Origin of the sequence: Acinetobacter sp. YH12072, from assembly GCF_013419565.1 — a bacterium.
In the GTDB taxonomy this organism is placed as follows: Bacteria; Pseudomonadota; Gammaproteobacteria; order Pseudomonadales; family Moraxellaceae; genus Acinetobacter.
The window spans coordinates 57,672-115,342 of the sequence record NZ_VOZV01000004.1 but is presented as its reverse complement, the minus strand read 5'-3'; the positions used below and the strand labels follow the sequence as shown (position 1 = coordinate 115,342).

51 protein-coding genes and 5 tRNA genes (2 of these 56 cut by a window edge) are annotated in these 57,671 nt (G+C 43.7%); 39 read left to right on the top strand and 17 right to left on the bottom strand.

The window, feature by feature from the left end:
• Positions 1-193 carry the end of a CDP-diacylglycerol--glycerol-3-phosphate 3-phosphatidyltransferase gene (gene pgsA, locus FTU19_RS03325; protein ID WP_004781631.1) on the top strand. Its footprint begins 395 nt before the window's first position, so 193 of the gene's 588 nt are visible here — the last part of the coding sequence; its start codon lies beyond the left edge, outside the window; it ends in the stop codon at positions 191-193.
• Positions 194-1,234: 1,041 nt separating this feature from the next.
• Here the strand turns inward: pgsA and FTU19_RS03320 are convergent.
• Together FTU19_RS03320 and argH are read right to left on the bottom strand one after the other, a co-directional pair.
• Positions 1,235-1,510, bottom strand: coding sequence for an oxidative damage protection protein (locus tag FTU19_RS03320; RefSeq protein ID WP_180130094.1), 276 nt, complete (start codon positions 1,508-1,510; stop codon positions 1,235-1,237).
• Positions 1,511-1,539: 29 nt separating this feature from the next.
• Positions 1,540-2,970, bottom strand: a complete 1,431-nt coding sequence (argH, locus tag FTU19_RS03315; RefSeq protein WP_051065353.1) for an argininosuccinate lyase — start codon at positions 2,968-2,970, stop codon at positions 1,540-1,542.
• Here argH and FTU19_RS03310 point away from each other — a divergent pair.
• From FTU19_RS03310 to rplL, 26 genes are all read left to right on the top strand, one after another.
• Complete coding sequence (locus FTU19_RS03310) at positions 2,961-4,115, top strand: sensor histidine kinase (protein ID WP_180130091.1); 1,155 nt, start codon at positions 2,961-2,963, stop codon at positions 4,113-4,115. The two genes, argH and FTU19_RS03310, sit on opposite strands and share 10 nt — an antisense overlap.
• A 69-nt stretch (positions 4,116-4,184) precedes the next feature.
• On the top strand, positions 4,185-4,925 hold the full coding sequence (locus tag FTU19_RS03305) for a LytTR family DNA-binding domain-containing protein (RefSeq protein ID WP_005232557.1): 741 nt from the start codon (positions 4,185-4,187) through the stop codon (positions 4,923-4,925).
• 114 nt (positions 4,926-5,039) lie between these two features.
• Positions 5,040-5,963, top strand: a complete 924-nt coding sequence (gene hemC, locus FTU19_RS03300; protein WP_159123732.1) for a hydroxymethylbilane synthase — start codon at positions 5,040-5,042, stop codon at positions 5,961-5,963.
• Positions 5,963-6,730, top strand: a complete 768-nt coding sequence (locus FTU19_RS03295; RefSeq protein ID WP_180017501.1) for a uroporphyrinogen-III synthase — start codon at positions 5,963-5,965, stop codon at positions 6,728-6,730. The genes hemC and FTU19_RS03295 overlap by 1 nt, the downstream gene beginning before the upstream one ends.
• Before the next feature lie 7 nt (positions 6,731-6,737).
• Complete coding sequence (locus tag FTU19_RS03290) at positions 6,738-7,577, top strand: hypothetical protein (protein ID WP_180025221.1); 840 nt, start codon at positions 6,738-6,740, stop codon at positions 7,575-7,577.
• A 6-nt stretch (positions 7,578-7,583) separates the two neighbouring features.
• Positions 7,584-8,777, top strand: coding sequence for a heme biosynthesis protein HemY (locus FTU19_RS03285; protein WP_180104684.1), 1,194 nt, complete (start codon positions 7,584-7,586; stop codon positions 8,775-8,777).
• Positions 8,778-8,784: 7 nt separating this feature from the next.
• On the top strand, positions 8,785-9,210 hold the full coding sequence (locus FTU19_RS03280; RefSeq protein WP_004781650.1) for a thioesterase family protein: 426 nt from the start codon (positions 8,785-8,787) through the stop codon (positions 9,208-9,210).
• Between the two features lie 154 nt (positions 9,211-9,364).
• Positions 9,365-9,691: an H-NS family nucleoid-associated regulatory protein gene (locus tag FTU19_RS03275; protein WP_079281036.1), complete on the top strand. Its 327-nt coding sequence runs from the start codon at positions 9,365-9,367 to the stop codon at positions 9,689-9,691.
• Between the two features lie 187 nt (positions 9,692-9,878).
• The gene (gene gspN / locus FTU19_RS03270) at positions 9,879-10,622 is read left to right on the top strand and encodes a type II secretion system protein N (RefSeq protein ID WP_004781653.1); all 744 of its coding nucleotides are present in this window, start codon (positions 9,879-9,881) and stop codon (positions 10,620-10,622) included.
• Positions 10,622-11,479 (top strand): type II secretion system protein N, encoded by an 858-nt coding sequence (locus tag FTU19_RS03265; RefSeq protein WP_180130088.1) that lies wholly within the window; start codon positions 10,622-10,624, stop codon positions 11,477-11,479. The genes gspN and FTU19_RS03265 overlap by 1 nt, the downstream gene beginning before the upstream one ends.
• Before the next feature lie 38 nt (positions 11,480-11,517).
• Positions 11,518-13,773 carry a type II secretion system secretin GspD gene (gene gspD / locus FTU19_RS03260; protein WP_180025225.1) on the top strand — a complete coding sequence of 752 codons (2,256 nt, stop codon included), beginning with the start codon at positions 11,518-11,520 and terminating at the stop codon, positions 13,771-13,773.
• 62 nt (positions 13,774-13,835) lie between these two features.
• Positions 13,836-14,495 carry an FHA domain-containing protein gene (locus tag FTU19_RS03255; protein ID WP_179991964.1) on the top strand — a complete coding sequence of 220 codons (660 nt, stop codon included), beginning with the start codon at positions 13,836-13,838 and terminating at the stop codon, positions 14,493-14,495.
• A gap of 78 nt (positions 14,496-14,573) precedes the next feature.
• Positions 14,574-15,242 carry a phosphoglycolate phosphatase gene (gene gph, locus FTU19_RS03250; RefSeq protein WP_180025226.1) on the top strand — a complete coding sequence of 223 codons (669 nt, stop codon included), beginning with the start codon at positions 14,574-14,576 and terminating at the stop codon, positions 15,240-15,242.
• A gap of 108 nt (positions 15,243-15,350) precedes the next feature.
• On the top strand, positions 15,351-16,844 hold the full coding sequence (trpE, locus tag FTU19_RS03245) for an anthranilate synthase component I (protein WP_159123742.1): 1,494 nt from the start codon (positions 15,351-15,353) through the stop codon (positions 16,842-16,844).
• 98 nt (positions 16,845-16,942) lie between these two features.
• A tRNA-Thr gene (locus FTU19_RS03240) sits at positions 16,943-17,018 on the top strand.
• Positions 17,019-17,073: 55 nt separating this feature from the next.
• A tRNA-Tyr gene (locus FTU19_RS03235) sits at positions 17,074-17,157 on the top strand.
• A gap of 36 nt (positions 17,158-17,193) precedes the next feature.
• A tRNA-Gly gene (locus tag FTU19_RS03230) sits at positions 17,194-17,269 on the top strand.
• A gap of 21 nt (positions 17,270-17,290) precedes the next feature.
• Positions 17,291-17,365 (top strand) — tRNA-Thr (locus FTU19_RS03225).
• Positions 17,366-17,516: 151 nt separating this feature from the next.
• On the top strand, positions 17,517-18,707 hold the full coding sequence (tuf, locus tag FTU19_RS03220; protein WP_179991967.1) for an elongation factor Tu: 1,191 nt from the start codon (positions 17,517-17,519) through the stop codon (positions 18,705-18,707).
• A gap of 46 nt (positions 18,708-18,753) precedes the next feature.
• Positions 18,754-18,829, top strand: a tRNA-Trp gene (locus FTU19_RS03215).
• A gap of 76 nt (positions 18,830-18,905) precedes the next feature.
• The gene (secE, locus tag FTU19_RS03210; RefSeq protein ID WP_034704481.1) at positions 18,906-19,346 is read left to right on the top strand and encodes a preprotein translocase subunit SecE; all 441 of its coding nucleotides are present in this window, start codon (positions 18,906-18,908) and stop codon (positions 19,344-19,346) included.
• Between the two features lie 7 nt (positions 19,347-19,353).
• Complete coding sequence (gene nusG / locus FTU19_RS03205; protein WP_005232530.1) at positions 19,354-19,887, top strand: transcription termination/antitermination protein NusG; 534 nt, start codon at positions 19,354-19,356, stop codon at positions 19,885-19,887.
• A gap of 117 nt (positions 19,888-20,004) precedes the next feature.
• On the top strand, positions 20,005-20,433 hold the full coding sequence (gene rplK / locus FTU19_RS03200) for a 50S ribosomal protein L11 (protein WP_004781668.1): 429 nt from the start codon (positions 20,005-20,007) through the stop codon (positions 20,431-20,433).
• Positions 20,434-20,436: 3 nt separating this feature from the next.
• Positions 20,437-21,132 carry a 50S ribosomal protein L1 gene (gene rplA, locus FTU19_RS03195; RefSeq protein ID WP_004781669.1) on the top strand — a complete coding sequence of 232 codons (696 nt, stop codon included), beginning with the start codon at positions 20,437-20,439 and terminating at the stop codon, positions 21,130-21,132.
• 306 nt (positions 21,133-21,438) lie between these two features.
• Complete coding sequence (gene rplJ, locus FTU19_RS03190) at positions 21,439-21,945, top strand: 50S ribosomal protein L10 (RefSeq protein WP_004781671.1); 507 nt, start codon at positions 21,439-21,441, stop codon at positions 21,943-21,945.
• 48 nt (positions 21,946-21,993) lie between these two features.
• Entirely contained in the window at positions 21,994-22,362 is a 369-nt protein-coding gene (gene rplL / locus FTU19_RS03185) for a 50S ribosomal protein L7/L12 (protein ID WP_159123444.1), read from the top strand.
• Positions 22,363-22,425: 63 nt separating this feature from the next.
• On the opposite strand, the gene FTU19_RS03180 is transcribed toward rplL, so the two are convergent.
• Entirely contained in the window at positions 22,426-22,677 is a 252-nt protein-coding gene (locus tag FTU19_RS03180; RefSeq protein WP_034170979.1) for a hypothetical protein, read from the bottom strand.
• Here FTU19_RS03180 and rpoB point away from each other — a divergent pair.
• The 3 genes from rpoB to FTU19_RS03165 all read left to right on the top strand — a co-directional run bounded on the left by rpoB (position 22,671) and on the right by FTU19_RS03165 (position 31,742).
• Positions 22,671-26,759: a DNA-directed RNA polymerase subunit beta gene (gene rpoB / locus FTU19_RS03175; protein WP_004781674.1), complete on the top strand. Its 4,089-nt coding sequence runs from the start codon at positions 22,671-22,673 to the stop codon at positions 26,757-26,759. The genes FTU19_RS03180 and rpoB overlap by 7 nt on opposite strands.
• Positions 26,760-26,916: 157 nt before the next feature.
• Positions 26,917-31,116 (top strand): DNA-directed RNA polymerase subunit beta', encoded by a 4,200-nt coding sequence (gene rpoC, locus FTU19_RS03170; protein ID WP_004781676.1) that lies wholly within the window; start codon positions 26,917-26,919, stop codon positions 31,114-31,116.
• A 260-nt stretch (positions 31,117-31,376) separates the two neighbouring features.
• Positions 31,377-31,742, top strand: coding sequence for a DNA transfer protein p32 (locus tag FTU19_RS03165; RefSeq protein ID WP_034170980.1), 366 nt, complete (start codon positions 31,377-31,379; stop codon positions 31,740-31,742).
• A gap of 68 nt (positions 31,743-31,810) precedes the next feature.
• On the opposite strand, the gene FTU19_RS03160 is transcribed toward FTU19_RS03165, so the two are convergent.
• A complete protein-coding gene (locus FTU19_RS03160; RefSeq protein ID WP_180017489.1) occupies positions 31,811-32,305 on the bottom strand; it encodes a DUF4442 domain-containing protein in 495 nt (164 codons plus the stop codon).
• A gap of 117 nt (positions 32,306-32,422) precedes the next feature.
• On the opposite strand from FTU19_RS03160, the gene FTU19_RS03155 reads away from it, so the two are divergent.
• The 6 genes from FTU19_RS03155 (at position 32,423) to FTU19_RS03130 (ending at position 38,806) form a co-directional block, all read left to right on the top strand.
• Positions 32,423-33,304: an alpha/beta fold hydrolase gene (locus FTU19_RS03155; RefSeq protein ID WP_180130086.1), complete on the top strand. Its 882-nt coding sequence runs from the start codon at positions 32,423-32,425 to the stop codon at positions 33,302-33,304.
• A gap of 98 nt (positions 33,305-33,402) precedes the next feature.
• Positions 33,403-34,770: a Na+/H+ antiporter family protein gene (locus FTU19_RS03150; protein WP_180130083.1), complete on the top strand. Its 1,368-nt coding sequence runs from the start codon at positions 33,403-33,405 to the stop codon at positions 34,768-34,770.
• A 335-nt stretch (positions 34,771-35,105) separates the two neighbouring features.
• The gene (locus FTU19_RS03145) at positions 35,106-35,741 is read left to right on the top strand and encodes an OmpW family protein (protein WP_034706934.1); all 636 of its coding nucleotides are present in this window, start codon (positions 35,106-35,108) and stop codon (positions 35,739-35,741) included.
• 175 nt (positions 35,742-35,916) lie between these two features.
• Positions 35,917-36,261: a lysozyme inhibitor LprI family protein gene (locus FTU19_RS03140; protein WP_166134767.1), complete on the top strand. Its 345-nt coding sequence runs from the start codon at positions 35,917-35,919 to the stop codon at positions 36,259-36,261.
• A 154-nt stretch (positions 36,262-36,415) separates the two neighbouring features.
• Positions 36,416-38,335 (top strand): molecular chaperone HtpG, encoded by a 1,920-nt coding sequence (htpG, locus tag FTU19_RS03135; RefSeq protein ID WP_180130081.1) that lies wholly within the window; start codon positions 36,416-36,418, stop codon positions 38,333-38,335.
• A gap of 198 nt (positions 38,336-38,533) precedes the next feature.
• Positions 38,534-38,806, top strand: a complete 273-nt coding sequence (locus FTU19_RS03130) for a hypothetical protein (protein WP_159123438.1) — start codon at positions 38,534-38,536, stop codon at positions 38,804-38,806.
• A 70-nt stretch (positions 38,807-38,876) separates the two neighbouring features.
• On the opposite strand, the gene FTU19_RS03125 is transcribed toward FTU19_RS03130, so the two are convergent.
• From FTU19_RS03125 to FTU19_RS03110, 4 genes are all read right to left on the bottom strand, one after another.
• The gene (locus FTU19_RS03125) at positions 38,877-40,028 is read right to left on the bottom strand and encodes a hypothetical protein (RefSeq protein ID WP_180130079.1); all 1,152 of its coding nucleotides are present in this window, start codon (positions 40,026-40,028) and stop codon (positions 38,877-38,879) included.
• A 94-nt stretch (positions 40,029-40,122) separates the two neighbouring features.
• Positions 40,123-41,541: a hypothetical protein gene (locus FTU19_RS03120; RefSeq protein ID WP_180130077.1), complete on the bottom strand. Its 1,419-nt coding sequence runs from the start codon at positions 41,539-41,541 to the stop codon at positions 40,123-40,125.
• A gap of 9 nt (positions 41,542-41,550) precedes the next feature.
• Entirely contained in the window at positions 41,551-41,730 is a 180-nt protein-coding gene (locus FTU19_RS03115; protein WP_004781696.1) for a hypothetical protein, read from the bottom strand.
• 256 nt (positions 41,731-41,986) lie between these two features.
• Positions 41,987-42,154 (bottom strand): hypothetical protein, encoded by a 168-nt coding sequence (locus FTU19_RS03110; RefSeq protein ID WP_171069961.1) that lies wholly within the window; start codon positions 42,152-42,154, stop codon positions 41,987-41,989.
• Positions 42,155-42,571: 417 nt separating this feature from the next.
• On the opposite strand from FTU19_RS03110, the gene FTU19_RS03105 reads away from it, so the two are divergent.
• Positions 42,572-42,772, top strand: coding sequence for a dodecin family protein (locus tag FTU19_RS03105; protein WP_005232506.1), 201 nt, complete (start codon positions 42,572-42,574; stop codon positions 42,770-42,772).
• A gap of 61 nt (positions 42,773-42,833) precedes the next feature.
• Here FTU19_RS03105 and FTU19_RS03100 read toward each other — a convergent pair whose 3' ends face one another.
• The 4 genes from FTU19_RS03100 to ompR all read right to left on the bottom strand — a co-directional run bounded on the left by FTU19_RS03100 (position 42,834) and on the right by ompR (position 47,993).
• Entirely contained in the window at positions 42,834-43,529 is a 696-nt protein-coding gene (locus FTU19_RS03100; protein ID WP_180130074.1) for a DsbA family oxidoreductase, read from the bottom strand.
• Positions 43,530-43,734: 205 nt separating this feature from the next.
• Positions 43,735-45,252, bottom strand: a complete 1,518-nt coding sequence (locus FTU19_RS03095) for an acetyl-CoA hydrolase/transferase family protein (protein WP_180052879.1) — start codon at positions 45,250-45,252, stop codon at positions 43,735-43,737.
• A gap of 205 nt (positions 45,253-45,457) precedes the next feature.
• Positions 45,458-46,918, bottom strand: a complete 1,461-nt coding sequence (locus FTU19_RS03090) for an ATP-binding protein (protein ID WP_166134779.1) — start codon at positions 46,916-46,918, stop codon at positions 45,458-45,460.
• A 310-nt stretch (positions 46,919-47,228) separates the two neighbouring features.
• A complete protein-coding gene (ompR, locus tag FTU19_RS03085; RefSeq protein WP_004781707.1) occupies positions 47,229-47,993 on the bottom strand; it encodes a two-component system response regulator OmpR in 765 nt (254 codons plus the stop codon).
• 336 nt (positions 47,994-48,329) lie between these two features.
• Between ompR and FTU19_RS03080 the strand changes: the two genes are divergently transcribed.
• Positions 48,330-50,681 (top strand): Tex family protein, encoded by a 2,352-nt coding sequence (locus FTU19_RS03080; protein ID WP_180130071.1) that lies wholly within the window; start codon positions 48,330-48,332, stop codon positions 50,679-50,681.
• An 81-nt stretch (positions 50,682-50,762) separates the two neighbouring features.
• Positions 50,763-52,730, top strand: coding sequence for a DUF2075 domain-containing protein (locus FTU19_RS03075; protein WP_180130068.1), 1,968 nt, complete (start codon positions 50,763-50,765; stop codon positions 52,728-52,730).
• A 36-nt stretch (positions 52,731-52,766) separates the two neighbouring features.
• Here FTU19_RS03075 and FTU19_RS03070 read toward each other — a convergent pair whose 3' ends face one another.
• The 5 genes from FTU19_RS03070 to ubiE form a co-directional block, all read right to left on the bottom strand.
• Positions 52,767-53,084, bottom strand: coding sequence for a hypothetical protein (locus tag FTU19_RS03070; protein WP_034703563.1), 318 nt, complete (start codon positions 53,082-53,084; stop codon positions 52,767-52,769).
• A 61-nt stretch (positions 53,085-53,145) separates the two neighbouring features.
• Entirely contained in the window at positions 53,146-54,222 is a 1,077-nt protein-coding gene (locus FTU19_RS03065) for a patatin-like phospholipase family protein (protein WP_180031123.1), read from the bottom strand.
• 158 nt (positions 54,223-54,380) lie between these two features.
• Positions 54,381-56,000, bottom strand: coding sequence for an AarF/ABC1/UbiB kinase family protein (locus FTU19_RS03060; RefSeq protein WP_180025234.1), 1,620 nt, complete (start codon positions 55,998-56,000; stop codon positions 54,381-54,383).
• Between the two features lie 12 nt (positions 56,001-56,012).
• A complete protein-coding gene (locus FTU19_RS03055; protein WP_180025235.1) occupies positions 56,013-56,726 on the bottom strand; it encodes an SCP2 domain-containing protein in 714 nt (237 codons plus the stop codon).
• Positions 56,727-56,740: 14 nt separating this feature from the next.
• Positions 56,741-57,671, bottom strand: the 3' portion of a protein-coding gene (gene ubiE / locus FTU19_RS03050; protein ID WP_005232491.1) for a bifunctional demethylmenaquinone methyltransferase/2-methoxy-6-polyprenyl-1,4-benzoquinol methylase UbiE. Its footprint extends 14 nt past the window's final position; 931 of the gene's 945 nt are visible here — the last part of the coding sequence; the start codon falls outside the window, past its right edge — the gene reads right to left on this strand; the stop codon is at positions 56,741-56,743.

The window sequence follows — 57,671 nt, the reverse complement described above, 5'->3', positions numbered from 1 at the left end:
TACCAGTGTGGCGGTGTCGACAGTGGGTAAATACAAAACCGCGTTCCAGATGATCGCAATTACGGTTTTCCTGCTGAACTGGCCACCGCTAGAAATGCTGGCTTATGCTTTGCTATATACAGCTGTGGTACTGACCTTATGGTCAATGTTTATTTATCTAAAAGCAGCCTGGCCATATCTGAAACAGCCTTAATCAATAAAAGCTCCTTAAAGGGGCTTTTTTTTATAGCTGAAATAGGAAATATAAAAATAGCAGGCAAAAAAATACCCAGCCTTTGGGGGAAGAACTGGGATGAAATCGGGGGTATTTCTCAGTTATTATTATAGTTATTCAAAGATATCTCATCTTCTTGCTGGTCATTATAGGGAGCACCTTCCACAAAATCATGTGGTTTCTTGTAGCTGAATGTTGTGTTTTGTGAGAGCAATGTATACAGAATTTACAATTGATTATTTTGATACAAATTTGATTGCTTTTCAGTAAGATAATGGCTGCTTAAATTTAAAAAACACGGTAGGAAAATGACAGGTTTTGAGCCTGTTTTTTAGGTCAATAACTTTCGATTTCATAAAAGTTAAAATAGTTTTTAGAGTGCTTTTAAGAGAAATAGAGTATCTATAGAAAAAGAATATCCGAGGAGTCTCTTGTCAGGTATTTAACTCATGATCTCATGAAGAAATACTTTTCAAATTAAAAAGGGAATTCTTTTTATGGATTATTTTTTATAGCACTCGAAGTTATACCTTTCGCTTAATTTACATAAGAAGAAAGGCTCGAACTTAGATAAAGAAAAATTTCCATGTAAGGAGTTTTTTTATTCTATGAACTCATAGCTGCTTGTCTTATGTAAAAAACAAAAAGAGCAGGGCTTTAAACTAAAAGGGGAATCTTTCATAGATTTCCTTTTTGACAAGTAAAATTATGCGCTTGTCTTGCTTAGTTAAAACGCAGTTTAGCTCTTGCAGTATTCATAAAAAAAAGAGCCTTGTCAGGCTCCTTTTTAACATTTGAAACTACGCGCTTCGCTTGTCTTGAGTAATTTTTAGAGCAGTACATAAAAAAGAATCTCCCATAACGGAGATTCTTTTTAAAGCCTACGCGCAGCATAGCTGCTTGTCTTGCGGCGTGGCGGAGCAGTGCTCTTTCCCATAAAAAGAGCCTCAAAAGAGACTCTTTTTAAATGCTTGCCTACGCGGACTTCGTCCTTGTCTTGAAGAAAAATAAGGCAGCGCCTTATTTTTCTTCAGGCTTTAGACCTTCAGCTTTTTCCAATGATTCATCATTGTTAAAGAACTTCTCGCGTTGCTCTTCAAGGAACTTTTTCGCATCCGGTTCAAACACGTTTAAATGCTTTTCATTGATCAGCGTGGTCTGGTGTTTCAGCCATTCTTGCCAAGCCTGTTTAGATATCGTATCAAACAGTTCCTGACCCTTTGCACCCGGGAATGGTGCAAAGTCTAAACCTTCCATTTCTTGTTGATACTTACGGCAAAAAACTTGTCGAGACATATCAATACTCCAATTTAAAGCGAAAGCAATTAAGCGTAAAGTTTCTCTAGGCGAGCATGCGCACGTTCGATCGCAGCTTCAACCTGTGCAGGTGCAGTACCACCGATGTGATTACGTGCATTCACAGATGCTTCTAAGGTCAGGGCTTTTTCGAATACATCTGCCTGAATCAGATCAGAGAACTGTTGCAGTTGCTCAAGTGTCAGTTCAGACAGGTCTTTACCTTCCTGCACGCCTAGAGCTACCGCTTTACCCACAATTTCATGAGCATCACGGAAAGCCACGCCATTTTTTACCAGATAATCTGCCAGGTCAGTAGCCGTTGAGAATCCACGAAGCGCTGCTTCACGCATAATTTCGATGTTTGGTACAAGCGCAGGAATCATGTCAGCAAATGCCATTAATGAACCACGAACCGTATCGATCGCATCAAATAATGGTTCTTTGTCTTCCTGGTTATCTTTGTTGTAAGCAAGCGGTTGACCTTTCATTAGGGTCAACAAGCTCATCAGATCACCATATACACGGCCGGTTTTACCACGGATCAGTTCAGGTACATCCGGGTTTTTCTTCTGTGGCATGATCGAAGAACCAGTACAGAAACGGTCTGGAATATTTACGAACTTGAACTGAGCCGATGTCCATAGGATCATTTCTTCAGACATACGTGACAGGTGCATCATAATTAAAGATGCCGCAGCATTGAATTCAATACCGAAATCACGGTCAGAAACAGCATCAAGTGAGTTTTCAGCAACAGCTTCAAAACCTAGAAGCTCAGCGGTATAAGCACGGTCAATCGGGTAAGTCGTACCTGCCAGAGCAGCAGAACCGAGTGGCATACGGTTAACACGTTTACGGCAATCAATCAGACGCTCAGAGTCACGTACCAGCATTTCAAACCAAGCCATTAAGTGATGACCAAAAGTCACTGGCTGTGCAGTTTGCAGATGGGTAAAACCTGGCATGATGGTATTGGTGTTTTTAGCTGCCAGACCCAGGATGCCTTTTTGCAATTTTTTCAGTAATTCCAGGATGGCATCAATTTCATCACGGACATACAGGCGGATATCTGTGGCAACCTGGTCATTACGGCTACGGCCCGTATGCAATTTTTTACCGGTGATGCCGATACGCTGAGTCAGGCGCGACTCAATGTTCATATGCACATCTTCAAGGTCAATGCGCCATTCGAAGTTACCTGCTTCAATATCTGCTTTAATGGCAGTCAGACCTTCGATAATGTCATCACGTTCCTGTTCGGTCAGTACGCCAACTTTTGCCAGCATGGTTGCATGTGCAATCGAGCCTGCAATGTCTTGTTTATAAAAACGTTGGTCAAATTGAACAGATGCTGTAAATTCAGCAACAAAAGCATCAGTCGCTTCAGAGAAACGACCGCCCCACATACCCGAAGTCTGGGCTTGTGATGGATTTGAGGAATTAGAAGATGTGGTCATGTCGGCTCAATCAGATTAAAAGCAGTAGAACGAAAAAGAGTATAACAAATTCAAAGCCCGTTGCCGAAGTCCAAGTCGATCAATCTTTTACATCTCCGACCGGATCAGTGCAAAGCTCTTATTTTTTTAGCCAGATCGGCAAGCTGCACTATTTGCTGGAAATGTTTATTGGCGGCAATGTGCTGGCCATGGTCTTAGCCTTGGCAAAAGCACAGTCCTGGCAGGCACTCAATCTGGCAGATCTGCTTCAATATATGCTGTATATCAACTGGATACTGTTATGTTTTGCAGCGCTAGTCGAGCTTTTTCATCAGCACTTTCAACGTATGGGGATTAAGCTGGCATTAATCTGCGGATTTCTGCTATTACAGGCGATTGTTTTGGTGACTACGACCAGTCTGAATGTGCTGACTTATTTTGGCAGTAATTTGAATTTTCAAGGATTGAGTCTAGCAGTCGTGATGAATCAGGTCGGTCTACATCTGAGTTTTGGTATCCTGTTAGGCATGTTCTGTTTTCGCTATCTGTATTTGCGTGAACAATGGGCACAGCAGCAGCACAGTGAATTAAATGCACGGATTCAGGCCATGCAAGCCAGGATTCATCCGCATTTTCTATTTAATAGTTTGAATAGCGTGATCAGCCTGATCAGTATTGACCCGGACAAAGCCGAACAAATGTTGCTGAATTTGTCCCGTTTATTTCGGGCCAGTTTTCAGGAATTGAAACTGGTCAAGTTGCAGGAAGAAATTGAACTCTGCCAGCGCTATCTGGAGATTGAACAGATTCGTCTGGGAGAGCGTTTACAGGTCGAATGGAAATTAGAAAACAAAGACTTATACTCACAAGTCCAAATTCCATTATTGACTTTACAACCCCTAGTGGAAAATAGTATTTTCCATGGAGTTGAAAAAATTTTGACAAAGAGTACCATAAGCATATTGATTGAAATCTTGCAAAATCAAATTAATATCATCATAACAAACCCCTATACGCAGGATAATAAAACATTAAAAAAGGGACATGGTATTGCAATTGAAAATGTCAGACAGCGTCTGGAAGCTTATTACGGACCTACGATGACGTTTCAAACTTTCGCCGGTGGAGGGGTGTTTACCACGGTTGTGCAATATCGCTATAAATAAAAAGAAATCAAGGAAATCACAGTTAACTTATAATCAAATGAATAATGTTGACTGGATTAAGGAGGAGAAATGGACGTCCTGATTTGTGACGATGAGCCTTTGGCTGTCGAGCGACTATCACGTTTAGTCTCTCAACTGGGGCATGATGTGGTTGCAACAGCTACGCATGGTCGTCAAGCAATTGATCTGGCTCACCAGCATGAACCTGATGTCATCTTATTAGATATTCAAATGCCTGAAATGGATGGTTTGACCTGTGCGCAGCATTTGCGTCAGCTCGACCCGATGCCGGCTATTGTCTTTTGTACGGCCTATGACCAACACGCGCTGGATGCATTCAAGTCTAATGCAGACGGCTACCTGCTTAAACCGGTGATGCAACAGGAATTGGCACAGGTTTTAGAGCATCTAATTAAACTTACCCAAGCTCAAATGAGCCAACTAAAACAAAAAGAAAATATGGAAGAAATCAATATCAGCCGCCATCAAATTGCGGCAAAGACCTATCGCGGGGTCGAATTGGTGCCAGTTGAAAATATCTATTATTTTCTGGCGGATCAAAAATATGTGACCGTACGCCATAAAAACGGCAGTGTCCTGATTGATGAAACCCTGAAGGAGTTGGAACAGGAGTTTGGACATCAGTTCATCAGGATTCACCGTAATGCACTGGTTTCGGTTCACTATCTGGAAGGCTTGGAAGTGGTGAGTTCCGGCCAGTATCAGGTGCGTTGTCGTGAACTGGAAGAGCGTCTGGCGGTCAGCCGGCGTCATTTGCCATTCTTGCGGGAACGGATTCAGAAACTCTAAACGGATCAATGAGTTCGTCTGGACCAGTATTGAAACTTGTATAAATTCGCTTGCATTTTCAAGTGAGCAGGTTAAGTTTAGACTATTGTTCTCATTGACTGTTTATTGAAATTTATGAAGACCCTAAAAATTGCTACTCGACAAAGTCCACTTGCGCTCTGGCAGGCGGAACATATCCGTGCACGCTTACAGGACCTGCATGCTGGACTTCAGGTCGAGTTAGTCACTTTTGTTACACAGGGTGATAAAATTCTTGATACGCCATTGGCTAAAATTGGCGGTAAGGGCTTATTTGTAAAAGAATTAGAAGCAGCCTTACTAGATGGTCGTGCTGATCTGGCAGTCCATTCAATGAAAGATGTGCCAATGGCTTTGCCTGAAGGCTTATCTTTGGCAGTCATCTGTGAACGTGAAGATCCACTGGATGCTTTTGTCTCAAATACTTATGCCAGTTTTGACGAATTGCCTCAAGGTGCCAAAGTTGGAACTTCCAGCTTGCGCCGTAAAACCCAGATTTTAAAACAGCGTCCGGACCTTGAGATTATCGATTTACGCGGTAATGTGGGTACACGCTTATCCAAACTGGATGCAGGTCAGTATGATGCAATCATCCTGGCCAGTGCCGGTTTAAAACGCTTGGGCCTTGCAGATCGTATTCGTCATAGTATTGTGCCTGAAGTAAGTTTACCCGCAGTAGGACAGGGTGCACTGGGCCTGGAATGCCGGAGTGGAGATCAAGCGGTATTAGATTTAATCCAGCCTCTGTTACATGTAGAAACTGATGCCTGTGTCCGTGCCGAACGTGCCTTTAATGCCTATCTGGAAGGTGGCTGTCAGGTGCCAATCGCAGGCTATGCCACTTTAAATGAAGGTGTCATTTCGATTGAAGGCCGGGTCGGTAGCGTAGATGGCGCAACTTTGCTACGCGCACAGCAAAGTGGAACCATGGCAGATGCAGAGCAATTGGGCGTGCAGCTGGCCAAAGATCTACTAGATCAGGGTGCAGGCGAGTTACTGAAAGCCCTTTATTCAAAATAATGTTGTTCATTAATACCCGTCCGAGTGATCGTGCTGCAAATTTAACGCAAGCTCTACAGACAGCGCAAATTCCGGTGATAGAGTTGCCCTTGCTAGAACTGGTACAGCAGCCTTATACGGATGAGCTAGCCAGTTTATTTAGGCAGCTACCCCAAGCAAAACTGATTGTCGTAGTGAGTCCGACCGCTGCCCAAATTGGCATGCAATATTTGCAGCAGGCAGGCCTATCATTGCATGATCTTGGAAGTGTCCAGTGGGTCGCTGTGGGTAAAGCTACCGAGCGGGCTTTAGCAAGCTACGGTATCCAGAGTTATGTGCCTGATGTGGAGACTTCGGAAGGGATGCTGCAATTGCCTGTGCTACAGCAATTAGCTACCGGATCAACTGTCGCCTTTTGGCGAGGTGAAGGTGGGCGTCAATTTATGATGCAGCATTTAAAGGATCAGCAAATTCATATATTGAATTTCATTTTATATGATCGTCAGTGTCCGCCAGTGACTTCCGAGATATTAGCTAAACATTTGACGAGCCTTGAAGCTAATCCCCGTTATGCAGTCTTGGTCAGCAGTGAAGCGAGCTGGCTTAACTGGCTAGCCTTGATGCAGCCGTATCCGCATCTCATTAATCGGGCATTGTATTTGGTTTTGGGGCCGCGTTTGGCTGCCATGCTTGGGGAATATCAACAGCAACATCAGGCTGGTTTTCAATTCGCTCAGTTAGAGGACTTAAGCGGATCGACGATTTTGCAGCAGCTACTGATGTACTAGGAAACGCATGAAAAAATTATTTATTGTTTTTTTCATCTTGAGCTTGGCGTGGATTGCCAAGCTGAGCTATGACCTGTTTGGCTTAAATTCAGCACAGACTGAATTGACCCAGAATTTGAAGCAAATGCAACAGCAGAATGCCAATCTGAATGATCAGATGGTGGCCTTAAAACGTCAAGTTGCTACGGGCCAAGCGTTAAGCCCTGAAACACCGAACAAGGGGACAGTTCAGGATACTCCTAGGGCTGATTTGCAGGATGATCTGCCTTTGGTCGAGCAATATCTGGATCTGGTTGAGTTTGCCTTGCAGCAGCAACAATATACAATGGCGATGGAAAAGTTGAATCAATTATCCAATCAGCTTGAACATCTAGAACTGGCACCTGCTCTTCTGGGTAGCCTGAATCAGGCGATTGACAAGGATCGGGAAGTCCTTAAGCAGTTCATCAACAATCGTTTAGTACAACAGAATAAATTAAAAGAATTACTGCAACAGATTGATATTGAGATGGAAAAGGAAATCCAGGTGCAGCATCAGCACCGCGCTACAGCCCAAAGCTCATTTTGGCAGCGCTGGATTCAGATTGAATCAGTCGAGGAACCGAGTGCAGTCTTAATGCAGCGTAATCTGGTCTTAAAAGAAGCTCAGCTGCGTTTACTGATTGCAGAAAATAGTGTGCAACAAGGACAGCAGGTAGCTTTCCAGCAAGCCCTGAAAAGTGTGATCGAGGTATTGGCTCAACTTCCGGATGCGCAAAGCAAACAATGGATTCAACGACTGGAGCAAATTAAGGCAGCACCTCAAACGCCTACTCCTCAGCTCAATACGCGTACCCTGATCGGTTAATTGCTTATGAAACAGATTTTACTTGCTTATTTACTGGTTGGTTTGCTGGGCTTAGCGATCTTGAGCGTACTGAGCTATGGTTATGGTGCGGGCTATGTCTATCTGTATTGGCGCGGACTACAAATCCAGACCACTTTCTGGTTCCTGGTGGGCTTGCTTATCGTAATCAGCTTTCTGATGCATATGCTGTGGTATGCGACCAAGCGTTATCTCAGCTTTAAACAGCGTAAACATGAAACGGTATTCAGCTTTGCCCGCTTGCATCCTTATGAGCAGTTAGCCGTAGTTTGGTTATTAAATGCTGCACAAGATCAACGGGATTTTATCCAGCAGTCTTTTAATCAGTCGGGATTGCTCAAGCATATTATTGATGCCCGATTATCCTGGGGACAGCAACAATATAGCGAAGCATTGAGTAGTTTAAATCAGTCTAATCCTATGGCATTTGAACTGGCAGAATTACAGCGGATTGAAATCTATTTATCGCAGCAGGATGGTCAGCAGGCATTAACGCATTTAGAATTTTTAAATCAACATGAGTTATCTCCTTGGTTAAGACGAGTCAAAACCGCTTATGAGCAGCGTTTAAATGCTTTATGGGGACAATTTGCCTTACAGTTTCCCTGGTTATATTTACGTTCAACCAAATATGGTCATTTAGACCAAGAAGTAAAAAAAATATGGCTGCAGCAATTATTAATAGCTTATGACCAGGCTACTGAAGATGATTTGGAATATTTAAAACAACGTTATCTTGATTTAAAACAGGATATATTTAATCGTGACTATGAAGTCAAGCTATTATGGTTGAAACTGTTATTTAGAATGCCGGAAATGAGTGTTGAGCATGAATGCCTTGCTAAACACTTACTGGAACTCCAATTTAATCAGGATGTATTCTATTTATGGTTCCAGCAGCAGTTATTAAAGCAGTTTCCAGATTATGCAGATATTGAGCAGCAGATCTCAGTTTGGGATGCAAAATATACTGCACTGCCAATATTAAGTTTTGCCAAATGGCATATTCTACAGGCGACTGGCCGGGTAGAAGAAGCTCAGCAATTGCTGGATCTCTATCCAGATGACATCCGCATGAGCTATTTGAGAATTAAATCTGTATTGCAGGGAAGAGAGGATTTAATACAGCAGTTAAATGCCGTATTTGAATCGAATGTTAATTTTATTGAAATCAGAATTTGAGGAAATAATGTCAGAATTACAACAATATCCGGTGATTTATTCGCAAACTGTTGCATGGGGAGACATGGATGCGTTTGGGCATGTTAATAATGCCATGTATTACCGTTATATAGAAAGTGCCCGTTTGGCTTATTTGGGTAAATTAAATATTTTTGATGAAGATATTTTAACAGTGGTGGCTTCAAATCAATGCCGTTATTTAAAACCTGTGGTTTATCCAGATCAATTAAAAGTGGCGGCACGAATTGATGAAATTCGGAATAGTGCAGTCAGAATGCATTATTTATTATGGAGTGAACAGCAGCAAAGTATCGTAGCTACTTCCGAAGCAGTAATTGTATGTTTAAATAAAAATATGCAGAAAACTGAAATACCTGAACATATTCGAGAAAAAATAAAATCGCTAGAATTAACTGTACAACATGAAATTTAATATTAGAGTTTTTATCTCTAATTTAATGATTAATTTTGTAATGGCCCTTAAGTTTATTGTTATACATTTAAAATTTTATATTGAATATTACACTTAATATAAATATGATGGGTTCGTTATTTATTAAAAGAAATAATGCTATTTATTGGAGAACATGATGCCAGACATTACAAATTTATCAGTTGAAGAGTTAAAACGTTTACAAGCAGAAGCTGAGTCTTTAATTGCTTTGAAAAAAGATCAGGAAATTGAAGATGCTTATCATCAGGTATTGGATATTGCTGACAAAGTAGGCTTAACGATTGAACAGCTTCTTGAATTTGGTGCTTCTAAACGTAAAAAAACTGCACGTAAGTCTGTAGAGCCACGTTATCGCAGTAAAAGCAATCCGGAAGACACCTGGACTGGTCGCGGTAAACAGCCACGCTGGTTAGTTGCTGAATTAGAGAAAGGCGCAAAACTGGAAGATTTCGTGATCTAATCCTTCTGCTGCATTATTCATCATCAGGCTGTTATGCATACGGCCTATGATTGATCAGCCAAGCACATCCTGCTTGGTTTTTTTATGCCTATGAATTGGCGTCAGAGAAAAAGTGTGCATAATGTGATTATAAAATGACAAAACTATAAATTTAGGGGTTTCGATTGGATAGGTTGGTCGTGGCGGGATGAGCAATAAGCCGAAAACATTAAAATGGTTGATATTTGCAATTCTAGCCTTTTTTGTCTTTGTAATTCTGCAAGTTCCTGCAGCTTGGTTAATTTCAAAATTTTATAAAAATAATCAGGTCTTACATAATGTAAGCGGGAATATCTGGCAGGGAAGTGCGGACTGGAAAAAAGGTAATCTTCGGGGAAGTCTGAACTGGCAGGTTCGTCCTTTGGACCTGTTGTTGCTGAGATTAGGGGCAAATATTGATCTGCATAGCGGTAATACCCAGTTTTCGGGTGTGATGGGCTATGGCTTGAATAAAACTTTAACCGTTAAAAATCTTGAGGGACAGCTTGCACCTGAAACTTTAAAGAAGATTGCTGACTGGCAATGGCCTACCAACCCGATTCAGTTTAAAGAACTCGATTTTAAATATAAAAAAGAGCAAGGCTTTAGTCATGTAGACGGTCAGATGCAATGGAGTGGTGGTGAACTGATTTACACGTTTGCCCAGCGTCAGGAGCGTATGAATGTACCGGTTCTAAGTGGTCAGTTATCCGATGAGAATGGGCAGCTGCTGTTGGACGTACGCGACAATCGTGATCAACGTATGTTGAATATTAAACTGGATCCAAGCTTGATGCTGGATATTCAGCTGACACAGCGTTTTCTATTGAATGCTCCTTCTTATACGGGTAAAGCTGGACTGGATACTTACGTGATTAGTACCCGTCAGCCTTTAATGGGGGGCTTCAACTGATGGCAAGCCCACTCGATTATTTTAAAAATATTGATTTGAAGCAGACAGAGCGTGTTACTCCGATTTTATTATTCCTGTTAATTCTGTATTTATGCTGGAAATTGGCCGCCTTATTCTGGCTTCTGGTGGCTCCGCCACAAGCGATGCAGATTGATCAGGTAGAACTGGGGTCACAACAGACTCAAGTGCCAAATATTAGTGCCTTTTCACTATTTCAGGAAACTACTTACGCAGCGAACACTGCTGAAACTGCCAATATTGTCTTGCAGGGGGTTGTGGTGGCGAGCCCAAGCTATAACTCTTCAGCAGTCTTGAAAATTAATGACCAGTCTGACCGTTATCGGGTCGGAGAGGTATTGGGGAATAGCGGTTTTACGCTGGCTGAAGTGTATTGGGACCGGGTGATTTTGCGTAAATCAAGCGGTGCGACCCAAGAAATCCTGTTTAAAGGGTTGGAAAATGGTTTAAACCAGCCAATCGTGCCGGATACCTCAGCAGCATCTTCAAATTCGATGCCTCCGATACATACGGAAAGTGGTATGCCCGAACAACCTTCGCCACAGAGTGAAATCAATCGGGCCATCCAGCAGATGCAGGAAAATAAGGACCAGTACTTACAGAATATGGGGGTAAGTGCAGCAGAGGGTGGTTATGAAGTCACTTCACGGACACCGGCTGCACTGCGTAATCGCTTGGGATTAAGACCGGGAGACCGGATTTTGTCTTTGAATGGTCAGACCCTGTCACAGGGACAAACCGAAGCACAATTACTGGAACAGGCTCGACGTGAAGGTCAGGTCAAACTAGAAATAAAACGTGGTGATCAGGTGATGACCATACAACAGGATTTGAAGTGATGTGTCATCACGCATAGGGTTAGGAAACACAAAAGTTTATGGCTTTATTTAATAATAATCGATCAGCATGGGCATTCTGTGTGGCCGCACCATTGGTTGCTATGGTCAGTACGGCAAGTTATGCGCAAACCTGGAAAATCAATCTCCGGGATGCAGACTTAACCGCCTTCATTAATGAAGTGGCGGATATTACCGGTAAAAATTTTGCGGTAGATCCTCGGGTTCGAGGTAATGTCACGGTCATTTCCAACAAGCCACTGAATAAAAACGAAGTTTATGACCTGTTTTTAGGGGTCTTGAATGTCAATGGTGTAGTGGCCATTCCTTCAGGAAATACCATCAAGCTGGTTCCAGACAGCAATGTCAAAAGCTCCGGGATTCCCTATGATGCACGTCATCGTGCTACCGGTGACCAGATTGTCACTCGCGTGATCTGGCTGGAAAATACCAATCCGAATGACCTGATTCCGGCCCTGCGTCCGTTAATGCCACAGTTTGCCCATTTGGCTGCCGTTCCGGGCACCAATGCACTAATTGTGTCGGACCGAGCCACTAATATCTATCAGCTGGAAACCATCATCCGTAATCTGGATGGCACGGGCCAGAATGATATTGAAGCCATTAGCCTGCAATCCAGTCAGGCCGAAGAAATGATCGAGCTGATTGATTCAATGGCAGCGACAGGTGCAGCTAAAGATCTGCGTGGTTCACGGGTACGGGTCATGGCAGATGTGCGTACCAACCGTATTCTGATTAAAGGGGATCCAGCGACACGCAAGCGCATTCGTCAGATTATTGAAACACTGGATGTGCCTGCAGCAGACCGTCTGGGGGGCTTAAAAGTCTTCCGTTTGAAATATGCCAGTGCCAAGAATCTTTCGGAAATTTTGCAAGGGTTAGTGACAGGGCAAGCAGTCAATACTGGTTTGGATAATTCCTCTTCCAGCTCGTCTTCTTATAATTCGACTAATAACCTGAATAACAACAGTACTACTAACTCAAACAGCTCAACCGCATCCAACATTCAGTTAAATACAGGCATGAAAACCGAGCAGGGCGGGATTAGCAGCTTTAATGCCAATGGCGTCAGCATCATTGCAGATGCCACGCAGAATTCTCTGGTGGTTAAAGCAGACCCGCAACTGATGCGTGAAATTGAATCTGCGATTGATCAGTTGGATGTGCGCCGTCAACAGGTTCTGATTGAAGCTGCAATTATTGAAGTAGAAGGGACAGATGCGGACCAGCTGGGTGTGCAATGGGCTTTGGGGGATATCAGCAGCGGAATTGGCTTAATTAACTTCGATAAGTTTGGTACTAGTCTGAGAAATATTGCGGCGGGCTATCTCGCAGGTGGTGGCTTAGGTGCTGCAAGTACTGTGGGTGCGGGTAGTTCCATTGTGATTGGAGATTTTCAGGAAGGCAGTGATGGTTCACGTCGCCTGTATGGTGCGATGATTCAGGCATTGAAAGAAACCACCAAGTCTAACCTGTTATCTACGCCGTCGATTGTGACCATGGATAATGAGGAAGCTTATATTGTCGTGGGTGAAAATGTGCCCTTTGTGACCGGTTCGGTTTCGACCAGTGGCTCAGGCGTGGCTAATCCTTATACCACCATTGAGCGTAAAGATGTCGGCGTAACCTTAAAAGTCGTACCGCACATTGGTGAAGATGGTACGGTACGTCTGGAAGTTGAACAGGAAGTCTCTGCGGTCAATCGAGATCGTGGACAAGCACAGGATTTGGTGACCAGCAAGCGTGCAATTAAAACTTCGATTCTGGCTGAACATGGGCAAACCATCGTACTCGGTGGCTTAATCTCGGATAATACTACGTATGGACGTCAGGCTGTTCCAGGTCTGGGAGCGATTCCAGGTATAGGACGCTTATTTCGCGCTGAAGGTAAGTCTAATCAGAAACGTAACTTATTGATCTTTATCCATCCAACGATTGTGGGGGATAAAAATGAAGTGCGTAAACTGACGCAGCAACGTTATGGTCAACTCTATAGCCTGCAATTGGCACTCGATTCAGACGGTAATTTTGCCAAGCTGCCGGAAAGTGTTGAAGATGTGTATCAGCAGCGTATTCCAGTTTCCAGGACACCACTGACGAATTCGACCTACCAGAATGTCCCAAGTGCCCCAGCACCAACGCCGTCAGCTACAGCAGTAGCTACACCGGTAGCAATTGAGCCGGGGATTCAGCGACAAGTGGTACAGCAGCCAGTCCAGCAGGTTGAAAAAAGTAGAAATACCGTTACAACAACCACACTTAGACCCAAAAGCTAGACCATTCGCATTTGCATACAGCATGTTATGATAATGTCAAAGAAAATAGAGAAGTAGATTTCATGACTTGGAAAATACAGGCAATTACCGATGACTTGACCGGACAGGAAATAGCAATCGACCGTGACATGCTGGTAGGGCGTCATCAGGCGGCTGATATTGTGCTGCAGGCTGCGGAAATCTCGCGTAAGCATGCTGCTTTTCTGCTGAAAAACGATGCACTATGGGTACAGGATCTAGGCTCATCTAATGGCACTTTCGTGAATGACTTGCGTATTGAGCAGGAAACGCGATTAAAACAAGACGATGTAGTCCAGTTTGCCACCTTGAAATTCCTGGTTCTTGAACCTGTAGCGCCTGTTGAAGTGGCGCCAGAAGTTGAAGAAACAGCAGAGCAAGTGGTTGAAGAAATCGAAACGGTTGAGAAAACTCCTGCCCAGCAGATGAATGAGCAGGGCATTCCAGAATTGAAAGAGCGTGATGCTTCAGTCAACTTGACCCGTGATGGTATGCCGACCAATGTCGGTATTCCAAAACCTGCGCCTATTGCTGAAGGGGTAGACCTGAGCTCGGTTAAGCCAGAACCCGCACCGATTCCGGTGGAACAGCCTGTTTCTCGTGTAGAGCAGGAAAAAGAAGCACAGAAAAATGCATCTATTGGACTGATTTCACTAATCGTTCTGATTATTTTGGCGATTATCGCCTGGGTGTTGTTTAAATAAGCCCATGATTGGTTACAATCGAGGCATGCATCACGCATGCCTTTTTTATGGCTGCAAATAAAGAAAATGAGGGGCAGGATGTCAATTGCACAACTGGAACAACGTAAGCTGATTTTATTCGATCTGGATGGTACCTTGGTGGATTCAGCCCATGATTTGTATCGGGCTATGAATATGAGCCTGAATGTCTTGCAGCTACCCCTGGTGACTGAGGAGCAGGTACGGGTCTGGATTGGTAAAGGAACGTCCAAGTTCTGTGAAAGCGTACTCCAGCATCTGGTGGGAGAAGTATTACCTGCACAGCATCAGGAATTACTTACGACGTTCCTGGAAATTTATAATGCCGATCCTTGTGTGGATACCAAGCCATTTGACGGAATTATCGAGTTTCTGGAATGGGGTAAGGCTAACGATAAAAAACTGATCTGTGTGACCAATAAACCAGAAGAACCGGCACGCAGTATTCTGGATATTCTGGAAATGGCGAAATACTTTGATGACACCATTGGTGGTGATCGCTTTGCCGAGCGTAAGCCAGATCCGCGTCAGTTGTTGCATTGTGTGGAGCATTATGGCGTGACCAAAGAGCAGGTACTGATGATCGGGGACTCAGTCAATGACATCGAAGCTGCGCGCCGTGCGGGTATAGATTGTATTGTAGTCAGCTATGGCTATAATCATGGTGAAAATATAGCAGACTGTGATCCTCAAGAAATTGTCGATGATCTACGTGAGTTGCTTGCTTAAATAGGGTACGAAGGAAATAAGATGAATAGTTGTAAGGTTTTTCGATGGCGTCGCTCAGTCCAATTCCATTTCCATACTGAGTAACCCTAATTTAAAGAGAAAAACCGAATGACAACTTCAGCTCAATTCCAGCAACTTGCATCTCAAGGCTACAACCTGATTCCTGTATACCGCCAGCGCCTGGCTGATACTGATACTCCTTTATCTATCTTTGCCCGTCTAAAACAGCACCAACAGGCTTATCTGTTCGAATCTGTGGAAGGGGGAGAAAACTGGGCGCGCTATTCAATTATCGGCCTGGGTGAATCGACTGTATTCTCCTGTAATGCGGGTGAACTGACTGTTCAGCATCCAGATGGCTCTATTGAAAAACAGCACTGTGCCGATCCATTCCAGTATATCCGTGACTTTCAGGCACAGTTTAAAGTACCGACCCAGGCAGAACTTCCAGCCTTACCAAGCTTTACCGGTGGTCTTGTCGGTTACTTTGGTTATGACTCAGTACGTTATATCGAACCTAAGCTAAAAAATGTGCCTGAAGCTGATCCGGTAGGCTTGCCAGATATCTGGATGATGCTGTCCAAAACCGTCATCGTATTCGATAATCTGAAAGATACCCTGTTCCTGATTGTCCATGCCGATGCAGCGGATCAGGCAGCTTATGAGAAAGCGCAGCAGCAGCTGGATGAGCTGGAAAATATTCTGGCAACACCAGTGAGCCTGAAAGCAGAAAAACATACAGCACCGCACTTTGAGTCTTTAACTGGACATGACAACTTTATTGCCTCTATTGAAAAGGTAAAAGAGTACATCCGTGCCGGAGATGTGATGCAGGTCGTGCCGGGTCATCGTATGGTTTCTGATTTCGATGGTGAGCCTTTACAGGTCTATCGCGCATTACGTCATCTTAATCCATCACCTTACCTGTTCCTCGTGCAAGGGCAGACCCTAGAAGACAATACGCCGTTCCATATTGTCGGCTCTTCACCTGAAATTCTGTCACGTCTGGAAAATGGCATTGCGACTGTTCGTCCACTGGCGGGTACGCGTCCACGTGGCAAGACCAAGGAAGAAGATCTGGCACTGGAAAAAGATTTACTGTCTGATGAAAAAGAAATTGCCGAGCACTTAATGCTGATTGACTTAGGCCGAAATGATGTCGGTCGAGTATCCAAAATCGGTAAAGTGCAAGTCACTGATCAAATGGTGATCGAACGTTACTCGCATGTGATGCACATTGTGTCGAATGTACAAGGTGAAGTGCGGGATGATGTGGATGCGCTGGATGTTTTTAAGGCAACTTTCCCGGCTGGAACACTTTCTGGTGCACCAAAAATCCGTGCTATGGAAATTATTGACGAAGTTGAGCCAGTGAAACGCGGAATTTTTGGCGGCGCTGTTGGTTATTTAGGCTGGCATGGCGAAATGGACATGTCGATTGCCATTCGTACCTGCGTGATTCGTGAAAATAAGGTCTATGTTCAGGCCGGAGCAGGGCTGGTTGCGGACTCAAATCCTGAGTCAGAATGGAATGAAACCCAAATAAAAGCTCGCGCAGTGATCAAAGCGGTTGAATTATCATCAAACGGATTGATTTTGTGAGTTTTTGGCGTTTTTTTTGAAAAAAACACTTGCATGGATTCTGAGTTTTGCTAAACTGCACACCGTTCCGATACGAAACGTACGAAACACTAAGAAACGCCGGCATAGCTCAGTTGGTAGAGCAACTGACTTGTAATCAGTAGGTCCACAGTTCGAATCCGTGTGCCGGCACCATCTTAGAGAGTTTGGAGTGCGAAGTAAAGAACGACACTGATGTAAGTGTAAAAATGGTGAGGTTCCCGAGCGGTCAAAGGGGGCGGACTGTAACTCCGCTACGAAAGTTTCGAAGGTTCGAATCCTTCCCTCACCACCAATTTTAAGACTTCAAAGTGGTAAGTACCAACATCGTGCGGGAGTAGCTCAGTTGGTAGAGCGGCAGCCTTCCAAGCTGCATGTCGCGAGTTCGATCCTCGTCTCCCGCTCCATTGTTTGAAGTGCTAATATTTGCTCTTATAGCTCAGTGGTAGAGCACTCCCTTGGTAAGGGAGAGGTCTCGAGTTCAAATCTCGATAAGAGCTCCAGATTACAGTTTGGCAACGTGGTTGCAAAAATATTTCAAAAGCAGGCTATTTAGTCTGCTTTTCAAGTATTTGGTGTTTGGTTTTTTTTAAACGATATGTCGGAGCTGGGTTTTACTCAGAATTGTGTTCGACGTAAACGAGGAAGATTAACATGGCTAAGGCTAAGTTTGAACGTAATAAGCCACACGTTAACGTGGGCACAATCGGTCACGTTGACCATGGTAAAACAACTTTAACAGCTGCGATTGCAACTGTATGTGCTAAAAAATTCGGTGGTGAGGCGAAAGACTACGCTGCAATCGACTCTGCACCAGAAGAAAAAGCACGTGGTATTACAATTAATACTTCACACGTAGAATACGATTCTCCAACTCGTCACTACGCTCACGTAGACTGCCCGGGTCACGCCGATTATGTTAAAAACATGATTACTGGTGCTGCTCAGATGGACGGCGCGATCCTTGTATGTGCTGCGACTGACGGTCCAATGCCACAAACTCGTGAACACATCCTGCTTTCTCGTCAGGTAGGTGTACCTTACATCGTTGTATTCTTGAACAAATGCGACCTTGTAGACGACGAAGAGCTTCTTGAACTGGTTGAAATGGAAGTTCGTGAACTTCTTTCTACTTACGACTTCCCAGGTGATGACACTCCTGTAATCCGTGGTTCAGCACTTGCTGCACTGAACGGTGAAGCTGGTCAATACGGTGAAGATGCAGTTGTAGCTCTTGTTGAAGCGCTTGACTCTTACATTCCAGAACCAGAACGTGCAATCGACCAAGCATTCTTGATGCCAATCGAAGACGTATTCTCAATTTCTGGTCGTGGTACAGTAGTAACTGGCCGTGTAGAAACTGGTGTCATCAAAGTTGGTGAAGAAGTTGAAATCGTGGGTATCAAAGACACAGTTAAGACTACTGTAACTGGCGTTGAAATGTTCCGTAAACTTCTTGACGAAGGTCGTGCTGGTGAGAACTGTGGTATCTTGCTTCGTGGTACTAAACGTGAAGACGTACAACGTGGTCAAGTACTTGCTAAACCAGGTTCTATCAAACCGCACACTAAATTCGATGCAGAAGTATACGTACTTTCTAAAGACGAAGGTGGTCGTCACACTCCATTCCTTAACGGTTACCGTCCACAGTTCTACTTCCGTACAACTGACGTAACTGGCGCGATTTCTTTGAAAGAAGGCGTTGAAATGGTTATGCCTGGTGACAACGTAGAAATGTCAGTAGAACTGATCCACCCAATCGCAATGGACCCAGGTCTACGTTTTGCGATCCGTGAAGGTGGTCGTACAGTTGGTGCTGGTGTAGTTGCTAAAGTAACTGCATAATCATAGAATAGAAAATAAGCTGGAGTTTCGGCTCCAGTTTATCTACAGGCCAGTAGTTCAATTGGTAGAGCGTCGGTCTCCAAAACCGAATGTTGGGGGTTCGAGTCCCTCCTGGCCTGCCAAGTTTTTTTCAAAAGACGCTTGATGTCGGCAAAACTGGTCATATAATAAGTCGCGAAACCTACGACGAGTACAAAAATGTCGAATGATAAATCACGCGACGCATTAAGCGAAGCGGCAATTCCTCAAAGAAATAATCCTGCTGTAGATGTAAGTTCTGGTTCTCCATTAGACATTGCTCTATGGGTTATCGCCTTGATTTTATTGGTCGGTGCTATGATGGTAAACCAATATTTACCTGCATACTGGGCGCCTGCGAATGATATTTGGGTGCGCGTTGGGGTAATTTTGGCTTGTATCGTTGTGGCATTCGGTTTATTATACGCCACCCATCAAGGCAAAGGCTTTGTTCGTCTTCTTAAGGATGCACGAATCGAGTTACGTCGAGTGACCTGGCCTACCAAACAAGAAACTGTGACCACATCTTGGCAAGTCCTTGCTGTTGTAGTGATTGCAGCCATTGTTCTATGGTGCTTTGACTATGTTTTAGGCTGGTTAATGAAGTTTATTATCGGGTAAGAGAGCTATGAAACGTTGGTACATTATTCATGCCTATTCAGGTTATGAAAAACAAGTGATGCGTTCGCTTAATGATCGAATCCAGCGTAGCGCTGTTGCCGATAGCTTTGGTGAAGTCCTTGTTCCTACCGAAGAAGTGGTAGAAATGAAGGATGGCAAGAAGCGTAAATCAGAGCGTAAGTTCTTTCCTGGCTATGTATTAGTCGAAATGGAAATGAACGATGACACTTGGCACATCGTGAAAGAGTGTCCAAAAGTGCTTGGTTTTATTGGTGGTACGGCTGAAAAACCGGCTCCAATTACGCAAAAAGAAGCTGATGCAATCCTTGCACGTGTACGCAATACTGGTGAAGCACCGCGTCCTAAGACCATGTTTGAACCAGGCGAAGAATTACTCGTAATTGACGGTCCATTCACTGACTTTAAAGGTGTGGTGGAAGAAGTGCTTTACGACAAGTCACGCTTAACGCTGACGATTAACGTATTTAACCGACCAACTCAGGTTGAACTGGAATTTCGCCAAGTCGAAAAAACAGTTTAATTTGTTCGGGTTGAAAACGCCTGATTTGCGTGCAAATCAGGCATTGTTGTTGTAACGGTATCGTTACTTGAAATCATTGGGGAGCCTAACGGCGTTTGCACCCAGAGGTAATTTGAAATGGCTAAGAAGATTGACGGCTATATCAAGCTGCAAGTTCCAGCTGGTAAAGCGAATCCATCTCCACCGATTGGTCCTGCACTAGGTCAACGTGGTGTTAACATCATGGCATTCTGTAAAGAATTCAATGCTGCTACACAAAAAGTTGAAGCTGGTCTACCAATTCCAGTCGTGATCACTGTGTACAACGACAAGTCGTTCACATTCATCATGAAAACTCCACCTGCTGCTGTTCTTCTTAAGAAAGCTGCTGGTATCCAAAAGGGTTCTTCTGTACCTAACAAAACTAAAGTTGGTAAGTTGACTCGTGCTCAATTGGAAGAAATCGCGACTACTAAAGAACCAGACTTAACTGGTGCTGATTTAGACGCGCGTGTACGTACCATCGCTGGTTCTGCACGTTCTATGGGCTTGGAAGTGGAGCTATAAGACATGGCAAAGTTAACTAAACGTCAAAAAGCCATTGCTGCTGCTGTAGAAGCACAGAAAGTTTACACTTTAGAAGAAGCTGTAGAAGTTCTTACTAGCCTTCCAGCTGCGAAATTCAAAGAATCTTTGGACATCGCTGTAAACCTGGGTGTTGACCCTCGTAAATCTGATCAGGTTGTTCGTGGTGCGACTACTCTTCCTGCAGGTACTGGTAAAACTGTACGCGTAGCTGTATTTGCTCAAGGCGCTGCTGCTGAAGCTGCGAAAGAAGCTGGTGCAGACGTTGTTGGTTTCGATGATCTTGCTGAAAGCATCCAAGGCGGAAACCTTGACTTCGACGTAGTGATTGCTGCTCCTGATGCAATGCGCGTTGTTGGTAAACTGGGTACGATTCTTGGTCCACGTGGCTTAATGCCAAACCCTAAAGTAGGTACTGTAACTCCTGACGTAGCAACTGCAGTTAAAAATGCAAAAGCTGGTCAAGCGCGTTACCGTGTAGACAAAGCAGGTATTATCCACGCTGCGATCGGTCAAGTAGGTTTCTCTGCTGAAGCTGTTCGTCAAAACGTTGAAGCTCTTGTAGCTGACCTTAAGAAAGCAAAACCTGCTACTTCTAAAGGTGTTTACATTCAAAAGATCACTCTAAGCTCTACTATGGGTCCTGGTCTGATCGTTGATGTAGCAAACGTTTCTAAATAAGTTATAAACTTATACAGAATTTTAAAGCCCTGAGTAAGTTTTAAAGCACTGCTTTAAAACTTACGCAAGAAGAAACCGGTTTCGGACTACTTGCGAACTTAGGCAGACTTTGAATTGATAAATGTAAATTTATCAGCGTCAAAGACCTCAGGCGAGGGGAGTTTTATGCTTTCCTCTTAATACTCCAGCCTGCGTAGACGCGGTGGTGTGATTTGTTCATCCTCCGCGTGTGATTTCAGAGATGAATTCACGAATTGGGAGTGTGCTTGTGATCAGGCACATAAATCACCGTTAGGAGGTTTTACAATGGCTCTTCTTATTGAAGGCAAAAAACAGATCGTAGCTGAAGTAAGTGAAATTGCTTCTACTGCATTTGCCGCTGTTGTTGCTGACTACCAAGGTTTAACAGTTGAGCAATTAACTGCTCTTCGTGTTGAAGCTCGTAAACTAGGTGTTAAAACACGTATCGTGCGTAACACTCTGGCTAAACGCGCTCTTCAAGATACTCAATTCAATATCTTGAACGACAGCCTTGTTGGCCCAACAATCTTAGCTTTCTCGACTTCTGAAGACGACATGGGTGCAGCTGCACGCTTGTTCGAAGAATTCGCAAAAACTAACAAAGCATTCGAACTTAAAGCTGCTGCATTTGATGGCAAAGTTTACGAAGGTGCTGAAGTTAGCGTAATCGCGAACCTTCCGAACCAAGAAAAAGCGCTTACTATGCTTGCAAACGTTCTTCAAGCTCCTATTTCGAAATTGGGTCGCCTTATTACTGCGCTCAAAGAGAAAAACGAGTCAGAAGCTGCATAAGCTTAAATTTATTTCCACACCATTCAATTTCCATTTGGAGTTATTCTCATGGCTTTAACTAACGAAGAAATCCTAAACGCAGTTGCAGAAAAAACTGTTCTTGAACTTGTTGAACTAATCTCTGCTTTCGAAGAGAAATTCAACGTATCTGCTGCTGCTGTTGCTGTTGCTGCTGCTCCTGGCGCTGCTGCTGCTGCTGAAGAGCAATCAGAATTCAACGTTGAGTTGACTTCTTTCGGTGGTAACAAAGTTGCTGTAATTAAAGCAGTTCGTGAAGCTACTGGTCTTGGCTTGAAAGAAGCTAAAGACATGGTTGAAGGCGCACCTACAGTTCTTAAAGAAGGCGTTTCTAAAGAAGAAGGCGAAGAGCTTAAGAAAAAACTTGAAGAAGCTGGTGCTACAGTTACTCTTAAGTAATTTCTTAAAGGAGCCGGTTTTTTTATAATCGGCTCCAAAAATTGGCTGATGGCTCTTGGGTCATCAGCCTTTTTGCGTTACAATAATCGGCTCGATTTTTGTTTGCATGATATAAAATTCATACAAATTAAAAATAAACATAATGAACAAACGCTTACCAATATTTTTCATTAAAAAAATATTGTTAAGCGTTTTAATACCACTAAAAATTGCAGCATTTGTAAAGAGTGGTGGCCATATCGGCCAGCGTAATTCCTTCTGAGCCCGTTCTGCAGGCGGGCTTGGTTTACACTTTCCGAGGACTCCAGATGGCATACTCATATACCGAAAAGAAACGGATCCGTAAGAATTTTGGTAAATTGCCTAGCGTCATGGATGCTCCGTACCTGCTCGCGATTCAAGTCGACTCGTACAGAACATTCTTACAAGATGGCAAATCACCAAAAAACCGCGAAGATATCGGTCTCCAAGCCGCATTTCGTTCAGTTTTTCCTATTGAAAGTTATTCTGGCAATGCTGCTTTAGAATTCGTTGAGTATAGTCTTGGTAAGCCTGAGTTTGATGTACGCGAATGTATCCTTCGTGGCTCAACTTATGCAGCACCAATGCGCGTAAAAATTCGTTTGATCCTGAAAGATCGCGAAACTAAATCAATCAAAGACGTACGTGAACAAGAAGTCTACATGGGCGAAATGCCGCTTATGACAGACAACGGTACTTTCGTCATTAACGGTACCGAGCGTGTAATCGTATCGCAATTGCACCGTTCACCGGGCGTATTCTTTGACCACGATAAAGGCAAAACTCACTCAAGCGGTAAAGTCCTTTATTCAGCTCGTATCATTCCTTACCGTGGTTCATGGTTAGACTTTGAATTCGATGCCAAAGACCTGGTCTACGTACGTATTGACCGTCGTCGTAAATTGCTTGCGACTGTGGTGCTTCGTGCGCTGGGTTATGCCAACGAACAAATTCTCGACATGTTCTACGAGAAAGTACCTGTGTATCTGGACATGGGTAGCTACCAGATTGACCTTGTTCCAGAGCGCCTGCGCGGCGAAATGGCACAGTTCGACATTGCTGACAAAGACGGCAAAGTCATTGTTGAACAAGGTAAACGTATTAACGCACGTCATGTACGTCAAATGGAAGCATCTGGTCTTGAGAAGCTTTCTGTTCCTGATGAATACCTGTACGAACGTATCACTGCTGAAGACATCCCACTGAAAGATGGTGATGTGATTGCAGCCAATACTGTTCTAAGCCATGAAATTATGGTGAAAATTGCAGAAGGCGGCGTGAAACAGTTCAACATCCTGTTCACTAACGATATCGACCGTGGTCCATTCATTGCGGATACATTACGTGCTGATACCACAGTAAGCCGTGATGAAGCACTTGTAGAAATCTACAAAGTCATGCGTCCAGGTGAGCCACCAACAAAAGAAGCTGCTGAGAACCTGTTCAACAACCTGTTCTTCTCTTCTGAGCGTTATGATCTGTCTCCAGTCGGCCGTATGAAGTTCAACCGTCGTTTGGGTCGTCCTTACGAAGTGGGTACTGATCAGAAGTCACGCGAAGTTGAAGGCATTCTCTCGAATGAAGATATCACTGATGTATTAAAAACATTAGTAGAAATCCGTAACGGTAAAGGTGAAGTCGACGATATCGACCACTTGGGTAACCGTCGTGTTCGTTCTGTGGGTGAAATGACTGAGAACCAATTCCGTGTAGGTCTGGTTCGTGTAGAACGTGCTGTTAAAGAACGTTTGTCTCAAGCTGAAACTGATAATCTGTCTCCGCAAGACCTGATCAATGCGAAGCCAGTGGCTGCTGCAATCAAAGAATTCTTTGGTTCAAGCCAGTTGTCTCAGTTCATGGACCAAAACAATCCGTTGTCTGAAATTACCCACAAGCGTCGTGTATCAGCACTTGGGCCTGGTGGTTTGACTCGTGAACGTGCGGGCTTCGAAGTACGTGACGTACATCAAACTCACTATGGTCGTGTATGTCCAATTGAGACTCCTGAGGGTCCAAACATTGGTTTGATCAACTCTCTGTCTGTTTACGCCAAATGTAACAACTTCGGTTTCCTGGAAACTCCATACCGTAAAGTGGTTGATGGCCGCGTAACTGATGACGTTGAATACCTGTCTGCGATTGAAGAAGTAGGTACTGTGATTGCACAGGCCGACTCTGCAGTAGATAAAGACGGCAACCTGTCTGAAGAATTCGTTTCTGTACGTCACCAAGGTGAATTCGTACGTATGCCTCCTGAAAAAGTGACGCATATGGACGTATCTGCTCAACAGGTTGTATCTGTAGCAGCATCACTGATTCCGTTCCTTGAGCACGATGACGCCAACCGTGCATTGATGGGTTCGAACATGCAACGTCAGGCTGTTCCTACGTTAATCGCTGACAAACCACTGGTTGGTACCGGTATGGAAGCGAACGTAGCACATGACTCTGGTGTATGTGTAATCGCGAAACGTGGTGGTCGTATTGAATTTGTTGACGCTTCGCGTGTTGTAATTCGTGTCAACGAAGACGAAATGGTTGCGGGCGAAGCAGGTGTAGATATCTATAACCTGATCAAATACACACGTTCTAACCAGAACACTTGTATCAACCAGAAAGTTCTTGTGAACCTGGGCGATAAAGTAGGCCGTGGCGACGTTCTGGCTGACGGTCCATCAACTGATGGTGGTGAGCTAGCATTGGGTCAAAACATGCGTGTAGCGTTCATGACTTGGAACGGTTACAACTACGAAGACTCGATCTTGTTATCTGAGCGTGTTCTTCAAGAAGACCGTTTAACGTCTATTCACATCCAGGAACTTTCATGTGTTGCACGTGATACCAAACTGGGTGCTGAAGAAATTACTGCCGATATCCCGAACGTGGGTGAAGCAGCGCTTTCTAAACTGGACGAGTCAGGTATCGTTTACATCGGTGCTGAAGTGACCGCGGGTGACATCCTGGTAGGTAAAGTAACGCCTAAAGGTGAAACTCAGTTAACTCCTGAAGAAAAACTGCTTCGTGCAATCTTCGGTGAAAAAGCGGCTGACGTAAAAGACTCTTCTTTACGTGTTCCATCAGGTACTAAAGGTACTGTGATCGACGTTCAAGTGTTTACACGTGACGGTCTTGAGAAAGACGAACGTGCTCAGGCAATTGAAAAAGCTCAGCTGGATGCTTACCGTAAAGACTTGAAAGAAGAATACAAAATCTTCGAAGAAGCAGCACGCGAACGTATTGTCCGTCTGTTGAAAGGTCAGGAATCTAACGGTGGCGGTACTACTAAACGCGGTGACAAACTGTCTGAAGAATTGTTATCTGGTTTAGAGCTGGTTGATCTGCTTGATATCCAACCAAGTGATGAAGCAATTGCTGAACGTTTAACTCAAATTCAAGTGTTCTTAAAAGAGAAGAGCCTTGAAATTGATGAGAAATTTGCTGAGAAAAAACGCAAACTTTCTACAGGTGACGAACTGACAACTGGCGTATTGAAAGTTGTTAAGGTTTACCTGGCCGTTAAACGTCGTATCCAGCCTGGTGATAAGATGGCGGGTCGTCACGGTAACAAGGGTGTAGTTTCTAACATCCTGCCTGTTGAAGACATGCCGCACGATGCCAATGGTGTACCAGTAGATATCGTACTGAACCCGCTCGGTGTACCATCACGTATGAACGTCGGTCAGATTCTGGAAACTCACTTGGGTATGGCTGCTAAAGGTCTTGGCGATCAAATCGATAAGATGCTGAAAGAACAGCGTACAGTTCTTGAACTGCGTGATTTCCTAGACAAGATTTATAATAAGGTTGGCGGTCAGCAAGAAGATCTTGACAGCCTGACTGATGAAGAAATCTTGAAACTGTCTGGTAACTTGCGTAAAGGTGTTCCTCTGGCAACTCCAGTATTTGATGGTGCTGAAGAAGGTCAGATCAAAGAATTACTTGAGCTTGCTGGCTTGTCACGTACGGGTCAAACTGTATTGTATGATGGCCGTACTGGTGAACGTTTCGACCGTCCTGTAACTGTAGGTTACATGTACATGCTGAAACTGAACCACTTGGTTGACGACAAGATGCATGCGCGTTCTACTGGTTCTTACTCTCTAGTAACGCAACAGCCGCTGGGTGGTAAAGCACAATTCGGTGGTCAGCGTTTCGGTGAGATGGAAGTCTGGGCACTGGAAGCATACGGTGCAGCATATACGCTTCAAGAAATGCTTACTGTGAAGTCGGATGACGTTGAAGGCCGTACCCGTATCTATAAGAACATTGTAGATGGTAACCATTATATGGACCCAGGTATGCCTGAATCGTTCAACGTATTGACCAAAGAGATCCGTTCTTTAGGTATCAACATTGAACTGAAAAATGGTGACTAAGAAATCTCCCCCGACCCCTCTTTAAGAAAGAAGGGAGAAAGTCCCCCTTTATAAAGGGGGATTTAGGGGGATTCTTGAGATTCCCGAATTTCAGTAAAAAACAATATTTGTGACCCAGTCGGGAAGTGAAAATCTCCTCGACACACGGAGAAAAAAATTGAAAGACTTGCTCGATATCATGCGCAAAAAGACGGATTCCGACGGTCATGCTCCTGTAGAGTTTGATCGCATCCGTATTGGTCTTGCGTCACCAGAAATGATTAAGTCGTGGTCTCATGGTGAAGTTAAAAAGCCAGAAACCATTAACTACCGTACGTTCAAACCAGAACGTGACGGTTTATTCTGTGCCAAAATCTTTGGTCCAGTAAAAGATTACGAATGCTTGTGTGGTAAATACAAGCGTATGAAATACAAAGGCGTCATTTGTGAAAAATGTGGCGTTGAAGTAACAACTGCGAAAGTTCGTCGTGAGCGTATGGGTCACATTGAGCTTGCTTCTCCAGTTGCGCACATCTGGTTCCTGAAATCATTGCCTAGCCGTATCGGTCTTTTATTAGACATGACGCTACGTGATATCGAACGCGTATTGTATTTCGAATCTTACGTTGTAACTGACCCAGGTATGACTCCATTTGAGAAATACCAACTTCTGAACGATGAAGAATACTTCAATGCGTTAGAAGAACACGGTGATGAATTCACTGCGAAAATGGGTGCAGAAGCGGTTCAAGACTTGCTTAAAGATATCGATCTTGAAGCTGAAATTGCGCGTCTTCGTGAAGAAATCCCTAACACAACTTCAGAAACTAAGCTTAAAAAAGCCTCTAAACGTCTGAAATTGATGGAAGCATTCAACGATTCGAACAACAAGCCAGAATGGATGGTGATGAACGTACTTCCTGTACTTCCACCAGATCTTCGTCCGCTTGTACCACTTGAAGGTGGTCGTTTCGCGACTTCTGACCTGAACGACCTTTACCGTCGTGTGATCAACCGTAACAACCGTTTGAAACGTCTTCTTGACCTTGCGGCTCCAGATATCATCGTACGTAACGAAAAACGTATGTTGCAAGAATCTGTAGATGCATTGCTGGATAACGGTCGTCGTGGTCGTGCAATTACAGGTTCGAACAAACGTCCGCTTAAATCTTTGGCAGATATGATCAAAGGTAAACAAGGTCGTTTCCGTCAGAACTTGTTGGGTAAACGTGTCGATTACTCTGGTCGTTCGGTAATTACCGTAGGTCCAAGCCTGCGTTTACACCAATGTGGTCTTCCTAAGAAAATGGCGCTTGAACTGTTCAAGCCATTCATCTTTGCGAAGCTGCAAGCATCTGGTCAAGCAACAACCATTAAAGCTGCGAAGAAAATGGTTGAACGTGAAACTCCAGAAGTTTGGGATGTTCTTGCCTCTGTGATTCGTCAGCATCCAGTAATGTTGAACCGTGCGCCGACCCTTCACCGTCTAGGTCTTCAAGCATTTGAACCTATTCTGATTGAAGGTAAAGCGATCCGTCTTCACCCACTCGTATGTGCTGCGTTCAACGCCGACTTCGACGGTGACCAAATGGCGGTACACGTACCATTAACACTTGAAGCTCAGTTAGAAGCTCGTGCGTTAATGATGTCGACTAACAACATTCTGTCTCCAGCGAACGGTGAGCCAATCATCGTACCGTCTCAGGACGTTGTCTTGGGTCTTTACTACATCACTCGTGATGCAGTAAATGCCAAAGGTGAAGGCATGGTGTTCGCGGATACTGACGAAGTGAACCGTGCGCTTGCGACTGGTCAGGTAGATATGCACGCTCGCGTGAAAGCACGTGTACACCAAACCGTGATCAACGAAAACGGCGAACGTGAACAGCAAACGATTATCGTAGATACAACTCCTGGTCGCTGTCTGCTTTGGGAAGTTGTGCCTGAAGGTATGGACTTCCAGCAAATTAACGTTGAGATGACTAAAAAGAACATCTCTAAGTTAATCAACTCTTGCTACCGTAAACTGGGTCTGAAAGACACTGTTATCTTCGCGGACCAATTGATGTACCTTGGCTTCCGCCAAGCGACTCGTTCTGGTGTTTCTGTTGGTATGGAAGACATGGTCATTCCACCACAAAAACAAGCGATTATCGGGAAAGCCGAAGCTGAAGTTCGTGAAATTGAACAACAGTTCGAACAAGGTTTCGTAACTGCCGGCGAACGTTATAACAAAGTGGTCGATATCTGGGCGCGTACAAACGACCAGGTAGCGAAAGCGATGATGGATAACTTGTCATTCACGACTGTTAAGAACAAACAGGGTGAGGACGAGAAACAGAAATCATTCAACAGCATCTACATGATGTCTGACTCTGGTGCCCGTGGTTCTGCAGCTCAGATTCGTCAGTTGGCTGGTATGCGTGGTCTGATGGCGAAACCGGATGGTTCGATCATTGAGACACCAATTAAAGCGAACTTCCGTGAAGGTTTGACAGTACTTCAGTACTTCATTTCAACACACGGTGCGCGTAAAGGTTTGGCCGATACAGCACTGAAAACAGCGAACTCTGGTTACCTGACTCGTCGTCTGGTAGACGTTGCGCAAGACTTGGTCATCACTGAGCCGGATTGTGGTACGTTGTCTGGTCTTGTCATGACTCCGTTCATTCAAGGCGGTGACGTGATCGAGAACCTGGGTACTCGAGTACTAGGTCGTGTAGTTGCTGAAGATGTGAAACGTGCGGGTACTGAAGAAGTTATTCTGCCGCGTAACACATTGATCGACGAAAAACTTGCAAACTACCTGGAAGAGCAAGGTGTCGATGAAGTTAAAGTACGTTCAGTCGTATCTTGTGAATCTACTTTCGGTGTTTGTGCGAAATGTTACGGTCGTGACCTTGCACGCGGTCACTTGGTAAACCCAGGTGAATCTGTGGGTGTTATGGCTGCTCAGTCAATTGGTGAGCCGGGTACACAGTTAACCATGCGTACCTTCCACGTAGGTGGTGCTGCGAGCCGAACTTCTGCTGCAAACAGCGTACAAGTCCGTAATAAAGGTACTGTACGTTTCCATAACGTAAAAACTGTACAACATGCCAAAGGTCACTTGGTATCAACTTCACGTTCAGGTGAAATCGGTATTGCAGATGACTTAGGCCGTGAACGTGAACGTTACAAACTGCCATATGGTGCGTCTATCTTGCTGAAAGATGGCGAAGCTGTAGAAGCAGGCGGTATCGTAGCGACTTGGGATCCGCATACACATCCACTTGTAACAGAAGTAGCTGGTAAAGTTCGCTTCAGCCAGATTGCTGATGGTGTAACTGCAACATCGAAAACTGATGATGCAACTGGTATGACCACTGTTGAAATCTTGCCTGTAACAGCACGTCCTGCTTCTGGTAAAGATTTACGTCCAGCTGTTGTGCTTGACACAGTAGACGGCGGTGAACAGTTCTACTTCTTGCCACAAAACACCATTCTTTCTGTCCGTGATGGCGAAACAATTGGTGTGGGTGACGTAATTGGTCGTGTACCACAAGAATCTTCACGTACTCGTGATATTACCGGTGGTCTGCCACGTGTTGCTGACTTGTTCGAAGCGCGTAAACCGAAAGAACATGCAATCCTTGCAGAAGTTTCAGGTGTTGTAAGTTTCGGTAAAGAGACCAAAGGTAAAAACCGTCTGGTGATTACTCCGGATGATGGTTCTGAGATCTACGAAGAGCTGATTCCGAAATGGCGTACCATTAACGTGTTCGAAGGCGAACATGTGAACCGTGGTGAAACTATTTCTGATGGTCCACAGAACCCGCATGACATCTTACGTTTGAAAGGTGAAGTGGCGTTGACTAACTACATCGTGAACGAAGTTCAGGACGTTTACCGTCTGCAAGGTGTAAAAATCAACGACAAGCATATTGAAGTGATCGTACGTCAAATGCTGCGTAAAGTGGACATCACTGACGGTGGCGATACAAGCTTTATCAAAGGTGAACAAGTGGATTACATCCGTGTGATGCAAGAGAACCAAGCTGTTCTTGCGCAGAACAAGTTCCCTGCGAAGTTTGAACGTCAATTGATGGGTATTACCAAAGCGTCGCTTTCTACTGACTCGTTCATCTCTGCTGCATCGTTCCAGGAAACCACTCGTGTGTTAACTGAAGCGGCTGTAACAGGTAAAGAAGATGATTTACGCGGTCTGAAAGAAAACGTAGTTGTAGGTCGTCTGATCCCAGCGGGTACAGGCCTGGCTTATCACTTAGAGCGTCGTCGTCAGGAAGCAGAAGCTGCAGAATTTGAATTGCACAATGACTTCTCTGATGTAGACCAGGCGTTGAGCCAAGCATTCAGCGATGAATTTAACGGTCTGTAATTAGCCGCTAAATCATTTTAAAAAGCCACCTTCGGGTGGCTTTTTTATTTCCTAAAATTATTCATATTTATATCGCTAGAAAAGATCAGATTATCTGGTGGTTACTTGTCCTAAATATGGAGAAATCATCAATAAAACATGATCTTTCATGCGCTCTTTACAAAATAAATCATGAGGGTTTCAAGATTTAACATCTTGTTATGAATCGCTCCTTAAAATCAGGTTAATCTTAAGTCAAAGCACGAAGGAAGGCCAAGATCATGAAAAAGTTAATGAGCGTAATGGCTGTTGCAACTATCTCCACTTTTATGTTGGCAGGCTGTGAAAATATGTCTGCTAAAGATCAGCGTATTGGCGCAGCTGCGCTCGGTGGTGCAGTGGGTGGTGGTGTAGGTAACAGAGTAGGTGGTGGTGTTGGTGCAGCAGTTGGCGGTGGTGCCGGTGCAGCAGTCGGTAGTAAAGCTCAAGGTGGTTCAAACCGTAATGCGACCTATAGTGGTGTCGGTGGTGCTGTAGGTTCTGCAGTGGGTAAAAGCATCTTTGGCGGTACAGGTGGGGCTGCAATTGGTGGTGCCATCGGTGGTGGTGCTGGTGCAGCGATCGAACAGAATAACCGTCGTCGTTAATCGACAGAACTATCTTCCAGATCGATTTAAAAGCGCCTCCATGGCGCTTTTAGTTTATTCATATTTTGTTATTTAGCCTCTCGAGGCTTGCCTTTGCTCTGTTTAAGGCGGATATAAACGGTTTTTTGTACCTCAGCGATACGCACACCGGAATCATCATAAATATTAAGCTGATACTGGCGATAAACCGGACTATGGTTAGCTGCCAGTTCTTTTACTGTTTGTACTTCCTGCCTGGAAATCCGGATGTCAGCATAGACTGTTCCGCGTCCTGGCGCCAGAAACTGAATGGTAGAGCTTTTATCCCAAACAATGTATTTCGGACCAAGATGATGCATCAGCAATAACATATAAAAAGGGTCGACCATGGAATACAGGCTGCCACCAAAATGTACTCCCACAATATTCTGATTCTTGCGAGTCAGTGGCATTTTCACGCGAACGTGATAATTGGCAAAGTCCATTTCATCAATGACAATGCCTGCTCCACGATAAGGGGCATAGCGATTCAGGATAAATTTGGATAATAAAGGCAGTTGCTGAATTTTTCGTAATAGGCTCATGCGGATATTCTTTTTTCTGGTCTTGTATGCATACTAGAACAACAAAAATAAGCTGGCATTGATAAATCGTGCCTATTTCAACAATAAAAGAGTCAATCAGCGAATAAGGATACATCTATGCAAAGACATAGCCAGTGGGTAGATACCAGCGATCATCAACGTCTCTATGTGAAAACCTGGGGTGAGCCTGAGCGACCGGCTTTGGTGCTGGTTCATGGTTATCCTGACCATCAGGATGTTTGGGAAGCGGTAATTTCTCACCTTGTTCAGGATTATTTTGTGGTGACCTATGATGTGCGCGGAGCAGGAGACTCCAGCGTTCCCAAGAAAATTCGGGATTATCGTCTGGAACGTCTGTGTGCAGATTTAGAGCAAGTGGTCGATCAGGTCTTGCCAGGACGAGCTTTCCACCTTGCGGCTCATGACTGGGGGTCAATCCAGGCTTGGGAAGCAGTCACCGAACCTAAATTTAAAGGCCGGATTTTGTCTTTCAGCACCATGTCAGGTCCATGTCTGGATCATGCTGCTTTCTGGATGCGTGAACAGTTTAAACAGCATAAGATCAAGTTCTTTAAACAGATGACCAAGTCTTGGTATATCGCGGTATTCCAGCTGCCTTTTATAGCACCTACCGCATGGAATTTCTTTAATGCAGAACGTTGGGGCAAAATGATCAGTCAGCTGGAACAGCAGGAAAATCTGCCGCTAAACCAGAATATTGTCAAAGATGGAAAATATGGCGTCAATCTGTATCGGGCGAACTTTTTGCCGCGTTTATCTCGACCTAGACAGCGTTTTGCGATCTGTCCGGTACAGGCAATTGTGCTCAAAAAGGACCAGTTTGTTGGTCCGGATCTGATTGATGAAATGCCAAAATGGGTGGAAGATTTTTCCCGGGTAGAACTGAATGCCAATCACTGGGCTATCCTAAGCCAGCCGGAACAGGTGGCTCATCTGATTCATAATTTTATTCAGCAGAAATTAACAGCGACCATCTGATACGGAGATTGGGAACGTGACTCGGCAAGGGATAAGTGGAAGAATTTTTATCCGGATTTTCTGATAAAATAGCCATTTTCTCTCATTCCCAATTCATTATGTTCGCAATTCTTGCTGCTATTGGAGTCATGTTTGGACTCTCATTGGCACGTGTACCTGTGGTTTTTGCCCTGGTCATTGGTGCTGTTACGGGTGGTTTGTTGGCAGGTCTTGGCCTCCAGGGAACTTTAGACGCATTTAACAATGGTCTGGGCGGTGGCGCTAAAATTGCCTTGGCCTATGGCATCCTGGGTGCCTTTGCTTTGGCCTTGGCACGTTCCGGTTTGCCTGACTTGCTGGCCTATAAAATGATCACCACTTTAAAAGGTGAGGCATCAGAAAAGGCACAGAACAAGGTTAAATATCTGATCTTCTGTACCGTCGCATTGGCTGCCGTTTTCTCGCAAAACGTGATTCCAGTGCACATCGCCTTTATTCCGGTTCTGATTCCACCATTATTGCTGGTATTTAACCATCTGAAGCTGGATCGCCGTTTGGTGGCCTGTCTGCTGACCTTTGGTCTGGTGGGAACATATATGCTGGTTCCAGTCGGTTTTGGTGCCATCTTCCTGAATGATATTCTGGGCCATAACATCAATACCTTTGGTAAACCTTATGGCTTTGAGATTACTTATGACCAGATTCCCGCTGCGATGGCGATTCCGGTCTCAGGTATGTTCGTGGGTTTGCTGGTGGCCATGTTTATCAGCTACCGTAAGCCACGTCTTTATAAAGATATCCATGTGGAACAGCAGCAAAGTATCTCTGCTGAACTGGGTGTAGAACAAAAATCAGCGAAACCACAAATTGCCAAACTGACCATCTGGATGGCAGCGATCGCGGTGATTGCAACCCTTGTGGTACAGCTCTATTCAGATTCGATGATTCTTGCCGGTCTGGTCGGTGTCGCAATCTTGAGCTGTGCCGGAATCTTTAAATGGAAAGAAGCAGATGATGTGATCATCACCGGTATGCGTATGATGGCCTTGGTTGGCTTTATCATGATTGCCGCGCAAGGTTTTGCTGCCGTAATTGAAGCGACTAATCAGGTACCCGCCTTAGTCGAAGCTTCGGTAAACTGGATTGGTGATAGCCAGGCACTGGCTGCTTTCCTGATGTTATTGATTGGTCTGCTGATTACTCTGGGTATCGGTTCATCATTCTCTACCATTCCGATTCTGGCGATTATTTATGTACCGCTCTGTATTCAATTTGGTTTTAGTCCTGCAGCAACTATTGCGATCATTGGGACTGCGGCTGCTTTGGGCGATGCCGGTTCTCCAGCATCAGATTCAACTTTAGGCCCAACATCCGGTCTGAATATGGATGGTCAGCATGACCATATGAAGGATAGTGTGGTTCCAACCTTCATTCATTTTAATATTCCGCTTATCATTTTTGGCTGGATTGCAGCCATGGTTCTGTAAGTCCTTTTTATAATCTGCTCTGATATAAATCGGAGCAGATTTGCCTAGATTTAAAATAAATTATAAGATGTATTTAAAATATATATTTAAATAAAAAATTAATATAAACCTGATTATTTTACTCTGAATATTATTATATTAACCTGATTAATTTACTGGGTATTTAAAACCAACCAATATGGTCGATTTAAAATAAATATATAATAATTACATATACTTAAATAATAAATAAAATTTATTTTTATAATCTCTATTGCATAATAATTTAAGCCATGTTTATTATTAATTAAGAAATATTTTCTTAATAATTATTCTTCCCTTGGGGGTATTTTAAAATGTTAAAGCAAGTAGCTCTAATTGCATTAATGGGTCTTTCAGCATCTGCGATGGCAGGGCAATGGCAAGTGAAAGTGGGGGCTTCTGTATTAGCGCCTACTCAGGAAACTGACCTGATTCCTGGTGTAGTTGAAGATGCTAAAGCAAGTAGCGAACTCAATTTTACTCCTTCAGTCGAATATTTCTTCAATGACAATATTTCAGCCGAATTATTATTGGCTACCCCATTTAAACATGATGTTGAGATGGCGGGTGATGTGAAAATTGCATCATTAAAACATCTACCACCAACGATTACAGCCAAATATAATTTTAAAAATTCAAGCCGCTTTACTCCATATATCGGTGTAGGTGCTACAGTATTCATTCCATGGGATGAAGAATTTAGCCAAACTGCAAAAGACGCATTAGGTGTAGCAAAGCTTGATGCAGATGTTGCTTATGGGGTAGCTGGCCAAGTCGGCTTTAACTTCCAGCCAGCGGATGCAAAAAACTGGGGTGTCTTTGTTGATGCACGTTATGCAGACTTAGATACAGATCTGGAAGCAAAGACTGCTGATGGGACAAAAATTAATTTAGGTGAATTTGGAATCGATCCTTGGGTTTATACGATCGGTTATAGCTATAAATTCTAAGCTCCAATTTTTTGGTTCATTTTTTCCAAAAGCCTCATCCTGCATGGGGCTTTTTTTCAAAATAACAACGATTTATAACGTATTGAAATTGAGCAGATTGGCAATACTCAAATATATTAAAACGAATAAAGTAAATATTAATTGAATACGACTTAATAATAAGGAAGATCAAAGCATGAGTTTTTTGTCGAAGAGTCTTTTGATCTTCAGCACGCTGTTTATTTCACAGAGTTATGCTGCCAGTTTTAATTGTCAGAAAGCGACAACCGCGACTGAGAAAACAATTTGTGAACATCGTTTGCTGAATGATGCTGATGTCAAAATGAGTACCAGCTATAACATCTTGCGCCGTATGGTGCCGATGGGAACACGTTCGGTGATTCAACGCGATCAGGTGAAATGGCTGCAGTTTCGTGACCGTTGCCAGGAATCCATATCCTGCTTGAGTCAGGTTTATAACATGCGTCAGCAGCAGCTGGATCTGCATTTTGATCGTATCTATAAAATGGGGCCTTATTAAGTCTTGTCCATCCCATCAATTAAACTGATAAAAATGAAAGCCATAAAAATATTTTTTGCGAAAAAATTATTTTAAGGCTATTGAAAATTATTGAACTCACTCCATTCATATAGGCAACAGTTAACATCTGTATCTAAAATAATAGGAGTGATTCATGAGCGATTTAAGCGTACAAAAACACAGTTTCCAGGCTGAGGTAGCGCAGTTACTGCACCTTGTGACCCATTCGCTTTATTCAAATCCTGAAATTTTCCTGCGTGAATTAATTTCTAATGCTTCAGATGCGTGTGACAAATTACGTTTTGAAGGGATCAACCATCCTGAATATTATGAAAATGATCCTGACCTCCGCGTACGTGTCAGCCTCGATCCAGAAAATAAAACTATTACCATTTCAGATAACGGGATCGGTTTAAGCCAGCAAGAAGCCATTGAAAATTTGGGGACGATTGCCAAATCTGGTACCAAAGACTTTATGTCAAAACTGACGGGTGATCAGAAAGCTGATGCGCAGCTGATTGGCCAGTTTGGTGTCGGTTTCTACTCAGGCTTTATCGTGGCTGACAAGATTACTGTAGAATCACGTCGTGCCGGTACAGATGTCTCAGAAGGAGTACGCTGGATCAGTGGCGGTACCGGTGAGTTCGAAGTTGAACAGATCACCAAAGAAGGCCGTGGTACCGATATTATCCTGCACCTACGCGAAGATGCGCTGGATTATCTGCAAAGCTATAAAGTCAAACAGATCATTAATAAATATTCAGATCACATTAGCCTGCCAATCCAGATGCAAAAAGAAGTCTGGCAGGAAGAAGAAGCTGCTGAAGGTGAAACACCAAAAGGCGGTCAATATGTGAAGACCGATGAGTGGGAAGCGATTAACTCCGCTAGTGCACTGTGGACTCGGAATAAATCTGAGATTACTGAAGAGCAATATACCGAATTCTATAAGAACTTGACCCATGATTTCACTGCACCATTGGCTTGGGCGCATAACCGTGTTGAAGGTAGTACTGAATACACCCAACTGCTTTATATCCCAAGCAAAGCGCCACAGGATATTTTTACCCGTGAAGCCAAAGCTGGCATCAAGCTCTATGTGAAACGTGTGTTCATTATGGATGATGCAGATAACCTGATTCCAAACTATCTGCGCTTTGTACAGGGTGTGGTAGACAGTGCTGATCTTCCATTAAACGTGAGTCGTGAATTGCTGCAGGAAAGCCGTGATGTGAAAACCATCCGTGAAGGCAATACCCGCCGTATTCTGACCACTTTGGATAATCTGGCAAAATCTGAAGATGAAAAAGATCAGGAAAACTTCAAAACTTTCTACCGCGAATTTGGTGCGGTGCTGAAAGAAGGTCTGGGTGAAGATTTCGGTAATCGCGAACGCATCTTGAAACTGCTGCGCTATGCAACTTCGACCAATGATGAGGTGAGCACTTCATTGGCAGACTATAAAGCACGCATGAAAGAAGGCCAGAAAGCGATTTACTACATTACCGCTGAAAGCCTGAATGCTGCGAAAAACTCACCGCAACTGGAAGTATTCAAGAAAAAAGGCATTGAAGTATTGCTGATGTCAGAACGCGTCGATGAATGGGCAATGAACTTCGTGCATGAGTTTGATGGTACCCCATTGCAAAACGTATCTAAGGGTGCAGTCGACCTAGGTGATCTGCAAGATGCAGAAGAGAAAAAAGCACTGGAAGCTGCTGCTGAACAGTTCAAACCTGTGGTTGAAAAGCTGACAGATTCTTTGAAAGACAAAACCAAAGAAGTACGTGTAACGACTCGTCTGGTTGATTCACCAGCCTGTCTGGTCACAGGGGAAGGGGAGCTTTCTCCACAACTGATCCGTATGCTGAAAGATGCAGGTCAGCCTGTACCGGATGTGAAGCCGATTCTGGAGATTAACCCGGAACATCCATTGGTGAAAAAACTGGAAGGTTCTGCCCAGTTTGATGATCTGGCCAATGTGATCTTTGATCAGGCAATGATTGCAGAAGGTGGTCTACCAGAAAATCCGGCTGAGTATGTAAAACGTATTAACAGTCTATTGTTGGGTTAATTTTTATATTTCAAAAATCCCTCTACGGAGGGATTTTTTATGTTCTGAATTTAGCGCTTAAAACTTGGATTCCCCTTTAATGATTTAAAAAAGCGATAGCCAGAATAAAAAAATACCTTTAAGTTTTAAATCTGAAAAATAGATAATATTTTATATATTAATTTATAATAGCGATTATTAAGTTTAGAGAATTCTGCCATGAAAAAATCACTGATGATGAGTCTGAGTACAGTCATTCTGATGTCAATGAGCGCAGCCACAATGGCCGATACTGAGTCCAAAAAAGTGACTCGTAGCGATCGTATTAGTTTTCAGGCACCCATGAAAAAAGAAGCGCCAAAAGTAAAACGAATGCAGCGTACCGACCGCGCGGTATGGAATATGCCACAGATGGAACAGCCTTCTTTGCAGCAAAAACGTATGATTCGTAGTGATCGAATTGCCTTTACAACGGTTGAGCACCGCCAATAAAAACTTATTGGATTCAGACATTAAAAAGCCCATATTTTATGGGCTTTTATAGTTTCGGATTTGTTCAAATTTAGAAAATGGCCTCAAGACGTACCATTGCACCCAGATAATGGCTTCGGTCCAGTCGGTCATCATTCAGATAGTTCAGGTCGCCTTGCACAAAGAACCATTCACGTAAGAAAGGCTGTCTCCAGGACACATAAGGTCCCCAGCGATTTAAGCGTAAATCTTTATCATCCAGATAGCCGCCCGTATAGATGCCATAGTTAAAGCGGTTGCCCTGGAAAAATTGATGCTGTCTGAAGGTATAGTTGTCCCAGGTCAAATCGTCTTCCTGCTCATCTGCATAGGTTAAACTTAACTGATTGGAAAAAAAGGCCTCATTGGGACGAGCATGGATCAGTTCCAGGTTGGTCCGCAAATAATTTTCACTCTGCAATCCATAGCGATAAATCTGTTCGGCATGAAAAGAGAAGTCATTCTGCATCGCCCAGTCTTTACTGATTTTGGCCCGTACATAGATATCATCCCCAGAACGTACCCCCAGATCCAGATCGCTATCGAAAGGTAGGCCATTTGAAAATTCTGACCAGCGTAGTGCAAACGAGCTGTTGTTTTCACGGGTACGGCGAATATCCAGATTTTTATCCCGGGCATTGCCAGGATTTTCATTGGTAATTGCGACATTGCTATCCAGTTCGTTATCCAGGCTGTCATCACCAAAGACCAGACTTAACTTTTGTTCCAAGGTTGGAAGCTTGATTTTTCCTCGAATCCTCGGCTTGATTTCATAGTTTTCATATTTGTCCCAGCTATTATCCAGGATGATTCGCAAAGTCGCAGTTGCTGGCTCATCCGGGTTGGTCTGGCCAAACCAGTTATCAATCTTATGTGCGGTGCGGTCTGCCCATTCACGGATTCTTTTCTGCTTTTTGTCAGCCCAAGATTTATCTTCTGTTTCCTCAGTGGTGGGCACCATCGCTTCGTCTGACTGTTCAGGTAAAATCGTAGGCGTGGCATCGATCAAGCGTGGAATCTGATCTAAAATACCTGTACCTGTACCTGTACCTGTACCTGTACCTGTACCTGTACCTGTACCTGTACCTGTAGGCTGTTCTGTTTCTGCAGGTTCTGTAGGAGATGCTTCTGCCCAAACTGGGCTACTACTTAATCCCACGCCAAGTGATAGCAATAAGATTCGAGTAATTTGGTTTATTCGCATGAGTTGATTCTTGCTCTTATCGTATTTTATTTACTGCGCTAGTTTTCTAAAAAATAAGGAAAAAAAGCAAGGATAAACTACATAACTACATCAATTATTTAATGATTTGTGCCTGAATTGCCATATAAAGATCTAAAACCCGTACCGGCTGTGACAATCCTAAAACAATTTGATGAATTTTTTGCCAATTCAAATCCTTATCACGTTTGAGCATTAAATAAGGATAAGCGATTTCCTGATTGGACAATGCCAGGCGACGTTCTCCATGAATCACCCGAATTTTCTGATGTTCCTGTAGCAATAAAATTGGAGTAGAAAAATCAGCGGGCGCTTCCTCAAAAGTAATAAATTTCTTTTGATGAATACACCGAGCCGGAATATAGGCATAGCTTTCCTCAGGCATCCAGACCGTTTCGGCTTGTTGCAGATATATTTCACTGAAAAGATCTATCTGATCAAGACAGGCACCTAAAGCTGCCCATGATATGGATTTTATCTCTATACAACGCCGTCCACGTTGCGTGCCCCAGTGCTGGATACAGGAATTGGCCTGCAAGAGGCTCGGTGCGCCTAAGAGCATCAGATATTTCAGACCTTGCCCTTGCTGATCGGTCTGCATGGAGAGATAAACAGGACGTGCCTGCCAGTGCTCTTCCTCGGCATAATATAGCGCTATTTCCAGATCGGCCGGTTGGGAGACAGTCGGTTGTAATTCTAGGGCACAGAGACGCCGTATAGTCGCTCCAGCATGTTCTAAGGGATGCAGCAGGGCAGAGAATTTACCTAGCTGTATAGATTCAGGAAAATTAATATTTTCATCTATTATCAAAATAGAGGATGAACTATCCGTGTTGTCTATTTCTATAGACAGCTCAGCTGTTTTAGCTTCTTCTGTTTCGCTAGTTGCTCTGTCTAAATCAGGTTTAATTGTTTTAGACAATTGAGGTGCAGTGATCTTGGTCTGGATCTGCAAACTGCCCTGATGATAACGCGCGATTTCTAGGGTAAGCGTATTGAATTCGGCATCCTGAACAGATAAAGCCGGAATATCCAGTTGGGGATCGAGAGGAAAATATGCGTCTTGTTGCTGTTGCTGCAAAAGCCAGTGATGGCAATTTGCTAATTCATCCCATTCACTATGTAAAAAATCAGATTGCTCTACAGGACCCAGCCAGATTTGCCAGCCTTGTTGTGGCTGATGCAAAAAGGCCCAGCCTGTTTCTCTATGCGCAGTCAGTGCCTGTTGCAACTGGACAGTATCCTTGAAATAACCGCGATAACGGTGATGAAACTGGGTGCTTGCTGCAAACTGATGCGCTGCCATCTCCGGCTGAACACGGGATTTAAAACTTAAAATCTGATTTTTAAAAACAGGTTCATCACAGAGATGAAAAATATCCTGGAGTCGTTTTTTGGTTCGGGCGGCTTCATATAAACTGAGGGATTTATGTTCTAGTTGCTGCCCCAATTCATTTAATTCTTTAATTAACTTTGCTTTTTCTAAAGCATTCATTTTAGCTCTCTAGATATATTTGAGTGCTTTATCCAGTGACTTGGCCATGATCATATTGACCGCAAGTTCTACCAGTTTGTATTCGGTAGAGTTGGGATCTGGATAACGCTCAGCCATTTCAATCAAAAAATCCACAGAAATTGCCTGCGGAGAAATTTTTCCCTGTATTAATGCTTGAAGCTGGTTCATAACAAGAAAGTCTGAAATCCATAAAAGATCAGGTTCTGATTATAAGCATCTGATTGACAAAATACTTGATTATTTTGAGTATTTTTTAAGCGAATTTGGTAGTTGTTTTTGAATAAAAAGTGAACGAAATCAAAATAAAATAAAAAATAATGAGATTCTTAATACTCGCTAAACAGAAGAACAAGTTAGATTTTTGGAGCCCTGAAATAAAAACAGGCTGAATAATTCAGCCTGCTGGGAGATTTCGCTTAAAGACTTAAGCCGCTTTTTCAGTTTCTGCATTTGCAGTATCTGTTGCTACAGTTTCAACTGGTGCTTTGCTCACAGGGAAATCTGGAAGATAAACCACTTGAGCCATTTGTGCTGAAGCTTGTAGAGAAAAAGCCATCACAGTTGCTGCGCATAAAAATTTAACAGTTTTCATAACATGACCTTTTGATATCTGGGTGTTCAAGAGCTTGAACAAGAAAAAAAGTTAGTCCTAAATCACGTGAAAAATAATATCAAATGGCAATTAATAAAAAATGATCAAATCGGCAAGAAAAGCAACTAAATTTAGATAAAATACTCTATAAAACAATGTATTAGAATATTTACTCTAGATAGTTTTGGATTGTTTTTTATACATTTTTTAGATGTTTTAGAAGCTTTTAAACAAACATTTATTTGTTGATTATTTAAAACTAGAGGTCCAGATTTAAATTTTTTTAAAGCAGTAAGGGCAGATCAGTATTTGTTCATTCCCTGTAAGTTTTTGCTATCACTTGTTTGCTAAGAGCTGTAGAGAAATTTAAATCAACTAAGATGAATGCTTCTATCTTCACAGAGTGAGTGTTGAATCATGGCAATTGCAAAAGTGGTAGAAGTTAATTCAAGCAGTAGTAAAAGCTTTGAGGATGCAATTCAGACTGGCATCGCGAAAGTCACAGAGACGATTAAAAATGTTCAAGGTGCCTGGATCAATGAACAGAAAGTCGTGATTAATGACAATAAAATTACCGAATATCGTGTCAATCTAAAGATCAGTTTTCTGGTTGAATAATTCACATCATTCATAAAAAAATCCCCATCTTGAATGGGGATTTTTTGATTTGATTTAGTGTTTATTGAGGCTTTTCAGGAACATCACAAGCATCTGTAGAACACTGATCAGCTGCTGGTTGTTGCTGTGGCTCCTCTAAAGCTTTTTCAAGAACTTGTAAAAAGACTTCTTTCGGCTGAGCACCTGCCAAAGCAATGCGTTGATCAAATACAAAGAACGGAACACCAGTAACTTTGAGCTGGTCACGCGCCACTTCCTGGTCAAATTTAACAAAGTCCGCAAATTCATCCGAGTCGAGTAAATCGTCCACTTCAACCGGGTTCAGGCCAATACGCGCTGCAACATCTTCCAGCGTTTCACGTTCACCAATCGGCAGGCCTTGCGTCATATAGCTATAGAAAAAAGCTTCCTGAGCTTCATTGCCCAAGCCTTTACTTTGTGCCAGGTGAATGATGCGATGCGCATTCAAGGTATTACCAGAGTTGGCACCTTCCCAGTTAAATTCAATGCCTTCCTGTTTAGCCATGGCTGCAATATTGCGCTGCATGTCTTCAACTTCTGCCACTGAACGGCCATATTTTTGTGCCAAACGTTCAGAGTTGGAAATTTCCTGACGGACTGGTGCTTCAGGATCTAGCTGAAAACTATGCCAATGGACTTCAAGTTCAATCTCGCTTTCCTTTGCAGCAGCTTCCAGCCGTTTTTTACCAATATAGCAAAAAGGGCAGACCACATCTGACCAAATATCTACGCGCATGTCATGTCTCTAATCTTTGTCTTGTTAGAAGTATGAGGGTGAAGAACTGGAATTTAAAGCCCTGCATCCAGACTAAGTGCAGTTTAATCATTCAAAATATTTAAGAAGTTAAGCTGATCAGATTCTTATGGATAGATTTGTCTTTGTTTATTTATTATTTTTCCCATAAAAAAACGCCCCGTGGGGCGTTTTCTGAAGCGGTCAATTAAGCAGTTTTGACTGCAGCTTCTACTGCAAGCATATGACCATTTTCTTCAAAGTTAGAGTGCCAAGACAATGCTTCACGAAGCAGGTGAGGGGTATGGCCACCTTTCGCACATGCACGGTCGAAGTAGTCATTCAATGCATCACGGTACATTGGGTGGGCACAGTTGTCGATGATCGCACGTGCACGCTCACGTGGCGCCAGACCACGAAGATCTGCCAGACCTTGTTCAGTCACAAGGATATCAACATCGTGTTCTGCATGGTCGATATGTGAAGCAAACGGCACTACAGAAGAGATATCGCCACCTTTCGCGATTGATTTGGTTACGAAGATCGCCAAGTGAGCATTACGCGCGAAGTCACCTGAACCACCAATACCGTTCATCATTTTGGTACCACATACGTGAGTTGAGTTCACGTTACCGTAAATATCAAACTCAAGTGCAGTGTTTATGCCGATAATACCTAAACGGCGTACCAGTTCAGGATGGTTTGAAATTTCCTGTGGACGTAATACCAGTTTGTCTTTGTAGTGCTCAAGGTTGTTAAATACTTTTTCGCCATATTTAGCAGAAAGTGTAATAGAAGAACCTGAAGCAAACTTCATTTTACCGGCATCGATCAATTCAAACGTACAGTCTTGTAGTACTTCTGAGTACATGATCAAGTCTTCGAAGTTTGAATCTTTCAGACCCGTCAATACGGCGTTTGCAATGGAACCGATCCCTGCTTGAAGAGGTCCGAGGTTTTTCGGTAAACGCTCTTCAGCTACTTCTTTTTCAAAGAAAGCGATCAAATGGTTAGCAATGCTTTGAGTCTCATCATCTGGTGCAGTTACAGTAGATGGAGAGTCGTGCAATTCGCTGTTAAATACAATACCAACAATTTTAGATGGATCGATATTGATCGCATGCGTACCAATACGCTCATCAACTTGAGTCAATGGAATCGCTTGACGCGTTGGACGATACGTCGGGATGTAGATATCGTGCAAGCCTTCAAACGCTGGGCTTAAATTCGTGTTGATTTCAACAATCACTTTCTCGGCAAAAATTGCAAAACTTGCAGAGTTACCTACAGAAGTTGTTGGAATGATGCCGCCATCTTCAGTGATCGCAACCGCTTCAATTACCGCCACATCAGGTTTTTTCAACTGCTGGTTACGCATCTGCTCAACTGTTTCAGACAAATGCTGATCGATGAACATCACTTCGCCTTTGTTGATCGCTTTACGTAAAGTGCTATCGACCTGGAATGGTAAACGACGTGCCAATACGCCTGCTTCAGTCAGTTGTTTGTCTAGATCGTTCCCTAGTGATGCACCTGTGATCAACGTGATTTTCAGTGGATTTGCTTTTGCGCGTTGTACCAAAGCTAAAGGAACCGCCTTCGCTTCACCAGCGCGAGTAAAGCCACTCATACCCACAGTCATACCATCTTCGATGAATTCAGCAGCTTGTTCAGGGCTGATGACTTTGTTGTGTAGGGAGGCTAAACGGATACGATCTAAAGACATTTCAACTCTCATAAATTCTTAAATAATGATACGGATTGTACCGATCAAAAAATGTATTTTGCATAGGTGTTAGGCTAAGGTCTAATTTTTTAGCTAAATGTAGGTATAATGAAAAATGATGTTTTTTAAATGATTGAATTATTGAAAATTAAAATGAATTGTATAGAAATACTAAAAAGTCGTTTGTTGCTTTTATGATCACTTACTAGAAGTGATCAGTGAGCGTTTGACGAATTTTATCTAAGGTGGTTGGGGCAGCGGGTGCCTCGGAATCTGCTGTTTTCAGGGGTAAGGCGATAATGGCTTCCAGACCGCCTTCAGGCCGATTCTGGATATGCAGCTCACCTGAGTGAATATCAACAATACGCTTGACAATTGCCAGACCCAGACCACTGCCTTGTACGGTACGCGCAGAATTTCCACGAACAAAGGGTTGCATCAGTGCTTCAATCTGGTCTTCTGGAATCCCTTCACCATGATCGGCCACACTGATCATCAGTTTATGGTCCTGCACATAGGCCGCCAGCTCGATCGGTTCCGCACCATAGCGTTTTGAGTTGTTGATCAGGTTACCAATCAGGCGTTTCAGCGACATGCTGCGTACCTCAACCAGCGGTATCTCTTGAGGTGTAAAGCGAATATCAAGTGGCTTAAACTGCTTGACCAGTTCCTGCAACAGTACATTGACATTGGTTTCTTGCAGCTCTTCATCGGAACCATCCCGCATATAGGAAATGAACTGGTTCAGAATGGCATCCATATCCTCGACGTCATAAATCAGGCCTTCCTTGAGAAAGTCTTCATCCGGCATCATTTCTGCGCTAAGACGGATACGGGTCAACGGTGTACGCAGGTCATGTGAAATCCCCGCGAGCATGATTCGACGATCACGCTCGGTTTGATCCAAGGTATAAATCATCTGGTTAAAGGCATGATTCACCTGACGGATTTCCAGCGGACCATGATTGGTATCCAGATAAGGAGCGGAACCATTTTTACTATAGCTGTTTGCTGCATTCTGCAAGCGGCGTAAAGGACGGTTTAGCTGACGCACCAGGGTCAGGATAATAATGCCAGCAATGAGTGGCGTACCCAACAGCCAGCCTAGAATCAGTTCAGGACTATAGTTGGCATAGGTTTTAAGAGGCTCACGTACCCAGTTGCCATTCATTTCTGGAGTTTGAATCCAGATGCGTGGACTTGGCTTGAACTGGAAATAAACGGTTGCCTGTTCGATTCTTAATTCTTTGGCCAGTTTGGTTTCAATCTGGTTAGTAAAGAATTCGGCAATGACCTTGTCTTTTACATTCGGATATTCAGCCGGATTGGTGACATATTCGATTCCGATCCGGTTTTTGAGCCAGGTATCAATATCGACTTCCTGTTCTTTATGATAAAGACGCAGGTCCGGATTATTGAGAATTTCCAGCTCCATGGCCAGATAACGCGCGTGTTGCTGAATTTCAGGTAAATAAAGTGTGCGCCAGAAAAACCAGATTGACATGAACAGGCTGAAACAGACCACAAAGACCACCAGTACAGTGGTTCGCATTGCTGCAGAGCGCGGTTTGATTTTGTCCAGAAAGCGTTCCCAAGGGGTGCGTTTTTTTTCTGAGTAGCTGACAAAATCGGTAAATTTTTGTGGGTCGATGGGGTCGAGTTTCACTGAGCAATCCTGTGCTATGACTTCAGCAAATTATTATGAGTTGATTAAAAGGCCTTATCACACCGGAGTCAAACCATCTGTAATTTAGATATAGGTTGAAACCTTCGGTTCGACCTACTTTTGTTTCGGCAAAAGTAGGCAAAACCATTTTCATTCGCAAAACTCGTCAAATTGCGGCAAGTAATCAATTTATCGCAGAAACATTAGAGATGAATACCTCCTGCCTCAAACAGTTGCGAATGAATTTGTCACGTAATTAAAAACTAAATTGATAGACGGACGAATATTTTACTTTCTTCTAATAAGAAAATTATTCAGCACCATCTGGAACAAACACATAACCGACACCCCAAACGGTTTGAATATAACGCGCACGGGCAGGGTTTTCTTCAATCAAACGACGTAAGCGTGATACCTGAACGTCAATTGAACGTTCCATCGCACCCCATTCACGGCCACGTGCCAGATTCATCAGTTTGTCACGCGTTAAAGGTTCACGTGGATGCTGAACCAGCGCTTTCAATACCGCAAATTCACCAGTGGTCAGGGTCACTACCTGGCCCTCACGAGTCAGAGTACGAGTGGACAGATCCAGTGACCATGGGCCGAACGACACCACTTCCATTTGCTGGCTAGGAGCGCCTGGCACTTCACGAACTTGACGACGCAAAACTGCACGGATACGTGCCAGCAATTCATTTGGATTAAATGGCTTAGGCAGGTAATCATCGGCACCGGCTTCCAGACCCGCAATACGATCCGAATCGCTACCACGTGCAGTGAGCATAATAATTGGAATATCAATATTCGACTGGCGTAGGCGACGACAGATGCTGAGGCCGTCTTCTACAGGCAGCATAAAATCGAGCACAATCAGAGAAAACAGTTCCCGCTGTAATAGTCGATCCATCTGGGTAGCATCATGCGCAGTTTTAACGACGAAGCCTTTATCTTCAAGGAAACGTTGTAACAGGGTACGCAGACGCACATCATCATCGACAACCAGGATGCGCTCGACCCGGTCGGTTTCGGTATGTACAGCATCGGGTTTTTCAGCAGGTACCACTAAACTCATGAGGTGCTCCTTTATTCTTTATTGTCGTCATAAACAAAAAATGAAATATGCTTTGAGTATACGATTCATTACTATTAATTGACTATGCTCTAAAGCATCAAATATTGCAGTTAAAATCAAGACATAGATACCAAATATATACATCTATATGCGAAAAAAATCGTCCCGGAACAAGAATAAAAAGCAAAGTTCATGCAAACTTTAGTGGAAAAACTGGAAAACGATCGTATACGGTTATCTGAAGCTTATATAAATTAATAAAAACAATGGTGGATTTTATAGACCTGGTCTTTATAATCATGCCATTTAGTACTTATCCTTGTGGGATCAAACACGATGACTGACTTAGTTCAGCAGTTGGCAAAAGAACTTGCCGTACGTCCAAATCAAGTAGAAGCTGCCATCAAACTGATTGATGAGGGTGCCAGCGTTCCTTTCATTGCACGTTACCGTAAAGAAGTAACGCAGGGCTTAGACGATACGCAACTACGCCAGCTCGATACACGTTTATCGTATTTGCGTGATTTATATGAACGCCGTGAAAAGGTGATCGAATCACTAAAAGAACAAAATAAATTATCTGATGATTTATTGGCACGGGTGAATGCGGTAGAAACTAAAAATGCCCTAGAAGAAATTTACGCACCATACCGTCCAAAACGTACCAGCAAATCGTTTAAAGCCAAAGAAGCCGGTTTAGGTCCGATTGCAGAAAAAATCTTTACTGAAGCCGTGGATCCAGCAGAAGCTTTAGCGGGCTTTAGCCATGAAGATTATCCAGATCAGGAAAGCCAGCTCAATGCGATCCAGCATATCCTGATTGATGACTGGGCGCAGAATATTGCGTTGACCACTGAGCTTAAAGCAATGTTTGCTAAAACTGCCGTGCTGAAAAGTCTGGTCGCTAGCGAAGAGAAAAAAGAAGTTGGTAAAAAATTCCGTGATTACTTCGATTTCTCTGAAAATCTGAACAAGGTACCTTCTCATCGTTTATTGGCAATGCTACGTGGCCGTCAGGAAAATGTACTGGGCCTTAAAGTAGATGGTGAAGATGATGCACCATTGGCACGTATTGAAACTGAATACAACCTGGATACCATTCAGCCGCAATCCCGTCAGGATTTCTTAAAGCATACTGCGAAACTGTTCTGGCTTGGTAAAGTTCGTCCAACGATCGAACATTCATTATTGACTGAAAAACGTCTGGCTGCTGAAGCTGAAGCAATGCAGGTCTTTGCTGAAAACCTGCGTCATCTACTGCTTTCTGCGCCTGCAGGTGCACGTACGACACTGGGCGTAGATCCTGGTATCCGTACTGGCGTAAAACTGGCAGTGGTGAATGAATCAGGTGATGTATTGGCACATAGCACCATTTATCCATTTGCACCGAAAGATGATAAAGAAGGTTCACAGACTGAATTGGCACGTCTTTGCCGCGAATTCAATGTTGACCTGATTGCAATCGGTAATGGTACGGCAAGCCGTGAAACTGAAGCATTGGTTGCTGAAATGATGGCTGCAAATAGCGACCTGAAATTGACTCGTGTTTCTGTTTCAGAAGCGGGTGCTTCTGTTTACTCAGCATCTGAACTGGCTTCTCAGGAATTGCCTGAACTGGATGTATCGATCCGTGGTGCAGTATCAATTGCGCGCCGTCTGCAAGATCCATTGGCTGAACTGGTGAAAATCGATCCTAAATCCATTGGTGTAGGTCAGTATCAACATGATGTAAACCAGACCGGTCTGGCAAAAACTCTTGAAGCAGTAGTTGAGGACTGTGTGAACTCGGTCGGTGTGGATGTAAATACTGCATCTGCTGCGATCCTGGGTTATATCGCAGGTCTGAACAAATCAATCGCGCAGCAAATCGTGGACTTCCGTAAAGAAAATGGCCGTTTTGACAATCGTCAGGATCTGAAAAAAGTGCCACGTCTAGGCGAACGTACTTTTGAACAGGCAGCGGGTTTCTTGCGTATCCAGCAAGGTTCAGAACCATTAGATGCTTCTGCAGTTCACCCTGAGTCTTATCCACTGGTATCTAAAATTGTTGAAGCGAAAGCAACGACTGTTAAAGACATCATTGGTAATACTGAAATCATTCGTCAGGTCAATGCTGAAGAGTTTGTGGATGATAAATTCGGTCTGCCAACCGTTCAAGATGTTTTAGCTGAACTGGAAAAACCAGGCCGTGACCCACGTCCAGAATTCCGTACCGCAAAATTCCGTGATGATATTACTGAAGTGGCTCAATTGACTGAAGGCATGCAGCTGGAAGGCGTAGTCACCAATGTGACTAACTTCGGTGCTTTCGTGGATGTTGGTGTACATCAGGATGGTTTGGTACATATTTCTGAATTAGCCAATGAATTTGTGGCTGATCCGCATAAAGTGGTAAAACCAGGTCAAATCGTACAAGTTCGTGTACTGAACGTTGATGTGGAACGTAACCGTGTCAATCTGTCGATGCGTCCTGAAGGTTCGGAAGCGCCAGCGAAAGCACCACGTCAACCACGTCGTGACAATGAGCAACGCGGTGAGCGCAAGCCACAAGGTAAACGTCCACAGCATGCGCGTCCGCAAGGTGATCGCCCGCATGGCAAAAAACCTCAAGCGACTAAACCACAAGAAAATAAAATTGGTGGTTTAGGGGCATTGTTATTGCAAGCAGGGATTAAAGGTTCGAAATAATCTTTAGGCTCTAAACGAAAAACCTCCCAAAAGGGAGGTTTTTCGTATCGACAATATTAAAAAATCTCAAAGAATCTAAAAATGCTAAGAAGTTATTATCAAAGTTCCATCCAAGATTTTTTATCTAGCTCAAATGACTTAATCTTAGGTAATTTGGCACAGCATCATGAATTTGCACTTGAAGATTTACAGAAAAATGCTTGGTTAGCACAAATAGATATTTTAAAAGCAAATTTAGTTGGTATAGCAAAGGGTCATCTTTACTTTGAGTACAGCATTCCTCGAATGGGGAAGCGTGCTGATAATATTCTGATTATTCGTAATTTAATCTTTGTTATTGAGTTTAAGGTTGGGGAAAGTTTTTACTCTACAACTGCAAAAAATCAGGTGATTGATTATTGCTTGGATTTAAAGAATTTTCATTCACAAAGTCATGATAAAAAAATTATTCCAATTCTTATAGTTACTGAAGCGGATACACAAGAGATCATTTGGGAGGATGTAGATGATCTTGGAGCACCCATTTGTTGTCATCAGTACAATTTAAACCAAATGATTCTACAGGCTCTTGCGCATTATGATGTGGGTATGGACATTAATATCCAAGAGTGGAATCAAGCCAGCTATAGACCGACACCCACAATCATTGAAGCAGCGAAAGCACTTTATCAAGGACATCAAGTTGAAGATATTTCCAGAAGTGATGCAGGGGCGATTAATTTAAAAATAACTTCAGCACGTATTGAACATATTATTGAAACAACAAAAGAAAAACGACATAAGGCAATTTGTTTTCTTACAGGAGTACCGGGTGCTGGAAAAACATTAGCAGGGCTGAATATTGCTAACCAGCGACTAAAAAAAGACGAATCAGAACATTCAGTTTTTCTCTCGGGCAATGGCCCACTTGTTGATGTGCTAAGGGAAGCGCTGATTCGACAAACAGTCGAAACAGCAAAAACTGAAGGTCAACTTGAAACCAGATCAAGTGCTGAAAGAAAAGCAAAAGCTTTTATTCAAAATATCCATCACTTTCGAGATGAGTACTTAAGGTCATTAGAAGCTCCTATTGAAAAGGTGGTAGTATTTGATGAGGCACAAAGAGCTTGGCGCAAAGAACAAGTTTCTAACTTTATGAAGCAAAAAAAGGGAATTCAGAGCTTTGATAAATCTGAACCACAATTTTTGATTGAGGTAATGGATCGGCACACAGATTGGTGTGTGATTATTTGTTTGATCGGTGGCGGTCAAGAGATTAACACTGGAGAAGCAGGGGTTATCGAATGGTTAGATGCTTTACAACAGCATTATCCTGAATGGCAGATTTATTATTCTGAGAAAATTTTAGAGGATCGTGTCTATATACAAGATCAAAGCCGAAAGCATCATTTAATTCAGTATGGTAATAAAGAACCTGATTTACATTTGGCGGTATCAGTAAGGTCGTTTAGAAGTGAAAGAGTTGCTGAACTTGTCCAAGCAATTTTAGATGGGGATGCGACGAAAGCACAACATATTTATAGCCAAGTTATAGAATCCTATCCAATTGTTTTAACAAGGAACTTGGAAAGAGCCAAGTCGTGGCTAAAACAACAAGCTAAAGGGACAGAGCGTTACGGCATGGTTGCGAGCTCAGGCGCAAGAAGACTCAAAGCAGAGGGGATTGATGTTAAAAATAAAATCACACCATCTGATTGGTTTTTGAATTCTACAATTGATGTACGTTCTTCATATTACTTAGAAGATGTCGCCACAGAATTTGATGTTCAAGGATTAGAATTAGATTACTGCTGTGTTGCGTGGGATATTAATTTTTACTTTAAGGATGGTTGGTGTTATCAAGCATTTAAAGGAACAAAATGGCAGAACATCAATCAGATGGAAAAGCAAAAATATCTACTGAATACTTATCGTGTTTTGTTGACTCGTGCGCGTCAAGGAGTGGTGATTTACCTACCGAATGTAGATGATAATGATTGGACCAGACCGAGTGAATTGTATGATTCAACATATCAATTTTTAAAAGCCTGTCATCTCAAAGAAATTTAAAAAAAGCCTCCCAATCGGGAGGTTTTTTATTTTGGATTAACTATTAATAATCGGAACAATCCAGCTGGTAATAATCAATAAAATACCCAGATGTCCCAGTTTACGTGTCACATAAACCAGTTTAGACGGTGGTTGTTCTAGCTGTTTAGCATACTCTTCCATGGTGATGCCTTGTTTGCCTTTACTGGTATATAAAAACACACCCAAATCCAGACAGATCAGAATGGTGCCAATATCTGCCACCAGTTCCATCAGCTCAAATTGCTGGGTATACAGCGACATGGTAACGCTATAAATCAGATAAAGTCCAAAGGCTATACATGCATATTGCAGGATCACTAAAAATTTCTGCATAAATCTCAACAGTTCAAAAAATTAAGGCAATTATACAAACAATTCGGACAGACTGCGCCCATTACAGACTTTGCATCACATCGGCAAAATTCTGCTTCTCGACTAGTTCCAGAAATTCATCTCCCAAGCGCTGACTTTCTGCAATACATTGCTTCCAGAGCTGAATCCGCTGGGCTTGATCCAAACCTTTCAAAGTAAAGTCCTTACGATCCGGTAAACGACCCAAAGGCAAACTTTGCAAATATTCCTGAGAGGGTGAAATTAGCAAAGTTCGTGCCTGATTTTCCGGGCGTGCCGTGCGTTTAAACAGTTTATCGAACCAGCCGGGAGTAATGCTGTCAGTAAAATGCGGATACAGCACGATGCCTTTGCTCTGGAAAGGCAGGTCAATATGATAGTCAATCAGACCGCCATCGCGATAATAACCTTGCGGTGCATCCGGAATATTATTGACTGCTGCCATCACGCCCGGAATAGAGGCAGAAGCCATCAGCCAGGACAAAACACTTTGCTCAGTCAAGGCGTGATAATGTGTAGTAAATCCATCATCGGCAATTTTAAACTGTTCACCGGTATTCGGCTGGCTAATCACACGTTGCATAAAATGGCGGCTATGTTTACGCGCTACAGCGGTAGTTCCCACAATGCCAGCTACAGAGGCGAGTAGGGGGAGCGCCTTGTCACTCTGGAAAATGTGCTGGGCTTTAATCGACAATACCGTCAGATGATAATCTGGATGATTCACCAGATCGGTTTCTTTGCCTTGTACCAGATCCAGCAGCATGCCACGACAAACGTCACTGACTTCTTGGCGAGTCATTTTCTTGTGAAAGTACAGATGGGTATACAAGTCGGCAAGACGTTCAGTGCCTGCTTTGGCTCCCCACGCCGCGACACTGGCAAAACGCCAGCTGCCAATGGATGAACCGACTAGCGTTCTACGCTGAGGGGCACGGGGGAAAAACTCGCCAAAAATGGCCTGATCCAGTCCCTGAATGCCAATACCCTTGGGGCCACCTGCAGCACCCGGCACAATATCGACCTGTTCGGGTTGCAAACCTTCTTTCAGAATCAGCTCACGAGCCTGATGCCCAGCGCGGATTTTCAGAGCAGGCGCATGTTTTTGTAAAATCTGCATAAAGGTTCAACCCATATTTGACCAATGAGGACATATTTTAAGCATCTGGTCACAAAGCCCAATGGCAAGATATACCCTAAGGTGACTTTGCAGTCATAGGGAAGGAGAAAAATAAAAAAACCTGAACAATGTCAGGTCTTTTAAGAAGGTTATTTCAGTTATTTTGCAATCCGCCAGACTGCGAGTACGCTTGCCAGTACGATCAAAATCACTGACACAAACCATGGTGAAATGATCGCAATTGAAAGCAGGATAGCCATGATGCTGCCAAAAATCCAGCTACGTTTTTGCTGATGTTCCATTTGCAGGCGCATGCTTTGCAATTCATTAAGCTGCTTGGCATGCCAGGCGGACTGGTTTTTCAGACCGTTCAGGCTGTCGATCATCAGGGTCGGTAGGTCCTGCGCGCCCAAAAGCAGATCCGGGATTTTTTGTCCGAGTTCCTTGATATTCTTTTGCGGATTCATCTGGGCTTTGACCCAATCGGTGAGGATGGGTTTCGCCAGACTCCAGATATCCAGTTCAGGATACAAGTCTGTTCCCAGACCTTCTACATGAACCAGCGTTTTCAGTAACAACATCAGTTGTGGCGGGATTTCCAGATGGAAACGACGGGCGATGTCCATGACCTGAATCAGAATCCCGGCAAAATCCAGTTCATGCATCGGCTTGGAGACCATTGGACCCACGGTGCGACGCATTTCGCGTGCTAGCGCGTCCTGATCGGTACCCGGTGGAATCCAGCCGGCCTGATGCACAATCTGAATCAGCTGCATGAAGTCGCTGTTCATGACCGCCAACAGCATACGTGCTACGGTCATCTGGTCATGCTTAGACAGCTCTCCCATAATCGCGCAGTCCAGCGCAATAAAGCGCGGATTGGCCGGATTGATAGTTTCGACAAAGACATTGCCTGGATGCATGTCCGCATGGAAGAAGTTGTCGCGGAAGACCTGAGTAAAGAAGATAGTTAAACCTTTACGTGCCAGATCAGCACGGTCCATACCCAGTTCATCAAAGGTGGCAATATCTGAAATCGGAACACCGGTAATCCGTTCTGCTACTAGCACGTCCTTACTGTCCATGTAAACTTCAGGCACATACATCATGCTGGAGCCAGTGAAGTAATGACGCATACGGCGGGTATTGTCCGCTTCCAGCGTCAGGTCCAGCTCATTCAGAATGATCTGGCGATAGTCCTGAATAATTTCAGACAAATGCAGGGCACGCGCTGCCTCCAGACGCTTCTCCAGAAAATCACCCAGCCAGCTTAGAATTTCAAAATCCTGCAAGATCTGCTGTCGAATATTCGGACGGGTCACTTTGACGACCACTTCACGGCCATCATGCAGGGCTGCGGTATGCACCTGTGCAATCGAGGCGGCTGCCAGTGGCTGAACATCAAATCGGGCGAACAGGGTATTTACATCCGCTTTTAAGGATTCCTGAATACGCATCTTGGCGATATCATTATCAAAGGGTTTGACCTGATCCTGTAACAGAACCAGTTGTTGCAGCACTTCAGGTGGAATCAGGTCACGACGGGTCGAAAGTAACTGACCCAGCTTGATTGCCAGTGGTCCCATTTCTTCCAATGCCAGTTTCAGCTTGAGCGGGTTTTTACGCTCACGGCTGGACCAGGCTGCCGGATGCATACGGATCAAAGATAAAATATGTCGGGCTTTCTCAGGAAGTTCTTCCGCAGGAAACAACGTGTCGAGTCTATAGTGCGCGGCGATGCGCCAAAGTTCGAGTAAACGTGAAACATGCGGAATCATAAAGCGGTGTACCTAGTATTGAGAAGGAATATGAGGTGTAGCAGGAGTAAATGGCTGATCAGTAGAATCGTCAGATTCAATCTGTGCCTGAAGCTGACGGATTTTGGCTTCGACGCGATCCAAATTCTGGTTCAGGATACGGGTATCCTGATTCAGGTCATCCATTTGCCAGCGCGGGGCAAAGAGACCACTATCTTCTTTCAGGGCATCTTCAGCGAAAAATAACTGGCTTTGCAACGTACGCTTCAAATATTTTGGCGCAAGTTGCAATTTGCCGATTTCATGTGCCAGCGCAGGGCCAATCCAGGGACTTAAATGCGCCGCCAGATCAGGTTCAGCCTGCTGCATAATACGCTGGATTTCTTGCAGAATTTTATAGTCACCTTGCAGCGGAATATTGCCGACTTCATCAGCAAGCAGCAGCTTAAGCAGCTCTACGACATTATTCACCTGTAGCGTCGCCGTTGCTTCAGGAATTTGAGTACTATTGGCTTCATAAGGGCGCTGTTCAAAAATCGAAGATTCTTCAGTATGACCGGTTGGCGTTGGTTCCAGACGAACCTTGCCCTCATCAAAGAAGACATCGACGGACAGCTGCGGTGAAGTAATGACCACCCGCAGCATTTTGCCAGCCAAAGTATTGAGCTGAATGCGGGTAATCGCATCCAGATCAATCATATGATGAATCAGGCGTTCAACAGCACCGAGGGCGAGAAGTGACCACATATCGGGTACGACCCTTAAAGCTTGAAGCCACGGTGAACGGCAACGATACCACCGGTCAGGTTGTGGTAATCACAGTTCTGGAAGCCAGCATTTTCCATCATGCCTTTTAAAGTACGCTGGTCTGGATGCATACGGATTGATTCAGCCAGGTATTTATAGCTTTCTGAATCATTCGCCACGATTTTACCCATGATTGGTAAAGCGGTGAATGAATACAGGTCATACAGTTTTGAGAATGGCTCGAAGACTGGTTTAGAGAATTCCAGAATCAGTAAACGACCGCCTGGCTTAAGTACGCGATACATCGCAGCCAGTGCTGCATCTTTATCGGTGACGTTACGCAGACCAAAAGAAATCGTTACCAGATCAAAGCTGTTATCGGCAAATGGTTCTAATGTTTCCGCATTCGCCAGAACGAAATCAACATTGGTACAGCCGGCATCAATCAGACGGTCACGGCCAACATTCAGCATGGATTCGTTAATATCAGACAGTACTACATGACCGGTAGGGCCCACTTCACGGCTAAATACTTTGGCCAGGTCGCCTGTACCGCCCGCAATATCCAGCACATGCTGGCCACGGCGCACGCCTGACATATTAATCGCAAAACGTTTCCACAGACGGTGAATGCCGAATGACATCAGGTCATTCATGATATCGTATTTGCTGGCCACCGAATGGAATACTTCAGCCACTTTCTGGGCTTTTTCGTCACTGCTCACAGTCTTGTAGCCGAAGTGCGTGGTTGGACCGACGTTACCGGTATTGGCACCGCGTGGCAGGTTATATTTAGGGACAGTTCCAGTCACAGGCGTATCGGTCAGGCGTTGTTCTAGAGATTGTTGCTGACCTTGTGGAGCGCCTTGCGGAAGCGGAGTGGTTAAGAATGGGCTCACTTTGTCTGTCTGTTGTGCCGACTCGGGTGTAGGGGTAGGCGTTTGA

Coding starts and splice junctions, on each gene's coding strand:
- FTU19_RS03320 (WP_180130094.1), bottom strand. CDS start 1,510: ATGTCTCGACAAGTTTTTTGCCGTAAGTATCAACAAGAAATGGAAGGT.
- FTU19_RS03310 (WP_180130091.1), top strand. CDS start 2,961: ATGTGGTCATGTCGGCTCAATCAGATTAAAAGCAGTAGAACGAAAAAG.
- argH (WP_051065353.1), bottom strand. CDS start 2,970: ATGACCACATCTTCTAATTCCTCAAATCCATCACAAGCCCAGACTTCG.
- FTU19_RS03305 (WP_005232557.1), top strand. CDS start 4,185: ATGGACGTCCTGATTTGTGACGATGAGCCTTTGGCTGTCGAGCGACTA.
- hemC (WP_159123732.1), top strand. CDS start 5,040: ATGAAGACCCTAAAAATTGCTACTCGACAAAGTCCACTTGCGCTCTGG.
- FTU19_RS03295 (WP_180017501.1), top strand. CDS start 5,963: ATGTTGTTCATTAATACCCGTCCGAGTGATCGTGCTGCAAATTTAACG.
- FTU19_RS03290 (WP_180025221.1), top strand. CDS start 6,738: ATGAAAAAATTATTTATTGTTTTTTTCATCTTGAGCTTGGCGTGGATT.
- FTU19_RS03285 (WP_180104684.1), top strand. CDS start 7,584: ATGAAACAGATTTTACTTGCTTATTTACTGGTTGGTTTGCTGGGCTTA.
- FTU19_RS03280 (WP_004781650.1), top strand. CDS start 8,785: ATGTCAGAATTACAACAATATCCGGTGATTTATTCGCAAACTGTTGCA.
- FTU19_RS03275 (WP_079281036.1), top strand. CDS start 9,365: ATGATGCCAGACATTACAAATTTATCAGTTGAAGAGTTAAAACGTTTA.
- gspN (WP_004781653.1), top strand. CDS start 9,879: ATGAGCAATAAGCCGAAAACATTAAAATGGTTGATATTTGCAATTCTA.
- FTU19_RS03265 (WP_180130088.1), top strand. CDS start 10,622: ATGGCAAGCCCACTCGATTATTTTAAAAATATTGATTTGAAGCAGACA.
- gspD (WP_180025225.1), top strand. CDS start 11,518: ATGGCTTTATTTAATAATAATCGATCAGCATGGGCATTCTGTGTGGCC.
- FTU19_RS03255 (WP_179991964.1), top strand. CDS start 13,836: ATGACTTGGAAAATACAGGCAATTACCGATGACTTGACCGGACAGGAA.
- gph (WP_180025226.1), top strand. CDS start 14,574: ATGTCAATTGCACAACTGGAACAACGTAAGCTGATTTTATTCGATCTG.
- trpE (WP_159123742.1), top strand. CDS start 15,351: ATGACAACTTCAGCTCAATTCCAGCAACTTGCATCTCAAGGCTACAAC.
- tuf (WP_179991967.1), top strand. CDS start 17,517: ATGGCTAAGGCTAAGTTTGAACGTAATAAGCCACACGTTAACGTGGGC.
- secE (WP_034704481.1), top strand. CDS start 18,906: ATGTCGAATGATAAATCACGCGACGCATTAAGCGAAGCGGCAATTCCT.
- nusG (WP_005232530.1), top strand. CDS start 19,354: ATGAAACGTTGGTACATTATTCATGCCTATTCAGGTTATGAAAAACAA.
- rplK (WP_004781668.1), top strand. CDS start 20,005: ATGGCTAAGAAGATTGACGGCTATATCAAGCTGCAAGTTCCAGCTGGT.
- rplA (WP_004781669.1), top strand. CDS start 20,437: ATGGCAAAGTTAACTAAACGTCAAAAAGCCATTGCTGCTGCTGTAGAA.
- rplJ (WP_004781671.1), top strand. CDS start 21,439: ATGGCTCTTCTTATTGAAGGCAAAAAACAGATCGTAGCTGAAGTAAGT.
- rplL (WP_159123444.1), top strand. CDS start 21,994: ATGGCTTTAACTAACGAAGAAATCCTAAACGCAGTTGCAGAAAAAACT.
- rpoB (WP_004781674.1), top strand. CDS start 22,671: ATGGCATACTCATATACCGAAAAGAAACGGATCCGTAAGAATTTTGGT.
- FTU19_RS03180 (WP_034170979.1), bottom strand. CDS start 22,677: ATGCCATCTGGAGTCCTCGGAAAGTGTAAACCAAGCCCGCCTGCAGAA.
- FTU19_RS03165 (WP_034170980.1), top strand. CDS start 31,377: ATGAAAAAGTTAATGAGCGTAATGGCTGTTGCAACTATCTCCACTTTT.
- FTU19_RS03160 (WP_180017489.1), bottom strand. CDS start 32,305: ATGAGCCTATTACGAAAAATTCAGCAACTGCCTTTATTATCCAAATTT.
- FTU19_RS03155 (WP_180130086.1), top strand. CDS start 32,423: ATGCAAAGACATAGCCAGTGGGTAGATACCAGCGATCATCAACGTCTC.
- FTU19_RS03150 (WP_180130083.1), top strand. CDS start 33,403: ATGTTCGCAATTCTTGCTGCTATTGGAGTCATGTTTGGACTCTCATTG.
- FTU19_RS03145 (WP_034706934.1), top strand. CDS start 35,106: ATGTTAAAGCAAGTAGCTCTAATTGCATTAATGGGTCTTTCAGCATCT.
- FTU19_RS03140 (WP_166134767.1), top strand. CDS start 35,917: ATGAGTTTTTTGTCGAAGAGTCTTTTGATCTTCAGCACGCTGTTTATT.
- htpG (WP_180130081.1), top strand. CDS start 36,416: ATGAGCGATTTAAGCGTACAAAAACACAGTTTCCAGGCTGAGGTAGCG.
- FTU19_RS03130 (WP_159123438.1), top strand. CDS start 38,534: ATGAAAAAATCACTGATGATGAGTCTGAGTACAGTCATTCTGATGTCA.
- FTU19_RS03125 (WP_180130079.1), bottom strand. CDS start 40,028: ATGCGAATAAACCAAATTACTCGAATCTTATTGCTATCACTTGGCGTG.
- FTU19_RS03120 (WP_180130077.1), bottom strand. CDS start 41,541: ATGAATGCTTTAGAAAAAGCAAAGTTAATTAAAGAATTAAATGAATTG.
- FTU19_RS03115 (WP_004781696.1), bottom strand. CDS start 41,730: ATGAACCAGCTTCAAGCATTAATACAGGGAAAAATTTCTCCGCAGGCA.
- FTU19_RS03110 (WP_171069961.1), bottom strand. CDS start 42,154: ATGAAAACTGTTAAATTTTTATGCGCAGCAACTGTGATGGCTTTTTCT.
- FTU19_RS03105 (WP_005232506.1), top strand. CDS start 42,572: ATGGCAATTGCAAAAGTGGTAGAAGTTAATTCAAGCAGTAGTAAAAGC.
- FTU19_RS03100 (WP_180130074.1), bottom strand. CDS start 43,529: ATGCGCGTAGATATTTGGTCAGATGTGGTCTGCCCTTTTTGCTATATT.
- FTU19_RS03095 (WP_180052879.1), bottom strand. CDS start 45,252: ATGTCTTTAGATCGTATCCGTTTAGCCTCCCTACACAACAAAGTCATC.
- ompR (WP_004781707.1), bottom strand. CDS start 47,993: ATGAGTTTAGTGGTACCTGCTGAAAAACCCGATGCTGTACATACCGAA.
- FTU19_RS03080 (WP_180130071.1), top strand. CDS start 48,330: ATGACTGACTTAGTTCAGCAGTTGGCAAAAGAACTTGCCGTACGTCCA.
- FTU19_RS03075 (WP_180130068.1), top strand. CDS start 50,763: ATGCTAAGAAGTTATTATCAAAGTTCCATCCAAGATTTTTTATCTAGC.
- FTU19_RS03070 (WP_034703563.1), bottom strand. CDS start 53,084: ATGCAGAAATTTTTAGTGATCCTGCAATATGCATGTATAGCCTTTGGA.
- FTU19_RS03065 (WP_180031123.1), bottom strand. CDS start 54,222: ATGCAGATTTTACAAAAACATGCGCCTGCTCTGAAAATCCGCGCTGGG.
- FTU19_RS03060 (WP_180025234.1), bottom strand. CDS start 56,000: ATGATTCCGCATGTTTCACGTTTACTCGAACTTTGGCGCATCGCCGCG.
- FTU19_RS03055 (WP_180025235.1), bottom strand. CDS start 56,726: ATGTGGTCACTTCTCGCCCTCGGTGCTGTTGAACGCCTGATTCATCAT.